The organism is Allgaiera indica, from assembly GCF_900106675.1.
In the GTDB taxonomy this organism is placed as follows: Bacteria; Pseudomonadota; Alphaproteobacteria; order Rhodobacterales; family Rhodobacteraceae; genus Acidimangrovimonas; species Acidimangrovimonas indica.
The window spans coordinates 1-46,711 of the sequence record NZ_FNOB01000027.1; the positions used below are offsets into that span (position 1 = coordinate 1).

Annotated in this window: 51 protein-coding genes, 1 tRNA gene and 4 pseudogenes; 17 read left to right on the top strand and 39 right to left on the bottom strand. The window is 67.2% G+C overall.

Annotated elements, in window-relative coordinates; genetic code table 11:
- The 12 genes and pseudogenes from BLV97_RS17655 to BLV97_RS17710 all read right to left on the bottom strand — a co-directional run.
- A pseudogene (locus BLV97_RS17655) lies at window positions 1–380 on the bottom strand (IS5 family transposase); the annotation flags it as partial.
- Window positions 381–563: 183 nt separating this feature from the next.
- Entirely contained in the window at window positions 564–1,154 is a 591-nt protein-coding gene (locus tag BLV97_RS17660) for a hypothetical protein (protein WP_035839885.1), read from the bottom strand.
- 161 nt (window positions 1,155–1,315) lie between these two features.
- Entirely contained in the window at window positions 1,316–1,936 is a 621-nt protein-coding gene (locus BLV97_RS17665) for a hypothetical protein (RefSeq protein WP_035839888.1), read from the bottom strand.
- 472 nt (window positions 1,937–2,408) lie between these two features.
- On the bottom strand, window positions 2,409–4,082 hold the full coding sequence (locus tag BLV97_RS17670) for a DNA primase family protein (RefSeq protein WP_035839891.1): 1,674 nt from the start codon (window positions 4,080–4,082) through the stop codon (window positions 2,409–2,411).
- A gap of 6 nt (window positions 4,083–4,088) precedes the next feature.
- A complete protein-coding gene (locus BLV97_RS17675) occupies window positions 4,089–4,955 on the bottom strand; it encodes a DNA cytosine methyltransferase (protein WP_342028537.1) in 867 nt (288 codons plus the stop codon).
- A gap of 206 nt (window positions 4,956–5,161) precedes the next feature.
- On the bottom strand, window positions 5,162–6,334 hold the full coding sequence (locus tag BLV97_RS17680) for a CHC2 zinc finger domain-containing protein (protein WP_035839894.1): 1,173 nt from the start codon (window positions 6,332–6,334) through the stop codon (window positions 5,162–5,164).
- Window positions 6,335–6,337: 3 nt separating this feature from the next.
- On the bottom strand, window positions 6,338–6,943 hold the full coding sequence (locus tag BLV97_RS17685) for an HD domain-containing protein (protein WP_051645913.1): 606 nt from the start codon (window positions 6,941–6,943) through the stop codon (window positions 6,338–6,340).
- A complete protein-coding gene (locus tag BLV97_RS17690; RefSeq protein ID WP_035839897.1) occupies window positions 6,940–7,260 on the bottom strand; it encodes a hypothetical protein in 321 nt (106 codons plus the stop codon). The genes BLV97_RS17685 and BLV97_RS17690 overlap by 4 nt, the downstream gene beginning before the upstream one ends.
- A 4-nt stretch (window positions 7,261–7,264) precedes the next feature.
- Window positions 7,265–8,113 carry a DUF6456 domain-containing protein gene (locus BLV97_RS17695; protein ID WP_035839900.1) on the bottom strand — a complete coding sequence of 283 codons (849 nt, stop codon included), beginning with the start codon at window positions 8,111–8,113 and terminating at the stop codon, window positions 7,265–7,267.
- 3 nt (window positions 8,114–8,116) lie between these two features.
- A complete protein-coding gene (locus BLV97_RS17700; protein WP_035839903.1) occupies window positions 8,117–8,374 on the bottom strand; it encodes a hypothetical protein in 258 nt (85 codons plus the stop codon).
- Window positions 8,371–8,640 (bottom strand): hypothetical protein, encoded by a 270-nt coding sequence (locus BLV97_RS17705; protein ID WP_035839905.1) that lies wholly within the window; start codon window positions 8,638–8,640, stop codon window positions 8,371–8,373. Before BLV97_RS17705 ends, BLV97_RS17700 begins: the two co-directional genes overlap by 4 nt.
- Window positions 8,637–10,184 (bottom strand): DNA methyltransferase, encoded by a 1,548-nt coding sequence (locus BLV97_RS17710; protein WP_051645914.1) that lies wholly within the window; start codon window positions 10,182–10,184, stop codon window positions 8,637–8,639. Before BLV97_RS17710 ends, BLV97_RS17705 begins: the two co-directional genes overlap by 4 nt.
- A 278-nt stretch (window positions 10,185–10,462) precedes the next feature.
- Here BLV97_RS17710 and BLV97_RS17715 point away from each other — a divergent pair, with 278 nt between their 5' ends.
- Together BLV97_RS17715 and BLV97_RS21275 are read left to right on the top strand one after the other, a co-directional pair.
- Complete coding sequence (locus tag BLV97_RS17715; protein ID WP_035839907.1) at window positions 10,463–10,699, top strand: helix-turn-helix domain-containing protein; 237 nt, start codon at window positions 10,463–10,465, stop codon at window positions 10,697–10,699.
- Window positions 10,700–10,742: 43 nt separating this feature from the next.
- Window positions 10,743–10,898, top strand: a complete 156-nt coding sequence (locus BLV97_RS21275) for a hypothetical protein (RefSeq protein ID WP_160169157.1) — start codon at window positions 10,743–10,745, stop codon at window positions 10,896–10,898.
- Here the strand turns inward: BLV97_RS21275 and BLV97_RS17725 are convergent.
- The 12 genes from BLV97_RS17725 to dsbD form a co-directional block, all read right to left on the bottom strand.
- The gene (locus BLV97_RS17725; protein WP_035839912.1) at window positions 10,895–11,257 is read right to left on the bottom strand and encodes a thermonuclease family protein; all 363 of its coding nucleotides are present in this window, start codon (window positions 11,255–11,257) and stop codon (window positions 10,895–10,897) included. The genes BLV97_RS21275 and BLV97_RS17725 overlap by 4 nt on opposite strands.
- Window positions 11,254–12,603 (bottom strand): DUF6538 domain-containing protein, encoded by a 1,350-nt coding sequence (locus BLV97_RS17730; RefSeq protein ID WP_051645915.1) that lies wholly within the window; start codon window positions 12,601–12,603, stop codon window positions 11,254–11,256. The genes BLV97_RS17725 and BLV97_RS17730 overlap by 4 nt, the downstream gene beginning before the upstream one ends.
- A 5-nt stretch (window positions 12,604–12,608) precedes the next feature.
- Window positions 12,609–12,989 carry a hypothetical protein gene (locus BLV97_RS17735; RefSeq protein ID WP_035839915.1) on the bottom strand — a complete coding sequence of 127 codons (381 nt, stop codon included), beginning with the start codon at window positions 12,987–12,989 and terminating at the stop codon, window positions 12,609–12,611.
- 42 nt (window positions 12,990–13,031) lie between these two features.
- The gene (locus BLV97_RS20920; protein ID WP_143037577.1) at window positions 13,032–13,232 is read right to left on the bottom strand and encodes a hypothetical protein; all 201 of its coding nucleotides are present in this window, start codon (window positions 13,230–13,232) and stop codon (window positions 13,032–13,034) included.
- Window positions 13,233–13,367: 135 nt separating this feature from the next.
- Window positions 13,368–13,442, bottom strand: a tRNA-Phe gene (locus BLV97_RS17740).
- A 474-nt stretch (window positions 13,443–13,916) separates the two neighbouring features.
- The gene (locus BLV97_RS17745) at window positions 13,917–14,690 is read right to left on the bottom strand and encodes an HpcH/HpaI aldolase family protein (protein WP_035839918.1); all 774 of its coding nucleotides are present in this window, start codon (window positions 14,688–14,690) and stop codon (window positions 13,917–13,919) included.
- Window positions 14,691–14,794: 104 nt separating this feature from the next.
- Entirely contained in the window at window positions 14,795–15,445 is a 651-nt protein-coding gene (gene otnC / locus BLV97_RS17750) for a 3-oxo-tetronate 4-phosphate decarboxylase (RefSeq protein ID WP_035839921.1), read from the bottom strand.
- The gene (gene otnK, locus BLV97_RS17755) at window positions 15,442–16,713 is read right to left on the bottom strand and encodes a 3-oxo-tetronate kinase (protein WP_035839923.1); all 1,272 of its coding nucleotides are present in this window, start codon (window positions 16,711–16,713) and stop codon (window positions 15,442–15,444) included. The genes otnC and otnK overlap by 4 nt, the downstream gene beginning before the upstream one ends.
- Window positions 16,710–17,675: an L-threonate dehydrogenase gene (ltnD, locus tag BLV97_RS17760; protein WP_280138220.1), complete on the bottom strand. Its 966-nt coding sequence runs from the start codon at window positions 17,673–17,675 to the stop codon at window positions 16,710–16,712. The genes otnK and ltnD overlap by 4 nt, the downstream gene beginning before the upstream one ends.
- Before the next feature lie 32 nt (window positions 17,676–17,707).
- Window positions 17,708–18,331: a DsbA family protein gene (locus BLV97_RS17765; protein WP_143037578.1), complete on the bottom strand. Its 624-nt coding sequence runs from the start codon at window positions 18,329–18,331 to the stop codon at window positions 17,708–17,710.
- 50 nt (window positions 18,332–18,381) lie between these two features.
- Window positions 18,382–19,227 (bottom strand): TlpA family protein disulfide reductase, encoded by an 846-nt coding sequence (locus BLV97_RS17770; RefSeq protein WP_051645916.1) that lies wholly within the window; start codon window positions 19,225–19,227, stop codon window positions 18,382–18,384.
- Window positions 19,224–21,209 carry a protein-disulfide reductase DsbD gene (gene dsbD, locus BLV97_RS17775; RefSeq protein WP_035839928.1) on the bottom strand — a complete coding sequence of 662 codons (1,986 nt, stop codon included), beginning with the start codon at window positions 21,207–21,209 and terminating at the stop codon, window positions 19,224–19,226. Before dsbD ends, BLV97_RS17770 begins: the two co-directional genes overlap by 4 nt.
- A 786-nt stretch (window positions 21,210–21,995) precedes the next feature.
- Here dsbD and pstS point away from each other — a divergent pair.
- The 3 genes from pstS to pstA all read left to right on the top strand — a co-directional run bounded on the left by pstS (window position 21,996) and on the right by pstA (window position 25,031).
- The gene (gene pstS, locus BLV97_RS17780; protein ID WP_035839931.1) at window positions 21,996–23,087 is read left to right on the top strand and encodes a phosphate ABC transporter substrate-binding protein PstS; all 1,092 of its coding nucleotides are present in this window, start codon (window positions 21,996–21,998) and stop codon (window positions 23,085–23,087) included.
- A 112-nt stretch (window positions 23,088–23,199) separates the two neighbouring features.
- On the top strand, window positions 23,200–24,159 hold the full coding sequence (gene pstC, locus BLV97_RS17785) for a phosphate ABC transporter permease subunit PstC (RefSeq protein WP_035839932.1): 960 nt from the start codon (window positions 23,200–23,202) through the stop codon (window positions 24,157–24,159).
- Complete coding sequence (gene pstA / locus BLV97_RS17790) at window positions 24,156–25,031, top strand: phosphate ABC transporter permease PstA (RefSeq protein WP_035839933.1); 876 nt, start codon at window positions 24,156–24,158, stop codon at window positions 25,029–25,031. The genes pstC and pstA overlap by 4 nt, the downstream gene beginning before the upstream one ends.
- 56 nt (window positions 25,032–25,087) lie before the next feature.
- Here pstA and BLV97_RS17795 read toward each other — a convergent pair whose 3' ends face one another.
- From BLV97_RS17795 to BLV97_RS17830, 8 genes and pseudogenes are all read right to left on the bottom strand, one after another.
- Entirely contained in the window at window positions 25,088–25,855 is a 768-nt protein-coding gene (locus BLV97_RS17795) for a FadR/GntR family transcriptional regulator (RefSeq protein WP_035839934.1), read from the bottom strand.
- Between the two features lie 233 nt (window positions 25,856–26,088).
- A pseudogene (locus BLV97_RS17800) lies at window positions 26,089–26,374 on the bottom strand (transposase); the annotation flags it as partial.
- A gap of 71 nt (window positions 26,375–26,445) precedes the next feature.
- Window positions 26,446–27,297 carry a creatininase gene (locus BLV97_RS17805; protein ID WP_210184811.1) on the bottom strand — a complete coding sequence of 284 codons (852 nt, stop codon included), beginning with the start codon at window positions 27,295–27,297 and terminating at the stop codon, window positions 26,446–26,448.
- A gap of 4 nt (window positions 27,298–27,301) precedes the next feature.
- A complete protein-coding gene (locus tag BLV97_RS17810; protein ID WP_210184812.1) occupies window positions 27,302–28,006 on the bottom strand; it encodes an SDR family NAD(P)-dependent oxidoreductase in 705 nt (234 codons plus the stop codon).
- Entirely contained in the window at window positions 28,003–28,761 is a 759-nt protein-coding gene (locus tag BLV97_RS17815; RefSeq protein ID WP_210184813.1) for an SDR family NAD(P)-dependent oxidoreductase, read from the bottom strand. The genes BLV97_RS17810 and BLV97_RS17815 overlap by 4 nt, the downstream gene beginning before the upstream one ends.
- Window positions 28,758–29,543: an ABC transporter ATP-binding protein gene (locus BLV97_RS17820; protein ID WP_035840951.1), complete on the bottom strand. Its 786-nt coding sequence runs from the start codon at window positions 29,541–29,543 to the stop codon at window positions 28,758–28,760. The genes BLV97_RS17815 and BLV97_RS17820 overlap by 4 nt, the downstream gene beginning before the upstream one ends.
- Window positions 29,543–30,355 (bottom strand): ABC transporter permease, encoded by an 813-nt coding sequence (locus BLV97_RS17825; protein ID WP_035840954.1) that lies wholly within the window; start codon window positions 30,353–30,355, stop codon window positions 29,543–29,545. Before BLV97_RS17825 ends, BLV97_RS17820 begins: the two co-directional genes overlap by 1 nt.
- Before the next feature lie 50 nt (window positions 30,356–30,405).
- On the bottom strand, window positions 30,406–31,464 hold the full coding sequence (locus tag BLV97_RS17830) for an ABC transporter substrate-binding protein (RefSeq protein WP_035840957.1): 1,059 nt from the start codon (window positions 31,462–31,464) through the stop codon (window positions 30,406–30,408).
- 124 nt (window positions 31,465–31,588) lie between these two features.
- Between BLV97_RS17830 and BLV97_RS17835 the strand changes: the two genes are divergently transcribed.
- Complete coding sequence (locus BLV97_RS17835) at window positions 31,589–32,272, top strand: TetR/AcrR family transcriptional regulator (RefSeq protein WP_051645971.1); 684 nt, start codon at window positions 31,589–31,591, stop codon at window positions 32,270–32,272.
- 274 nt (window positions 32,273–32,546) lie between these two features.
- On the opposite strand, the gene BLV97_RS17840 is transcribed toward BLV97_RS17835, so the two are convergent.
- From BLV97_RS17840 to BLV97_RS17860, 5 genes are all read right to left on the bottom strand, one after another.
- Window positions 32,547–32,945 (bottom strand): arsenate-mycothiol transferase ArsC, encoded by a 399-nt coding sequence (locus BLV97_RS17840; protein ID WP_081824987.1) that lies wholly within the window; start codon window positions 32,943–32,945, stop codon window positions 32,547–32,549.
- Between the two features lie 65 nt (window positions 32,946–33,010).
- Window positions 33,011–33,490 carry a UPF0262 family protein gene (locus BLV97_RS17845; RefSeq protein ID WP_035840961.1) on the bottom strand — a complete coding sequence of 160 codons (480 nt, stop codon included), beginning with the start codon at window positions 33,488–33,490 and terminating at the stop codon, window positions 33,011–33,013.
- A gap of 4 nt (window positions 33,491–33,494) precedes the next feature.
- Window positions 33,495–34,799, bottom strand: coding sequence for a histidinol dehydrogenase (hisD, locus tag BLV97_RS17850; protein WP_035840963.1), 1,305 nt, complete (start codon window positions 34,797–34,799; stop codon window positions 33,495–33,497).
- Window positions 34,800–34,876: 77 nt separating this feature from the next.
- Window positions 34,877–35,779 carry a DMT family transporter gene (locus BLV97_RS17855; RefSeq protein ID WP_035840966.1) on the bottom strand — a complete coding sequence of 301 codons (903 nt, stop codon included), beginning with the start codon at window positions 35,777–35,779 and terminating at the stop codon, window positions 34,877–34,879.
- Window positions 35,776–36,699, bottom strand: a complete 924-nt coding sequence (locus BLV97_RS17860) for a LysR family transcriptional regulator (RefSeq protein ID WP_244521064.1) — start codon at window positions 36,697–36,699, stop codon at window positions 35,776–35,778. The genes BLV97_RS17855 and BLV97_RS17860 overlap by 4 nt, the downstream gene beginning before the upstream one ends.
- Window positions 36,700–37,128: 429 nt before the next feature.
- On the opposite strand from BLV97_RS17860, the gene ffh reads away from it, so the two are divergent.
- From ffh to BLV97_RS17915, 11 genes and pseudogenes are all read left to right on the top strand, one after another.
- On the top strand, window positions 37,129–38,649 hold the full coding sequence (gene ffh / locus BLV97_RS17865) for a signal recognition particle protein (RefSeq protein ID WP_035841003.1): 1,521 nt from the start codon (window positions 37,129–37,131) through the stop codon (window positions 38,647–38,649).
- Window positions 38,646–39,293 (top strand): GNAT family N-acetyltransferase, encoded by a 648-nt coding sequence (locus tag BLV97_RS17870; RefSeq protein WP_244521065.1) that lies wholly within the window; start codon window positions 38,646–38,648, stop codon window positions 39,291–39,293. Before ffh ends, BLV97_RS17870 begins: the two co-directional genes overlap by 4 nt.
- Window positions 39,293–39,826 (top strand): GNAT family N-acetyltransferase, encoded by a 534-nt coding sequence (locus BLV97_RS17875; RefSeq protein ID WP_035841006.1) that lies wholly within the window; start codon window positions 39,293–39,295, stop codon window positions 39,824–39,826. The genes BLV97_RS17870 and BLV97_RS17875 overlap by 1 nt, the downstream gene beginning before the upstream one ends.
- A gap of 97 nt (window positions 39,827–39,923) precedes the next feature.
- Window positions 39,924–40,220, top strand: a complete 297-nt coding sequence (locus BLV97_RS17880) for a chorismate mutase (protein ID WP_035841008.1) — start codon at window positions 39,924–39,926, stop codon at window positions 40,218–40,220.
- A 43-nt stretch (window positions 40,221–40,263) separates the two neighbouring features.
- Complete coding sequence (rpsP, locus tag BLV97_RS17885; RefSeq protein ID WP_035841010.1) at window positions 40,264–40,629, top strand: 30S ribosomal protein S16; 366 nt, start codon at window positions 40,264–40,266, stop codon at window positions 40,627–40,629.
- A 46-nt stretch (window positions 40,630–40,675) separates the two neighbouring features.
- Window positions 40,676–41,188 carry a ribosome maturation factor RimM gene (rimM, locus tag BLV97_RS17890; protein ID WP_035841012.1) on the top strand — a complete coding sequence of 171 codons (513 nt, stop codon included), beginning with the start codon at window positions 40,676–40,678 and terminating at the stop codon, window positions 41,186–41,188.
- 27 nt (window positions 41,189–41,215) lie between these two features.
- Entirely contained in the window at window positions 41,216–42,061 is an 846-nt protein-coding gene (locus tag BLV97_RS17895) for a hypothetical protein (protein WP_051645974.1), read from the top strand.
- A gap of 67 nt (window positions 42,062–42,128) precedes the next feature.
- Window positions 42,129–42,956, top strand: coding sequence for a tRNA (guanosine(37)-N1)-methyltransferase TrmD (gene trmD / locus BLV97_RS17900; RefSeq protein ID WP_035841015.1), 828 nt, complete (start codon window positions 42,129–42,131; stop codon window positions 42,954–42,956).
- Between the two features lie 423 nt (window positions 42,957–43,379).
- Window positions 43,380–43,763 carry a 50S ribosomal protein L19 gene (rplS, locus tag BLV97_RS17905; protein WP_035841017.1) on the top strand — a complete coding sequence of 128 codons (384 nt, stop codon included), beginning with the start codon at window positions 43,380–43,382 and terminating at the stop codon, window positions 43,761–43,763.
- 11 nt (window positions 43,764–43,774) lie between these two features.
- Window positions 43,775–43,996: a 50S ribosomal protein L31 gene (gene rpmE, locus BLV97_RS17910; RefSeq protein WP_035841021.1), complete on the top strand. Its 222-nt coding sequence runs from the start codon at window positions 43,775–43,777 to the stop codon at window positions 43,994–43,996.
- A gap of 445 nt (window positions 43,997–44,441) precedes the next feature.
- Window positions 44,442–45,827 (top strand): annotated as a pseudogene (locus tag BLV97_RS17915) (IS1182 family transposase).
- Between the two features lie 139 nt (window positions 45,828–45,966).
- Here BLV97_RS17915 and BLV97_RS17920 read toward each other — a convergent pair.
- Both BLV97_RS17920 and BLV97_RS17925 read right to left on the bottom strand, forming a co-directional pair.
- Window positions 45,967–46,377 carry a contact-dependent growth inhibition system immunity protein gene (locus tag BLV97_RS17920; RefSeq protein WP_081824989.1) on the bottom strand — a complete coding sequence of 137 codons (411 nt, stop codon included), beginning with the start codon at window positions 46,375–46,377 and terminating at the stop codon, window positions 45,967–45,969.
- Window positions 46,374–46,711 (bottom strand): annotated as a pseudogene (locus tag BLV97_RS17925) (IS5 family transposase); the annotation flags it as partial. The pseudogene BLV97_RS17925 and the gene BLV97_RS17920, both read right to left, overlap by 4 nt.

Here is a 46,711-nt window from a genome sequence, read left to right on the forward strand (position 1 = left end):
CTTGGTGTTCATGCCGCCCTTTGTCCGGCCAATCAGGCGTCCACGCCCCCCTTTTTCACGCCCATGCTGGTCGCTGTTCGGTGTGCCTTCAGGTAAGTGGCGTCGATCATCACAGTCTTCTTTTCGCCATGCTCGGCGGCCAGACCGGCCATCATCCGGGCGAAGATGCCCTTGTCACTCCACCGTTTCCAACGGTTGTACAGCGTCTTGTGCGGCCCATAGGCAGCAGGGGCATCGCGCCACCGTAAACCATTGCGATTGATAAAAATAATTCCACTCAACACGCGCCGATCATCAACGCGGGGTTTGCCGTGTGACTTGGGGAAGAAGGGCTCAAGACGCGCCATCTGCGCATCCGTCAGCCAGAAGAGATCAGACATGTTCACCGCTCGTTTTTCGAACTGTGAATCACGCGGCCAACCGGAAATCAATGGGTCCTGACCCTAGGCGAATGACAACAACAGAAACCCAAACCCGAAGTCGGCGGGCCAGGCGAAAACCCCCACAAAACGCGGCGCGAATTACCCGTGTGCGATAGTGCTATGGAAGGACCCAAAAGCGGGTCAGCGGGCCGAGCGCATCGCCTCGGCGAGGGCGCGCTCGATATGGATCGGAAGGCGGGCGGCGGCGGTCTTGTTCGCCGTCTCGCCGAAGCGCAGGCGCTTGCGATAGCGGGCGCCCGAGGCATAGGCGATCAGCAGGCGAAGCCCGGTCTTGGTGCGTTGGTAGATCCCACCGGCGCCGGGGTGCCCATTGGGGTGTCCCGAGAAGACGTCGGGGCGCGCCATCAGCCTTGAGGCAGTCCTGCGCGGCAGGTTGCCGTATTTGTTCACCCGCTGGCGGACCGGGACCACGATTGCGCGGCCCCGGGGTTTCCTGTTCCCGCCCTCCTCGGCGAAGCGCAGGTATTCGGCCTGTGTCTTCTGGGCGTAGACCGCCCCCGAAAGGCGTCGCTTGCTCGACCGTTTCATGCGGAAGGCTCGCAGGGTGAAGGGTGTAGGATTGCCGAAGGCGCGGCGCAGGCGTTTCTCGGCGTTCTTCTTCACATCACCGAGGGTGCGGTTGATCGCGACCGAGACGGCGAAGGGGATTTGTCGCCGCGCCATGTCCGAAAGGCCGCGCTCAAGGTCGGCGATGTTGTGGCGGATCGGCATGGGCATCCCCTGAAACGGGACCGCCCGGCGAGCGCGTGGGGTGGGGCGCTCAAGCCGGGCGGGGTCTGCGAGGGGCGGGACGCGGGGTCGGCCGGCCACAACTCCTCGACTATGGAAAATCATATACCACGACACGCGCAGGTGTTGCGGGATATGGGAAGCTAACCCGAGGGCGCACGGTAGCCGAGGAAGACCGCAACGATATGTGCGGCGGCGCCGGTGGCGGTCTCGGCCGCGGTCATGGCGCGGCGCGACGGACGCGCCGCGGTCGGGTCGAGGCGGCGGGCGATTTCGGTCCGGGTCGCGCCGTCGATCGCCACCAGGTCGACGAGGCGGCGATACGGCAGGCGGGGGCCGCTGGGGCAGACCGAGGCCGAAAGGCGGTCGAGGGTCTGCGCGACGTCGGAGACCGTGCGGGCGGCGTCGAGGCGGGCGAGGATGGGGCCGGTCGGGGCGCCCGTGCGGCCGCCCGTCGAGGTTGGATCGACGCCGCCCGAGGAGGCGCCGCAGAACTCGACGCAATGGGCATAGTGGGCGAGCGCGGCCTGACAGTCTTCGGGCAGGTCGAGGAACAGGTCCGAGGCGCGGCGCCGCCAGACCGGGACCTTGCGGGTCTGGACCTCGGTCCCGCGCGGGGTGTCGACGATCCCGTCGACCTCCTCGATCGAGGCGGCGACCAGGGCGGGGCGTGCGAGGCGGGCAGTCTTGCGCGGGAAGGCGCGGCCCTCGGTTTCCCAGGGGAACGGGGGCAGATCGGCGGGCTTTCTTTTGCGGCGGGCCATGTCAGGGCGTCCTTTCAGGGGAGGTTGGGGAGGAAGGGGAGGCCGTTTCAGGCATTGCCGCCCTTATTCTTGGTCAATCGGTCTTCTCATGTGCGTTGTTGCTTCCCCTTCCTCCCCTTCTTCCCCTTCACCTTATTTTTAAGGGGGAATGGAAAGGGAAAGTCAGGGGAAGAAGGGGAGGCCAGGGGAGGCATGAGGGCTTTTCTTGCGGCTTGCGCCGCGCCTCGGGGTGCATCCTCGCCGCCGAAAGGCGGCACCTTCTCCGACCCGGCCCCCTTCGGGGGGCGTCCAGGGGCGGCAGGAAACCGGCTTGCGGCCGCTTGGCCGCGCCGCATTCCCCTTTCCTCCCCTCCCCGCGCCCCGGAAAGGGGAACGAGGGGGAGACCTCCCCCTCCCTCCCCGGCGGGGCGCGGGGCGAGAGGGGGAAGCGGCCAGGGGCGGCCTTGAGGGGCGCGGGGCGAAGCGGTCATGGTCAGAACGGGGGATCTTCGGGCTCGGGCGGCGTCGCGGGGGCGCGGGTCCATGCGTGATCGCCGACGACCTCGCGGACCAAAGCCTCGGCGTCTGGCGACCAGGCGAGGCCGCGCCAGCAGGATCGGCCCTGATATTTGGTCGTCTCGAAGCCCTTCTCGATCATGATCGAGCGAACGGTCGCCATCTGATAAAGGGTGTGGCCCTCGGTTTCGCACCAGCGCTCAAGGACGTTGTAAAACTCGGTCACGTTGACCCGGTCGCCGGGGTCGCGGGTCGTCATGTCGTCGAGGAAGACGCCGACCGGGTCGGCCGCCTGCATAAGGTTCGCCTTGAGGGTCGCCATCGCCTCGGGCATGTCGACGCCCCGTCGCATGAACTCGGCGAAGCCGTCGAGAAGCCAATTCAGGATGCCGGCCCCCTCGCGGCGCAATTCGGCCTCGACCTCGCCCTGCGCGCGCTGTTGCTCGGCCGGCAGGGCGCGCAGGTTGACGTCGAAGGGGATGAAGACGAGGCGGCGGCGGGTGCCCTCGTCCTCGTCCTTGATCTTGGGCGTCCGGTTGCAGGAAATGATGGGGATGCCGCGCGGGGTCCAGAAGAAGAAATCCTTATTCAGGCCCCGCGACATGCGCTTGTCGCCGCCGGTGAGCCCCTTGATCTTCTTCGCGCTCAGAATGTCACGCGCGCCGGGTTCAGTGGCGATGTAGGCCCGCGCACCGGGAAGGTTGATCTCCTCGGGGGTAGGGCCGCCGGATGAGGCGTTGCCGGTCTCAAGAAACATTTCGATCTTGCAGGGCGCGGCGTAGCCGTCGGCGGTGCCGAGGACGTGCTGCAAACCGTTCAACAGGGTGGATTTGCCGTTGCCGCCGGGGCCGCGCAGAAGGACGCAAATCTGCGCCCGGTTCTCTCCGAACAGGGAGGCGCCGAGGATGCGCTGCACACAGGCGCGGATATCGGCGTCGGGCAGGATCAGGGCGAGGAAGTCGCGCCACTTTGGGCAGTCGGCCGAGGGATCGAACGGCACCCCGCCGCATTTCGTGGGCAGGAGGGCGCGGTCGGTCGGGGTCAGCCATCCGGCCTTGGATCTGGCGATCTCCTCGGGTTCGGCGGCCTCGGGAGGGGTCCAGGCCGCGACCTTGCGCAGGTCGATTTGCCCGTTGGGCGTGACGAAGGCGAAGGGGTCGTTGTCCAGGTCCTCTACCTCAGCCCGCCTGCGGTGTTCGGCGGATTCGAGGGCCTTCTTGATCTTGTCGAGGTTGCCGCATTTGGTGGCGTGCTTGCGCAGGCCGGCGGCGACGCCTTTGCGAAGAAAGGCGATCGCGTCTTCGGTGTCGCGGAAATACATCGGCGGGCGCTTGCGCTCGGCCTCTTCCATGAAGGTCAGCACGTCCTCGGGGTCGAAGTTCGCCATCCTGATCGCAGCCTCGGACTCGTCGAGGACGATTTCGCGCAGCTTGTGGCCGATCTCTATCGCGGCGAGGCCGCCCGAGCGGAAGGAATAGCGCTTGCCGTCCCAGACCGCCCAGCCCTTGCCGTCGACGAAGACCAGGGCGTCGCCGTGAACGGCAAGGAGGCGCGCCGCGTTGTCGGCGTCGTTCAATTCCAGTTGCAGCCGCTCGGGCATGGTCAGCGCGAGAGGTAGGCGCGGGGCCAGCATGTCGTCGGAGATACCCATTCGGGATCAATCCCTTTCGGTATGAGGGCGCAGCTCGACCGGCAGGCCGAGAAGGCGGCGCAATATCCAGCGCATGACCGGGACCGCCATCGAATTGCCGAGGGCTTTGTATTGCGGGCCGTCAGCGGCGGGCTTGCCCCTGCGCTCGATGGCGCAATGGTCGTCGGCGAAGCCTTGCAGGCGGTGGCATTCGTGCGGGGTGAGGCGGCGGACCGCCAACCCCTCAACGATCAGCGTCTCGCCCTCGTAATCGCCGGACCCCAGCATGTTAGATGCGAGGCAAAAGGAGATATCGCCAGAGTTTGCCTCTATCCGGCCGCGGCGGTTTCCAGCGCCTCGCGCAGAAGCCCCGCGATCCGCTTTCCCCGCGTCTCGGCGCGGCGCAGGATTCCCGTGCAAGCCTTGGCGCTCAAAAAGTATCGACGCGGGATCGGGGCCGTCTCCAAGACTTGCGACAAGAAACACACGCTCGCGTCGTTGGGCCACGCCGAAATATTGAGCGTCGAGAACGCGCCATGCCGCCCGCCCCCGTGGCCCGGCAACCAGACCAGCGCGAGGCCATCCCGCGTCATCTGGCGCCGGAAAGGGATCGTCGCCGCCGACAACTCCCGAAAGGAGGGCGCCGAAGGCGTTGGTCTTGTCGGTGAGAACGCCGGGGACATTTTCCCAAACAGCGGCAAGTCGTCCATCATGTTTCGCATCCTGTATCGCGTGGCAGATCAGGACGAACTTAAGGGTCAGGTTGCCGCGGGGGTCGTCCAGCCCCTTCCGCGCACCCACCAGGCTGAAAGCCTGACAGGGCGTCCCGGCGACCAGAATGTCGGGCAGCGGCAGGCCGTTGCCGGTCCAGGTCTCGGCGGTGATCTCTGACATATCGCCCCAGAGAAGCGGGTCGCCCTGATTGTGATCGGCGGGTTCGGCATAGCCGAAGCGCGCTTTCAGGACCTCGCGCGGGAAGCCTTCGATTTCCGAGGCAAAGCGCCAGTCGATATCGGGACATGCGGCTTCGGGGGCGCCGATCCCGCTGCACAGCGTCGCGCCGGTCGGGAAGGGCGGCAGGGGAAGGTCCTTGAAGTTCATCAGTATTCCCCCATCCGCGCGAGGTCGGCGAAGTCGTCGTCGTGATCCCAGCGCCCGCGCGGGACCGCGATCGAGGCGGTCCCGCCCCAGGCGCGGGCGGCGGCGGTGATCTTGGCGAGCGCGCGCTCGGCATTCAGGCGGGCGGCCTCGGGGCATTTGGTCGAGGGGTCGGCGAGGACGATCACCCGGGACGCCCGCGCAGGGGGAAGCCAACCGGGGCGGTCGGCGGCGAGGTCGGGGCGCGGGGTTGGCAGGGCCTTGCCCGAGCGGGCCGAGGTGCCCGGCGAGGGGGCGGCCGGGTCCTCGGGGCCGCAAAGGGCGCCCAGCGTCAGGGCGGCCTCGGCCGCGACGGGGCGGGCTGGCCAGCGCAGGCGGTGAGCGGTGAGACCGGCGAGCGTGGTCTCGATTCCCTCCCCCACGACCAGCGGCGCGCCAGGCGCCGCCGGGGTAAGGCGGACCGGCTGGCCGAAAATCCCGCCCGTGAGGCCGAGCATCTGCTTCGGGACCTTCGCGCCGTCCGGGGTGCGGGCGCGGGCGGGGCCGTCGATCCAGGTCCGGTGGATTCCGACCAACTTCCCGCGACCGATCGCGGCAACCATCGCGGGGCCGATCCAGACCGGGCGGCCCTGATCGCCATAGGCCGTAAGGCGCGGGTGAAGGCGCAGGGTTGGCGGGACGCCCCCGATCGCGTCCAGCCTCACGCCCCGGCCGGTCAGGTATTCGGCCAGGCGGGGGGCGTCAGGGGAGGCCTCGGCCCAGAGGCGGCGGGCGCGGGCGTGGGCCTTGCGGGCGGCTTCTTCTGCCTCGGCCTCGGCCGCCGCCTGCTTTTTGGCGCGGGCGGCGCGGGTCGCGGCCTGTGCGGCGGGGTCGAGGACGCGGTCGATCTGAGCGCCGTCGGCCAGGCGGCGGACCGCCTCGGCAAAGCCGACCCCGTCATGCTGCATGACGAAGTCGATAACCGACCCCTTCGCATTGCATCCGAAGCAGTAGAATTGACCCGAGGCCCCGGCCTTTTCGGTGACGTGAAAGGACGACGTCTTCTCGGCATGGAAGGGACAGGGCGCCCACCAGTCCCCGCGCCGGGCCATGGATTTGCGCATGTCCCAATCGAGGACACGGCCCGCGACCTCGACCAGGGAAACGCGCTCTTTGACGTCGTCCGAAAGCGCCATCGGTCAGGCCAGCCCCAGCGAATAGGCCACCTTGAGGAAGGCGGTGTTGGGGTTGTCTTGGCGGCCGAAGCCATCGGGGCGCGCGTCCCGCATTCCCGGCCAGCCGGGCGCGTCGGACAGGAGGGCCGCCTTTTCGGAGGCGGCGGCGTAGCCATCGGCCGCCTTGATGATCGGGTGCGAAGTGATCCCGCGCGGCAGGCCGAAGCGGTCCTCGATCGCCCGGGCTAGAATGTCGTGCAGGCCGCAATATCCCGGGCAAAGGGATTTGAGCGGCGCCGGCAGGTCGCAAAGAATGTATTCGGGGGCGTCGTGCAGGAGGGCCGCGGCCTGCAACATCAGGCCCCGGACCGGCGAGCAGTCGTGGCGATCGTCCAGATCGGCACGAACCATCTGCCAGACCGCGACCGAATGCTCGGCGACCGAGTAGTCCCGAACCGGCAGGCCATGCCAGCGCGGCTGGGCGGCGAGGCTGCGCGCGATCGCCTCAAGGTCGATCAGCGCCGGGTCCGGGGCGTGGAAATCGAAAAAGCCTGTTCCGATCCAGACCGCGGACTCGGTCCAGCCCAGAGGGGCCTCGGCGAAGGGGGCGGGGGGCGCGTTCGGGATCATATCAGGGTTCCTTGTGCGGGGGTGGGGGTGGTGTGAGGCGGCGGCGAGGGGGCAGGCGGTTCGCCGATGATTTCGGCGACCCTGTCGCGGACCTCGGGCGGGTAGCAGGTCGCGGACCAGGGGAAGGGCTGGCAGGCGAAGGTCGCGATCCGCGCGATCGCCTGCGCGAGGCAATCCGGCGCGCCGCAATGGCGAAAGCGCCCCACGGTGCGGACCTTCACCGGCATGGAAGACGGCAGGCCGGGCCAGCGCAGCCCGAAGGCCGCGTGAGGGGCGCCGCAGACCATGCAGCGCGCAAGGGGATCGCCCGCCGCCATCGGTTCAGGCCGCGAAGCCGCGGGCGGCGGCGAGGTCGAGGGCGATTGCGCAGACCAGCTTGGCCGAGCGGGCGGGCCATTCGAGCGCCTTCTCTGCCTCCTGAAACCCGAGCCCGTCGAGTGTGAGGGTTCTCAAGATCGCGGTCAGATCGGGGCCGAGCCCAAGGCTATTGAGGGTGCCGCGGAAGCTTTCGGGGTCGATTTCCGCCGCCTCGGCCATCGCGCGCGCAATCCGAAGGTGCCCGGCGTTGATGGGAGACGCCGAGCGGCGCGCCGCGGTCTCGACGGTCGCGACAAGGGGAAGCGGCGCGGAGTAGCGAACCCGGGGCGCGGGGTTCTCCTCGGGGTCGGGGATGGGGGCGTGGGCCTCGGTCTCGACGTAGCGAAGGCAGGCGACGCGGCCGATTTTCGAATGGATCTCGGCCTTGCCGGAAAGAAGCATCCCCAGGACGGCGGGCCGGCCGAGGCTTCCCATGACCACGTCGCCGGCCATGATCGCGGCGCGTTCCATGTCGGCGCCGATCAGGATCAAGGCCCGTTTGCGGCTGCGGCGGGGGGTAGAAGCCATTTTGCGGGCGGCGGCGTCGACCTCCTCGGCCGAGGTGCCCAGGTGGCGCAGCAGGTCGGCGAGGCTGTAGCGGGTGCCGGGGTCGCGGGTCTGGGCGGCGTCGGCCGCGATCGCTTCGAGGATGTAGGCCCAGATCGGGCAGTCAATCATGTCCTCGACCCGGCGCACCCGGCGCGAAATCGTCGAGGGATCGACCCCCATGTCGCGGGCGACCCCCCGGATCGTTTCGCCGTGCAGGGTGTGGCGCAGGTAGGGAGAAATGAAATCGGGCGTCAGGGCGGGCATGGGTCAGCCTCCGTTGATGATGGAAAGGACGACGCGCAGCCGGGCGCGGGCGGCCGGTTGGTTGGCGCGGGCGCCTGCAAGGTCGATCCCGTGAAGGTGGAAGAGGACCGCGAGGTCGCGGGCGGCGCGCAGGGCGGTGCGCTGGGCGGCGGCGGATGAAATGGGCGGCGCGTAGTGCAGCGCCGGCGGATCGCGCAGAAGGTCCGTAAGTTTCGTCGGGTGGCCGCGCCAGGTGGCGGGCGTTGCGGTGCGGGGCGTCATTGCCCGGCCTCCCATTGCGCGCGCTTGTCGGCGGCGATCGAGGCGAGGAGGTCGGCGAGGGCCTGAACATGATCGGCCCAGCGGATCACCGGGCGGCCCGCGCGGCGGGCGGCGTCAAGTTCGGCCTCGACCCGAAGCGCGGTTTCAAGTGGGCGGGTACGAGCCCCGCCATTGGCGAACAGGATCGCGGCGGCGGTCAAAAGCAAGCGCGGCCGAGGGGGCGGGGTGCGGGTGTGGTCGGCCGGGGGGATCGCGGCGGGGATCATTGGTCACTTCCTCCAAAGAGCGAGAATTGAGCGGGCGCCTCCTCGGGCGTCAGGGCGTCGCGGGCGGCCGCGGCCTCGGCGAGGTGGGCCGGATCGAACTCGGGAAGGCGGGCGCGGATATGCGCGGCATAGTCGGGATCACGCTCGATCAAGGCGCAGCGGCGCCCCTCGGTCGCGGCGGCCCAGGCGGTCGCCCCCGATCCGCCGAACGGATCGAGGATCAGCCCACCGCGGGCTGAGACCAGGCGGATAAGCCAGCGCATCAGCGCTTGCGGCTTTACCGTCGGGTGCTTCGATCCGGCGCGGTCGGCGGCGTCGGCCTTGGCGCAGTAGAAGAAGCGGCCCAGCGACCCGTCGCTATCGACCGGGAAGCGCGCGCGGACCTCGGCCGAGCCGTCATGCGTGACATTCGCGGGCCAGCGGTCGGCGGGAGGGATGCGGGCGGCGTCGATATTCAAGCCGCCCGTGCCGGTGGCGAGGGACTGGCGGGCGATCGAGGCTTCGCGCAGGGGTTTGCGGGCGAGGATGATTGGCTCGAAGGCGGGCTTTAGGGCGGTCCCCCATCCTTCCCAGGCGGCGGCCTCGCGGGTGGCGCGGGTGATCTCGCGCGTCCGTTCGCCGCCTTTGAACATGCCCGAGTCGACGTGGTCGGCCCATGCCCCAGCGTCGGTGCGGGAATAGGTCTCGGAGCCCACGACCTCGCGACGATCCCAAGCCTCGCCGGGGGTGCCCTTGCGGGCGTTCAGCCGGGCGACGAGGTCGGCGATCTCGGCGGGCGGGTGCGTGCCCAGCACCTCGGCCAGCCGCGCCCATTGCTCGGGTTTCGGGACCGCCGCCTGCGCGCCGCGGGTGGTCCAGTGTCCGGCCATTCCGTTCGTGCCGAAGGCTGCGTCGATCGCGGCGTTTGTCAGCCCGGCGGCGTCGCGGGCGCCGGCGACCCAGCCGGTCACCTCGACGATCTCGGCGTGATCGTCGCGCAGTTTGTCGATACCGGCGGCGACGTCGTGGGATTTCGGAAAGCCCGAACCGTAGAGCCACGCCAGCAGCGGCGAGGACGACGCGGCAAGCGCTCGGTGCAGGGCCTTGGATTGGTCGGGCGAGAGGCTATCGAGGAAACCCGCCCATTGCGGCCCCGTGTCGTAGAGGTCGAGGATCGAGTCGCGCACCTCCCAGCCCGCCGCCTCGATTGCGGCGGCCATCCGGTGATAGGTGCGGGAATGATTGAAGGCGACCAGGTAGCCGCCGGGTTTGGTGACGCGCAGGAGGGCGGCCCAGGTCTCGGGGCGAAAGGCAATGTCGCCGCCGTCCCATTCCTTGCCCATGAACCCGCGCGAGGCCCGGCGGAAAAGGCCGTCAGTCCCCGGCCCTGCCTCGGTGGACGTGTCGGCGCCGAAGCGCTTGACGATCGAGGTCAGGTGATAGGGCGGGTCGGTGACGATCGCGTCGGCGTGATCCGGCGCGAGGTTCGCCAGGACCGAGAGGCAATCGCCCTCATGCAGGGCAATGGCAGAGGCGTGTGGTTGGTTCTCTCGATCCCGCATCATCCCGACTCCCGGTCAACATTCGCCCCACCGTTGTTGGGGAAAATGTTGCGGGATTGGAGATTGAAACCGTCCCGGTTTCGCGGGAAAAACGGTCAAAATGTTGCCTAATATCTAGGTTGCGGCAGAATGACGCCCCAAAACCGGAAAAAAATCGTCAACAGAAACTACATTTTCCGGTTGGTTGGATTTTTTGTATGTTGCGGGATTATCGCCTTCTGGTAGTGTCGGATTCGTGGGTTACGACAGTGTGAAGGGCGCTACATGATGAGGATGGCGCGTTGCTTAGTAAGTTCGAGGAATGCGGAGGCGAAGCCGCCGCAACAGTTCAGGTTTGCCTTGAGGGGCGCCCTCTGTCCGACGTTATCAAGGAAGTCGAAGCGGCCTATCTCGGCCATGTCCTGACCAAGGCGGACGGGAACAAGACGAAGGCGGCCGAACTCGCCGGGGTGGCGACCGACACTTTCCGCAAGAAGCTGTCCCTCTATCGCATCCGGGCCGTGTTCCGTGTCTGTTGATCGGGGTCAACTTCGCTGCGCGCTTGCGGTAGCCGCAGCGCTTGTGGACTCCTACGGCGACGACTATCTCCCGGCCTTCCTGCGGATCGAGGCCGAGTTGCAGAAACTCGCCGACGCGGAAAGTGCCCGGGACCGGGCGCGCCAGATTGCGGCGCGTGCCGGTCGGGCGACCAGGGTCGTCCATCAGATCCAGTTCTAGTGGCACCAATCGCGGCGGGCGCCATCCCAGGCGCGCGCGAGACCTTCCGAAACCAGGACCTCGCCCGCAGTGTGACCGTCCGCAAGCCGAAGATGGATCAGGGGGCGATTCCAGCCATCGCGGCGCCCCGTGAACTCAATTCGGGCGCCGGGCAGGAGTTGCGCCAGGCGCGCCTTCGCGCGGGCGGCAAGAAGCGCTTCTGACAGGCAATGCGCCCGCCCTCTGGACTCGGGGGCGTCGATCGAGGCGAGCCGCATCCGGCCTTGCGGTGCGGTCTTGATCGTGTCGCCGTCGACGACCTGGGGCGCAGGATCGGCGGCGAGGGCGAGGAGGTAGAGGAGGGCGGCGGCCGGGGTCATTCGCTCGGCGCGGGCGCCGCGGCGGGCGCGGGATAGGCGATCTTTTCCAGCGCCTCGCGGCGGCCCACCAGCGCGCCGCCGTCGCCGTAGCGCGGGCGGGCGTATTTGTGGCCCAGAATGTCCGCCCTGATGCGATCGTCGGCGCCCGAGCGTTGCAGCGCATCCTCGACCGAGTGGCGCAGCGAATAAGGGGTGTGCTGCGGCGTTTCCTGTAACTCATGGACGCGCAGATGTTTCGTGACCGCCGCCGACCAACTGTTCGACTTGTGGGCGTAGCGGGCAATTCCGCCGCGCGCGGCGATCCGCTTCGCGGCGGCCAGCGATACGCCGAGAAGCGGGACGTCCCGGGCGGTGTGCGCAACCTTCAACTCGCGTCCGTTCGGTGCGACGCGGAAGAAGGGAATTGGCGCGTCGACCTCGAAGTCCGAGCGCGGGGCGTCGGTGATTTCCGAGGGCCGCAGGCCGGTGTTTATCATCATAAGGAAGACGTCGCGGGCCTCGTCGTTCAGGGCGTCCAGGGCGCCGGGGGCGAGGAGGTGGGTCTTTATCCACTCGGGGCTGAAGGCGGGCTTGCGGTTTTCCTTGCCCCGCGTCAGGCGCAGGTTGCGGAAGGGGTTCTCGATCCTGACCCCGGTCAGCTTCGCCCACTCGCCGACGATCGTCGAGAGGATGCCGATATGCTTGTTCGCTGCGCCCGGTGTGACCTCGCCCGCCTCGACCCGCGCCGCCCACCACGAGCGATAGGCCAGCACGTCCGCGCGGGTGATGGAAGACAGCGGCGGGTCCTTCTCGCAGCGCCCGGCCTCGATCAGGACGCGATTGAAGGTGTCGACGGCGAAGCAACGCAGGGATTCCCAGCGCTTCGCCTGCGCCTCCGATTTCTCGCGGCGGTCAACGGAGGTCAGGCCGCGATATTCCTCGAATATCTCGGTCAGGGTCGGGGAGGATTCGGGGACTGTCCCCATGATCGCCGAGGCAATCTCGGATGGGACCAGCGTCGCGCCTTTCTGTGTTGCCAGGATGCGGCGGACGAGGTCGTGCAGATCGCCGGTGGCGATCTCATCCATCGGCCTATAGGTGAAGCCGCGGGTCTCGGCGATCTTGCGGGCGTTCATGTAGTGGCGATGGGCCGAGATTTCGTCGCCGGCGACCAGCGCCTCCCATTGAGCCATGGTCGCGGCCTCGACCTGCTTCGCCTTCGCAAGCGCCTCATTGCGGCTATCCGTGAACAGCGCCTTTCGGACCTGACTGACGGGTTTCCCATCTTTGCCGACGACGACGCCCTCAAATCTCTTGGGCACGCGCAGGACGAAGTAATACCGGCCGCGATCTCGGGTGATGCCCATTCAACCTACCTCTTGGCGCAGGGACCGGAGAGTGCCCGTGCCCCCTTGGGGTTGATTGTGAGCCGGCAGGAATAACCAGGGGCGGCCGACTCGACGTCGGCAGCTACCGCCACAATGTTGCGGGCCGCACCGTTGACGGCGCGGGCGGCTGGGCCGACCTCGGCGGGGCTGTAGAAATACGCGGTGGTAAGGCGACCGGACGTCCAGGGGGAGCGCCCGAGGATTGCAGCCGCGTCCGCATCCGTTGGGGCGGTGTAAATCAGGAGGCGGTTGGAGGACCGGGTCTTGAGGTAGACGACGCGCTTGGATTGCCCATTGGACGCGATAAGGGCGACGGCGGTGATCGACGCCGCGGCGAGAAAGATCACAACTAAGCGCTTTCGCATCTAACCACACCTTCGCTTGCTCGCCCGGCAGCGGGGACGAGGTCAGAACAACCAGCGGCAGAAACTCGCAACCAACGCCCATAGGGGAGAGAATATGAAAAAAGTAAACAGAATGTAACCAACGACAGCCGGGGCGGCAGTATCGAGAATCGGACGGCGTCGCAGATGGGGGGCGCGGTTGATGTTGGCGACGGGCGGCGCGGCAGTATGCAGGGCGGCGCGGTGCGCCTCGATCGACAACATGGGAGCCCCAGAACAAAACCGAGTGTTGCGGGAAATGTTGCGGGACTCTGGGCTTTGTGTCAACGCAAAAAGGCCCGTGAAACAAGGAGTTTCCTTAATTCACGGGCCTTTATAGCGTATGAGGTGGGGATTTTGTGGTGCCCGGGGGCGGAATCGAACCACCGACACGAGGATTTTCAATCCACTGCTCTACCCCTGAGCTACCCGGGCTCCATCCGCTCTGGTGGCGGTTGACGCGAATCCTTGAGGTAACGGCGAAGCGCCAAAGATCCGCAGCGGGGCCGACACGGAAGCCACGCCGACACCGCCGCGCTTATCGCTTTCTTCGCAAGACGTGTCAAGCATCGCCGAGCAAAACTTTCCGAAGTATTACAAATGGTTGAGAGAATTGTATTTCTCACCGGAAGACAAAGCGCCGGCCATCCATGCCACGGCCTCGGTCATTGCGGTCAGAGCGCGTTTTCGTGGTTGGCTTGTCGTCCAGTATCGCGCGAATCAGCTCGCCAACCCGCCGGGGCCGGATCTTCACGTCTTTCGGTGCGACCCAAGCCTTGGGCACCCGCGTCCGTCGCTTGGGTCTCGGCGTCACTGCGCCCCGTGACCGTCTCCGTGACCAACTCTCCATCGGCCAGTCAGTGCGCGGCCCAGTACCATGACCTAGCCCATTGGAAGGCGCAGGGGGGCTTAGCCCCGCAGATGTGCAAGTGTGGCCAGGCGGGCCTTTGCGGTGCGTTGCAGCATCATGATGTCGATGTCGATCGCGGTGAAAGTCGATCCAGCGGCGACCACCTCCGCCAGTGCTTCGTCATCGACTGAAAGGAACCCCGCCGGCTTGCCGGCGCGGCAGATGCGCATGATTGCGTCAGTGATCGCCGTGCGCACCTGCGGGTGACGCTGGTCGCCGGAATGGCCTAGGCACGCGGCCAGGTCGGCGGGGCCGATGAACAGCGCGTCGATCCCCGGGACCGCGGCGATTTCCTCGAGATTGTCCAGCGCGGTACGGGTCTCGATCTGCACGATCAGGCAGATCTCGGCGCGCGCGCGGGTCATGTAATCGGGCACCGTGCCGAAGCGGCTGGCGCGCGTGATGCCGGCGACGCCGCGGATGCCCTCGGGCGGATAGGCGACCGCGGCGGCGGCGGCGCGGGCCTCGTCCGCGTTTTGCACATAGGGCACCAGGATGTTCTGCGCGCCGATGTCCAGCAGGCGCTTGATCTCGGCCGCGTTCAGGCAGCTGGGGCGTACCACCGGGGCGCAGTCATAGGGCGCCATCGCCTGCAGAAGCGAAAGGATCCGGTCCAGATCATTGGGTGCGTGTTCACAATCGAGCGTGATCCAGTCGAAGCCGCAACCCGCCAGCATCTCGATCGCCGCCGGGTCGCGAATCGCGCTCCAGGTGCCTAGCTGCTGGCGGCCCTCGGCGAGGGCCTGCTTGAAACGGTTCTTCGGCAATTCCATCGGTGGTTCCTTGGTTGCGGGGCGCGCCCGCTGCGCGCCAAATGGTATACCAGACGATGGGCGCGCGGGCTGGCGCTGTCAACTCCACGCGGCGCGTGGCGCGTTCAGTCCTCCCAAGGGATGTCGAATTTGTCGACCACGGCGCGGATCTGGGCGGCCTCCAGCATCCGGGCGCCCTGGCCGCGGGTCAGCAGCGCAAGCCTGGCGGTGGCTTCGAGTTCCTCTATCGCGTTGCAGGCCGCTTCCACGTCGCGGCCGGCGACCACCGGGCCGTGGTTGGCCAGCATCACCGCGCAGCGCTCGCCGGCGAGGCCGCGCACTGCGTCGGCCATGCCCGGGTCGCCGGGCAGGAAGAAGGGTAGCAGCTTTACCCGGCCCAGCAGCATGATCGCATAGGGGGTCAGGGGTGGCAGGAAATCCTCTGAGTCGGCCTCGGGCATCATCGACCAGGCGACGGCGTGGCACGAATGCAGATGCACCACGGCGCCGGTGGTGCCTCGGGTTTCGTAGAAGGCCGAATGAAGCGGCATTTCCTTCGTCGGCCTGTCGCCACCGATATGTCTGCCTTTCGCGTCGAACCGCGCCAGCCGTGCCGGATCCAGCCGGCCAAAGGCACTGCCCGTCGGCGTGACCAGAAGCCCGCCATCCGACGTGCGGGCCGAGATGTTGCCGGTAGAGCCATGCGTCAGCCCCCGGTCGAACAGCGAACGTGCCAGGGTACAGATCGTCTCGGCCAGGCGGGTGTCGTCGCTCATGAAACCTCCAGCATCGAAAGGGCGTGGGCGAAGAAATCCTGTTGCCCGAAATTCCCCGACTTCAGCGCCAAGGCGACCGCCACCCCGCCCGAGTGGGCATAACACCAGGGCACGCCCGGGGCGATCTCGGCCCCGATGTCAAGCCGGCTGACCCCCAGCGCACTGGTCACCGCGCCCGCGGTCTCGCCGCCGGCGACGACGAAGCGGCGCGCGCCCCGGTCGCGGGCGGCCACGGCCAGGGTGGCCAGCGCCGCCTCGACCACCGCGCCGGCGCGTTCGATGCCCAGCCTGTCCTGCGCGGCACGCACCGCCTCGGGCTCGGCCGTGGCATAGATCAGCGGCGCGGCGGACAGATCCTGGGTGGAAAGCCAGCCCAGCGCGGCGCCCACGCCTTCCAGGGCCAGCTTCACCGGATCGAGCCGCAGGGCAGGGCGGCCGCTGGCCTCGTAGGCCGCTACCTGTGCCCGCGTCATGGCCGAACAGCTTCCCGACAGCACCACCGCGCCAGGACCAGGCGCGGGCGGCGCTGCGGCCCCCGCGCCCGCCTTCGGCCGCCCCGTGGCCGCGTAAAGCCCGGCCAGTGGCATGGCCAGCGCCGAGCCGCCGGTGATCAGCGGCAAGTCCTGGCAGGCGCGGGCGATCACCTGCAAATCGGCGTCGGCCACCGCATCGACGATCACATGGGCGATGCCTTCGCCGGCCAGCCGATCCAGTTCCGCCCGCAGCGCTTCGGGGCCTCGCGCCACCGTCAGCCGGTCGGCCAGCCCGACCTTGCTGCGCACCTGCGGCGCGAGCAGGCGCATCAGGTTCGAATCGCGCATCGGCGTCAGCGGATGATCCTTCATCGGGCTTTCCGCCAGCGGCTGGCGGCCGACGAAGAGATTTCCCATGAAGACCGCCCGCCCGTTTTCGGGGAAGGCCGGGCAATAGATCGTCTGCGCCGCGCCCAGTTCCGTCATCAGCGCCTCGGCCACCGGGCCGATATTGCCGCGCGGCGTGGAATCGAAGGTAGAGCAGTATTTCCAGAAGAACCGCCGCGCCCCGGCCGCGCGCAGCCAGCCCAGCGCCGCGCGCGCCGACGCGACCGCCTGATCGGCAGGGAGGGTGCGGATTTTCAGCGCGATCACCTCGAAGGGGGCGGGGTCGGGATCGGGTGCGTCGGGCACGCCGATGCGCAGCGTCACGCGCGCACCGCTGCGCGCCAACAGGCCGGCCAGGTCGGTTGCCCCGGTGAAATCGTCGGCGATCGCGCCCAGAAGCGGGGTCATGCGTCTTCTCCCGGCAAGGCCAGGCCGGCGGCGCGGGCGTAGACCTTGACCACCGCCGCGTCGTCCTCGGCGCCCAGGCCCTGGGCCGCGGCGTCCTGAAACCGCGCCAGGGCGGCCTCGGTGATCGGGGCGGGGAAGCCGGCGGCCCTGGCGATATCCAGCACGATGCCCAGATCCTTGGGCCAGATGTCGATGCTGCTGCGCGGCGTGTAATCGCCCGCGATCACATGCGGGGCGCGGTTTTCCAGCATCCAGCTGGTGCCCGCGCTTTTCGAGATCACCGCAAGGAAGGTTTCGGGCGCGACGCCCTGCGTCAGGCCGAAGGTCAGTGCCTCGGCCATGGCGGCGATATGGATGCCGGCAAGCATCTGGTTCACCGCCTTCATCGCCGACCCGGCGCCCGCCGCCTCGCCCAACCGGAACACCGAGGCCGCGATCGCCTTCAGCACCGGCTCGGCGGCGTCGAAGGCCGCCCCGGGGCCCGAGGCCATGATCGTCAGCTCCCCCGCCGCGGCCTTCACCGCCCCGCCCGAGATCGGCGCGTCGAGGTAGTGCAAGCCCAGATCGGCGCAGCGGCGCGCCATGTCGCGCGCGAAATCCGGCGGCACGGTCGCGCAAGACAGCACCACCGTCCCCTTCGGCAGATGCGGCGCAATGCCCTCGGGGCCGAACAGGATAGCTTCGGTCTGGGCCGCGTTCAGCACCACGCTGACCAGCGCGTCCAGCCTGGCCGCGGCCTGGCGCGGGGTTTCCGCCTCGGCGCCCTCGTCGCGCAGCCGCACCACCTGCGCCGGATTCAGATCATGCCCCCAGACCCGATGCCCCGCGCGCAAGAGGGATCGCGCGATCCCCAACCCCATCGAGCCGAGCCCGATAACCCCGATCTTCTGCGCAGCCATTGCCCCCCCCTTTTCCGCAAGCGGATTCGGAAAAGTGGTATACCGGACCGGGGGCGCTGTCACCTTCGGGCCCGGGGGGCGGGCCCGGGATGGCCTCAGGCCCGGGCCTTGGCCACGGCCTTGGTCAGCGCGTCGTCGTCCATCAGGCCGGAATAGATCACATGGCCGATGACGAAGGCCGGCGTGCCGCGCAGCCCAAGGGCTGTGGCCTGACCGGAAGTGCGGGCCAGCAACCCGTCCCAGCGGGTCTTTTCCGCATTGTAGGCGGCCTTGGCCTTGGCCAAGTCGACGCCCGCATCGGTCAGCAGCTTGTCGATCTCGTCGTCGGTCAGGCGCCCGGGGGTGTCCATCAATGCCTCAAGCCCCTTGCGGTAGCCGCCGAAGGTCGAGGCCCCCAACACCAGCTGGCTGGCGTAAAGCGAGGGCGGCCCGAAGATCGGCCAATCCTTCATCACCAGCCGGATCTTGCCGTCGCGCTTGACGAAGCTTTCGACGATCGGGTGGTCCTTCTTGCAGAAGGGGCATTGGTAATCGAAGAACTCGGCGATGGTGATGTCGCCGTCGGGATTGCCCAGGACCGGCTGGTCGGGATCCCGGAAGATCGCGTCTGCGGTCAAGGTCTCGGCCCGGCTGCGGGTGGGAAGCACCAGAAGGGCGCCGGCGCCAAGGCCGGTCGTGGTCAGAAAGCTGCGGCGGTTGATCATGGTCGGTTCCTTCATCTTGGTTTCATCCTTGGGTCCCGGCGAAGGGGCGGCGGCGCCCCCGGGGCTCAGTCGTTGTTGGCTGCGGTTTCCAGGATCCTGATCTGGCGCAGTGTCTCGGCGCGAGAGATTTCCCCGATCGAGCCCTGAACAAGGGTGCCGTCGGCGCGGAAGAACAGCGTCGCGGGCAGGCCGAGGCTGAGGTATCGCACCATCAGGCTACGCCGGGGGTCCAGCCTGACATCGGCGCCCGAAAGATGTTCCTGCGTCAGGAACCGCTGGATGGTGGCGGGGCTTTCGCCCTGGTTGACGAAGCGGAACTCGACGCCGGGGGTCTGCGCCGCGATCTGCTGCAGCATCGGCATCTCGCGCCGGCAGGGGCCGCACCAGCTGGCCCACAGGTTCACGACCACTGGTCGTCCCGGCGGATCGGCCAGCGGCGCGCTGTGGCCGTCGAGCGCGGCGAAGGGACCGGGGGCAAGGGTGGTGGCGGTGACCGGCTGCGGCGCGCTCAGGACCAGCATCGTGGCGCCCGAGGCCAACCCCGCGACGGCTGCCGAGACCGCCAGCGGCAGCAGCGCGCGCGGACGTAGGAAGGCGGCGGCGGCGATGGTCAGGATTGCGGCCGTCAGCCCGGTCTGGGTGGAAAACCCGCCCTGCCAAAGCTTGACGATGTCGGCCGGGGCGGCCGCGAAGGCGGGCCAGTTCGCCACGACATAGCCGGCCCTGGCGCCCAGGATCCAGCCCAGCACCACAAGCGTCGGCCAGCGCCCGAACCCATCGGCCCCGCCGGTGCCCCGGCGGCGGCGCCACCAGCCGATGCCCTCGATCGCCAGCAGGAAGGCCGCAAGCGCGATCAGCGCGGCCAGCCGCCCGCCAGCCAGCACAAAGGGGCCAAGCGATATGCCCGTCATCGCGCCGTCTTGTTCAGCGAGGCGATAAGCTGCGCGGCTCCGAACTCGCCCACCAGCCGGGTGCCGGGCACCTCCTTGTGGCCCGCGTCAAGGAACACATATGTGGGCGGGCCGACCGCGCCCAGCTGGTTCAGCAGGGCTTGGTCGTCAGGGCCGAAGCGGGTCACGTCGACCTTGATCGAGGTCACTTGCCGCAGGGCCGCCTGCACGGCGGGCTGAGGCAGCACCTTGTGCTCGATCTCTTGGCAGGAAGTACACCAATCGGCGGTCACATAAACCAGTGCCGGTCCCTTCACCCGCGCCAGCGCCTGGCGCAACTCGTCCGGGGAAGAGACGCTTGGCTCCACCATGCGGGCGGCCGCCTCGGTGCTTGCCGACGCGGCCCCCGGGGCAGTGGCCGCGCCCGCCGCGGATCCTGTGCCCACCAGCCGCGCCAGGGGCTGCCAGCCGTCCGCCGATCCCGAGGCCGCGCCGATCCCCTGCAGCGCCCCCAGCAGCAGCACGACCAGGCCTGCGGCGGTGCTTAGCTTGCGGGCGGGCCCCGAGCGCGGCGGCAACCGGTCCAGCGCGCCCAGAAAGACCCCGGCGACGATCAGCAGAACCGCCCAAAGCGCCAGCACGGTCGGGCCCGGCAGCACGCGCCCGGCGATCCAGATCGCCATTCCGAGGAAGACGAAGCCGAAGACCTCGCGTATCCGCGTCATCCACGGCCCCAGCCGCGGCAAAATCGCCGACCCGAAAATCCCGACCGCCATCAGCGGCACCCCCTGGCCAAGCCCCAGCGCAAACAGCGCCGCCGCTCCGAACGCCGCATCGCCGGTCTGCGCGATGTACAGCAGCGCCCCGGCCAGTGGTGCGGTCACGCAGGGTCCGATGACCAACGCCGAGGTCAGCCCCAGCCCGAAGGCGCCCGGCAGCGTGCCGCGGCCGCGCGCCGGGCCTGACAGGCGCCGCGCGATCGCATCGGGCATGCGCAGCTCGAACAGGCCGAAGGCGCCTAGCGCCAGCAGCACGAAAAGCGCGGCGACGGACCAGATCACCGCAGGCGTCTGCAGCGCGACCTGAAGGTTGCTTCCAGACCAGGCGGCGACCAGCCCAAGCGCCGCGAAGGCCAGCGCAACGGCCAGAACATAGGCGCCGGTCAATGCCGCGCCGCGCCCTGGGGTCAGCTTGGTTCCGCGCGCCGCAAGCATGCCCATCACCACCGGCACCATCGGCAACACGCAGGGCGTGAAGGCCAGCAATATGCCGAAGCCGAAGAAGGCGAGGATCACCAAGGTGGCGCCGCCCCGCGCCATCAGGCCGGTCACAAGGCCGCTCTGAGAGTCGAGCGTCAGAGCCGGCGCCGGCGCCGCCGGCGCGGTGGCCGGGATCGCCGCCGCGCCAGAGGCGCCGGGCGTCGCGGTCTGCGTGGCCGCCGCCGCGGGCGTCTGCGCCCCTGTCTGGCCCGCCGTCTGGCCGGTCGTCTGCCCGCCCGGCTGGCCCGTCCCCTGGGCCGCCGTCTGTCCTGTCAACGGCCCGGGCGGGGTATCCTGCGCGAAGCCGGCCATTGCCGGGATCGTGCGGGACTGGGGCGGGTAGCACACGCCCGCTTCTTCGCAGCCCTGCCAGGTCAGGATCACCGCGCCACCTTGTGACAACACCCTGGCGGTGACCGGCTTGCGCCAGATCTCGACGCGGCCGAAATTGGGATCGTCGTCGATCACCCCGGGCGGGCTTTCCACTTGCAAAGGTGTGCCCGAGGCAGTCGTCGCCTTCAGCCGGTCGCGGTAAAGGTGATAGCCCTTGGCGACGCCGAGATGGACCTTCAGGCTGCCGTCGGGTTCGCGCTGCGTGGTCACCGCGAAGGCCTCGCCGGGCAGCAATGGCCGGGCGCTGCCGCTGCTGAGGAAATTGATCGGCGATTGGGCGGCAAGCGGCGTGGCCAGAAGCAGCCAAAGCAGCGCAAGTCGTGCAAGACGGAGAAAATGGTGGTGCGTCATGACCGATCCTTTCGCCTGCCAAGCTTAAGCCAATCTTAACGCCCGGTCGCCTCATCGGGCGCTGCGCGCCGCTCTGCCGGCGTAACGGCAGAGCGTTTTGACCGTTACGCCGGAAGGCGGCCCAGATGGGATACGCGCGGACCGACTTGTCATGCACGCCAGCGCATGCGGAGGTAGAGGGAAGACGGTGCGATATCTCTCGATGCGGGCGCAAGCGGCGATGCCGGGTGCCGTCTCTTGCCGCGTCGGTCTGTCGTTGCCCGGGATCGGATGCCGAGGCGCGGCTTTCTGTACGCTTCGTGGGAATTGCCGGCGCGCCAAGCGACATCCGTGGACGCAGATGCCGCTGCGCGTCCGGCAGTAGCAGCGCGGTGAAGCACGATCGCAAGCCGCGCGAGGACCTGAAGCGCGGCCTCACCCCGCCGCCCGGTGCGTCAGAGGCGCCGGGGCATCCCGGCCGCAGGGGATCGCTTGCGGCGGGCGGCGCAAGATGCGGGACGCGGGGGCCTGCCCGTCGGCCAGGCGTGCGCCCGCGCCCGTGCCGACGATGAACAGAGAACGAAGACGCGCAGGGAGCGGGGGCTTGGCTTGGCCGGACCGCCCTTGTTTCACGCGCGATCACGCTGCGATCTGCGTCTTGTGCATCGGGCGTGAAGGCCCTTGTCACCCCACTGTCACGCGCCGGGCCCTAGCCTTTCGCAGTCCGCGACGGGGGCGAGTTCGCGCACCTCCGTCCGGCGGGCAAATCGTGATTACCGATGCGGGCATTATGCCAAGGAGGACGACGTGACATCGACCGAGGGAAACAGCCAGATCATCGCCACTGCGACGAAGGGCACAATGCTGGCCGCCGCCATCGCGCTGGGCGGACTGGTCGCCGGGCCGGCGCTGGCCAAGCAGACCGATATCCTCGAGACGGGCTCCAGCCTGCTCTATCCGCTTTTCAATCTCTGGGTGCCGGCCTATGCCAAGCATCACCCGGAGCTGAAGATCACCACCCAAAGCACCGGCTCGGGCACCGGGATTTCCGAGTCGATCTCGGGGATCGCGCAGATCGGGGCTTCGGACGCCTATCTCAGCAACGCGCAGATGAAGCAGCATCCCGGCATGCTGAACATCCCGCTGGCGATCTCGTCGCAGATGGTGAACTACAACCTGCCGGGGCTGAACCACGACCATATCAACCTGAGCGGTCCGGTGCTGGCGGGGATCTACGACGGCAAGATCACCAAGTGGGATGACCCCAAGATTGCCAAGCTGAACCCGGGCGTCAAGCTGCCCGACCACGCCATCGTGCCGGTGCACCGCACCGACGGCAGCGGCGATACCTTCATCTTCACCCAGTATCTGTCGTTCAGCACGCCGGCGTGGAAGGACAAGGTAGCCTATGGCACCACGGTAAGCTGGCCCGCCGTGCAGGGAGGCATCGGCGCCGAGGGCAACCCCGGCATGGTGAACGCCGTGAAGAACACGCCCTATTCGGTCGCCTATATCGGCATCAGCTACAAGCAGGCCACCGACGCGGCCAAGCTGGGAGAGGCCAAGCTGGGCAACCGCAGCGGTCATTTCGTGCTGCCCGATCCCATGACCGTTCAGGCCGCCGTCAAGGCCACCGCCTCGAAGACGCCGACGGATGAACGCATCAGCCTGATCTTCGCCCCCGGCAAGAATTCCTACCCGATCATCAACTACGAATATGCGATCGTGAAGGCGCGCCAGCCCTCGGCGCAGGATGCCGCGGCGCTGAAGCGGTTCTTCGACTGGGCGCTCAGCCCCTCGGGCGGGAACGCGCCGCATTTCATGAAGGCCGTGGGTTTCGTGCCGCTGCCCAAGGCGATCACCCGCCTCAGCCGGGCCCAGGTGAAGAAGATCAGCTGATCGGCTCGCGGGCCAAGGCGTGATCGCCGAACCACAGATCGGCGCGGGCCCACAAGCCCGTGCCGATCTTGCCGTTTCCGCAGCCCCCGAACCGAACGCCCCGAGGAGACAGATGTTCAGACGCAGCCTTGCCCTGGTCGCCGGCGCGCTTCCCGCCAGCCTGGTCGGCATCATCGGCTTTCTCGTGATCTACGCCTGGCCGGCGATCCGCTTCAACGGCTGGGGCTTTGCGTTGCGCGACAAATGGAACCTGGGCAATCTTTATTCGGACCCGGTCACCGTGCATGGCGTATCGGTCCTGCCCGGCGCGCAATACGGGATCCTGTTCCTGATCGCCGGCACGTTCCTGTCCTCGGCCATCGCGCTGATCGTTGCCATTCCGCTGGGGGTGGGCGCGGCGATCTTCCTGTCCGAGGCGCTTGGCGGCGCGTTGCGCGACGCGCTGTCGCTGTTCGTCGAGATGCTGGCGGCAATCCCCAGCGTCGTCTTCGGGCTGTGGGGCTATGTCGTGCTGATCCCGTTCCTGGGCCACCACCTGTTTCCCCTGCTGGCATGGCTGCTGGGCCCGATCCCGATCTTCGCCGGGCCGGTCGGCAGCGGCTATGGTCTGTTCAGTGCCGGGCTGGTGCTGGCGATGATGATCGTGCCGCTGATCGCCTCGACGCTGCGCGACGCCATGGTCAGCCAGCCGCAGCAACTGCGCGAGGCCGGCGCCGGCATCGGCGCCACCCGCTTCGAGACCGTCTGGCGCATCCTGCTGCCCAACACCCGCAAGGTGCTGATCGGCGCCTCGATCCTGGCGCTGGGCCGCGCGATGGGAGAGACCATGGCGGTGCTGATGGTCAGCGGCAACGCGCTGAACTACCTGCCGCGCAACATCTATGCGCCGATCTCGACCATGGCCTCGTTCATCGTCTCGCAACTGGACAGTGCGTTGCAGGACCCGACCGCCCTGGCCGTGCGCTCGCTGGCCGAGATCGCGTTGATTTTGGCGATCTCGTCAGTGGCTGTGAATGCGCTGGCGCGGCTGATGATGCGGGTCTGGGCCGGGCAGCAGGGCGCGCGCCCATGACCCGCGCCGGGGCGGCGACGGGCATCACGCGGGCCCGGCCAATGCTGCTTTCGCGCCGGGCATTTTCCTGGCTGGGCTGGGCAGGCGCCGCGGCGGCCTTCGGAGTTCTGGCCGGGTCGATCGTGTGGATCCTGGGCTTCGTTCTTGTGCGGGGCATGTCGTCGTTGTCATTGTCGTTGTTCACCACCGTGACACAGGGCAGTGGCGGCGGGTTGCTGAACGCGATCGAGGGCACGGCGGTGCTGGCGGTGGGCACGCTGATCCTGGCGGTGCCGGTGGGTCTGTCTGCCGGGATCTACTGCGCCGAATTCCGCCACAGGCGCTGGGCGCAGATCATCCGCTTCCTGTCGGATGTGCTGGTCGGCGTGCCGTCGATCGTGGTGGGCTATGTGGGCTACGTCACCTTGGTCGAGGGGCTGGGCTGGCATTTTTCGGTCGCCGCCGGGTCGATCGCGCTGGCGGTGTTCTGCCTGCCCTATATCTGCCGCACGACCGAGATGGCCCTGCGCCAGGTGCCCGATGAACTGCGCGAGGCCGCCTATGCCCTGGGCGCGGGAGAGCGGCGCGTGATCTTGCGCATCATCCTGCCCGCGGCGGGCCCCGCGGTGCTGACCGGGATCCTGCTGGCGCTGGCGATCTCGGTCGGCGAGACGGCGCCCCTGCTGTATACGGCGGGTTGGTCGAACTACATGTGGGACGGACGCCTGACCCATTCGCCGATCGGCTATCTGACCTATGCGATCTGGACCTTCATCAACGAACCCTTCGCGGCCGCCAATGCCCTGGCCTATGCCGCGGCGCTTCTGGTCACGCTCTTCGTGCTGATCGTCAGCATCATCGCCCGCCTGCTGCTGCGCCGGTCGCAGTTCTAGGCGAGGGCGGGCGCCCCGGGCTAGCGCTGGGCCTAGCGTTGGATCAGGGGCTGCGCCTAACGCTCGGCCTCATGTTCCAGGCGCTGGCGTGCGACGGCTTCGTTGGCGGCGGCGCGGCGTTCGGCGCGCAGCGCGCCCTCGATATGATCGAGATGCGCGGCCACCGCGGCCCGCGCGCCATCCGGATCGCGCGCCTGAAGCGCCGTGTTGATCGCCCGGTGCTGATCGAGCAGCGTTTCACGGTGGGTGCGCTGTCGGAACATGATCTGACGATTGTAGAACACGCCTTCGCGCAGCAATTCGTACATCGAGCGCATCATGTGCAGCATCACCACGTTGTGGCTGGCCTCGATGATCGCCATGTGGAATTGCGCGTCCAGTTCGGCCTCGTCGGTCGGATTGCGCTTGGTATGGGCGGTTTCCATCTTGGCGAAGATCGTGCCGATCACCCGCAGGTCGGTGTCGGATCCCAGCTTTGCCGCGCGCTCGGCCGCCAGGCCTTCCATGTCGCGCCGGAAGGCGATGTAGTCGAAGACCGCCTCGTCATGGCTGGCGAATAGCTGCACCAGTGCCGGCGAGAACGCCGACCCCAGAACCTCGGCCACATAGACACCGGCGCCGGCGCGGCTGATCAGCAGGCCGCGGCGTTGCAGATCGGCCAGCGCCTCGCGCAGGCTGGGGCGCGAGACGCCCAGCTTCTCGGCCAGGTCGCGCTCGGACGGCAGGCGTTCGCCCGGGCGCAGGATGCCGCGCAGGATCAAAAGCTCGATTTGGCGGACGACCGATTGCGACAGCTTCTCGGGCTGGACTTTGGTGAAGGGCATGAATTCCTCCCGGACTGGTAACTTCATATGACCGAGGAGAGAGGCAAACAAGGATGCACCATGAGGCAGGCAGCAAAAGGCCGGGCACGGGGCTGACGCATTCCGTATGGTGGGACCTGCCTTTTTGGGGTCAGGACCTGTTCTCGTTTCATAGCCAGAACATCACGGTTGCGGCGAGGGCTACGGCTGAGAGGAAGACCTTTCGGCATCTGTCGTAGTGCGTGGCAAGCCTTCGCCAGTCCTTCGAAGATCCTGGCGAACATCCCCATGTCGCTCCAGCGCTTCCAGCGGTTGTAGAGCGTCTTCGGTGGGCCATTTTCCTTGGGCGCATCACACGACCGCAAGCCATTGCGATTGATGAAGATTATTCCGCTCCACACGCGCCGGTCATCGACCCTCGGCTTGCCAGGGCTCTTTGGAAAGAAAGGCTGCAGCCGCACCATCTGGTTTGGCGCGAAAACAATCCCCCAGCCTGTTTTCTTATCCGCCGCACTCGGTCAGCCAGAAAAGATTGCTCATCATGCCCCCATCGGTACAGGAGCCTGAATCACAAAAGCACCGAGTTCACAGCCGATCAATGGGTCCTGGCCCTAGAGAACCTTGACGGACGTGACCGGCGTTGTTGATGGCGTTGATGCCCCCTCCGGATGGCATCGCACGGCCATCTCGCCAAATTCGCGCTCGATCATCTCGACGATACCAGCCGCGCAGTCCGCCAGCAGCCACTCGCCCTTTTCGGCCGAGGACCCCTGGGTCAGCGACAGAACGCCCGAGGACGGCACCTCCTCGGCGGGCCTGGGGTAGCGGTCGTACGGCAGGAAGCAGGCGGGGCCGTCGTGGATGGCGCGGCTCAGGTCCACCAGGTCTGGCCGCAACGCCATCATCATCGAGGTTTCCAGCACCGACGCATGCTCCAGCTCGATCCCTGGATAGCCGTCGGGGAAGATCCGGTCGAGCGTTTCGGGACGCACCATCTCCCAATGATCGACGCGCAGGATCACCAGTTCCCCGGCGCGATCGCGGCCGATCGCGTCCAGCGCCAGCTCGATGCCTTCGATCGTGGGCGCGATGTTTTCATAATGGCCATTCACGGTGACGATCTTGCGCACCTTCTGGCGATAGAGTTCGCAGATCACATCCCGCACCACCAACGAGAACGTATGCGCGGTCAGGTTCAGCGTACCGGGAAACCCGCGGCCGCCGCCCGTCTTGGGTTGCGAACGGTTGCCATAGGCGACCGCCGGCAGCACCAGCCCGCCGGTCCGCGCCGCGGCACGGGCCGAAATCGCGGTCGGTACCGCCACGTCGACGTTCAGCGCCATGTGGCGGCCATGCTGTTCGGTGGCGCCCAATGGCAGGAAGACCGGCGCCCCGGCGGCGATGCGGGCTTCGGCCTCGGGCCAGGTGAGTTCCGCGTAAAAGACCGTCTCTTTCATCTGCATTCCATCAGTTCATGGCAGCGCCACCATTGGCGCCAAGGCATTGGCCGGTGAAGAAGCTTGCCCCCGGGCCGGCCAGGAAGACCACCGCCGCCGCTACCTCCTCGGGGCGGCCGATCCGGCCCATCGGATTGGCGGTTTCCTCGGCTTTCTGGGCCTCGGTCAGATGCTCGAAGGCCAGCAGCGGTGTATCGGTGGGGCCAGGCGCCACCGCGTTGACCAGGATGTCGGGGGCCAGTTCGCGCGCCCAGGACCTCGTGGCGCCCAGCATCGCCGCCTTTGTCGCGGCATAGACCGAGGCCCCGGCGCGCCCCAGGTAGGCAAGTTCGGAGACGATGTTGATGATCCGCCCGCCGCGGGGCAGATGCGGCAGCACCTCGCGCGTGACCAGCATCGCGCCGCGCACATTGACCGCGAACATCCGGTCGATATGGGCGCCGGTCAGCCCCGCCAGCGGCTGTTCTTCCAAGATCCCCGCGTTGTTGACCACGATATCGTAGCCGCCAAGGCGTCTGGCGCCCCGGGCCACGGCCGCGACCACCTGGGCCTCGTCGCCAAGATCGCAGGCGAGGATCTCGAACGGCCCCTCGCTGCTCGCCAGGTCGATCCCCAGAACCTCGGCGCCCGCGTCCTGCAAGGCGCGCGCCGAAGCCAGGCCGATGCCGCGGGCTGCGCCGGTCACCAAGGCGCGCTTTCCGTTCAGGGGGCTCACCACGGCACCTCTCCGCGATCGACGCCCAGGGACTGGCCGGTGATGTTGGCCGCCAGGTCGGACGCCAGGAACAGATAGGTCGCGGCCATGTCGACGGGCGCCATCAGCCCGGGCAGGGCCTGACCCGCGACGATCTCGTCCAGCAGCGTTTCTTCCGCCACCCCCGCCTCTTGCGCCATCCGCCCCAGCGAGCGCAGCGACGCCAGCGTGCGCACCCAACCCGGGCAGACCGCGTTCACGCGGATGCCGCGCGGGCCCAACTCGCGCGCCCATGTCTTGGTCAGGCCGATGATCGCGTGCTTGGATGCCACATAGGCACCAAACCGCGGCTCGGCCACCCGGCCCCAGATCGACGCGGTATTGAGGATCACGGCACCCGCCTGCATCTTCGCCAGCGCCGCCGAGGTGACCTGCGCGGTCCCGACCACGTTGATTTCGACGATCCGGCGGAACGCGTCGGTGCCCGCGTCGCTGTCGTCCCCGACCGGGGTCATCAGCTCCAACCCGGCGTTGTTCACCAGCACATCGATGCGGGGCAAGGAGGCAAGAGCCCGCCGGACCTGGGCCTTCACCGAGATATCCGCGCACGCCCAGGTCGCGCCCAGTTCTTGCGCGGCGGTCTCGACATCGGCGTCGTCGGCAATCAGATGCAGCCGCGCGTCGGCCTCGGCAAAGCCCTTCGCGATGCCCAGGCCGATACCGCGGCTTGCCCCGGTCACGACCACGGTGCGGCCGGAATAATCAAGCGAAATCAATGCTGCCCCTCCTCTCGCATCAGGCGCATGATCTTGCGTTCGGTCTCGGCGAAGCCGTCGAGCTCAAGCAGCTGCTCCTTGTTGCGGATGCGCTTTGCGGGTTTGAAATCGGGAATGATCTCTTCGCGCAGGCGGCCCGGATGGCTGGACAGGAACTCGATCTTGTCGGCCAGGAAGATCGCCTCCTCGATGTCATGGGTGACCACGATCACCGTGGTGGCAGAGGCCTCGGCCACCTCGATCATCAATTCCTGCATCTGCCAGCGGGTCTCGGCGTCGAGGGCGCCGAAGGGTTCGTCCATCAGCAGCACTTCCGGGGCATTGGCCAGGCTGCGGGCGATCGCCACGCGCTGGCGCATCCCCCCCGACAGGCGCGAGGGATAGCTGTCGATGAATTTCGACAGCCCGACGAGGCCGATGAAATGTTCTGCCCGTTCGCGCCGCTCGCGGGCGGGCACGCCGTTGATCCGCATCCCGAATTCGACATTCTTGCGCACCGATAGCCAATCGAAGGAGGTATAGGCCTGGAACACCATGCCACGGTCCTGCCCGGGGCCGTCGATCTCCTGGCCCTTCAGGCGGATCGTGCCGCTGGTCAGCGTCTCGAGCCCGGCGATCATCCGCAGGATGGTGGACTTGCCGCTGCCCGAAGGCCCCAGCAGGGCGCAGATCGAACCCTTCTCGACGGTAAAGGAGACATCGCTGACCGCGGTCAGCGTCCGGCCGCCGGCAAGCGCGAAGGTCTTCGAGATCCGGTCAACCTGCATCAAGGGCGCGGCCATCAGCGGGATTCCTGCAGATAGGGGAAAAGCCGGCGGTGCAGCAGCGCGAAAAGCCGGTCGAAGACAAGGCCGAGCACGCCTATCACGATGATTCCGGCCATGATCTGGTCGGTATGCAGGAAGCGCCGCGCGCGCATCATCATCGCGCCGATCCCGGTGGTCGAGGCGACGATTTCCGCGATCACCAGATAGGTCCAGACCACCGCCAGCATCTGCCGCATGGCGACCAGGATATTGGGCAGCACCGCCGGCAGCATGACCTGAAAGACGGTGATCCAGCGCCCGGCGCCCAGGGTCATCGCGGTCTCGATCAGCTCCTTGCGGACATCCTTCGTATGGTCGGCGATCAGGGTGATCAGGAAGAAGATGACGCCCAGGAACAGAAGCGCGATCTTGGGTTCCTCGCCGGTGCCGAACCACATCAGGAGGATCGGGATGAACGATGGCGCAGGTAGGTAGCGCCAGGCCGAGACGAACGGCGCCAGCACCGCGTCGATCGCCGGAAAGGCGCCCATCGCCACGCCCGCGGGCACTGCGACCACGCAGGCCAGCGCGAAGGCGAACAGAACCCGGGCCACCGAGATCAGCACGTCATTGGCAAAGCCCTGATCGGCGAACAGGACGTAGATCGAGCGGAAGACCTTCTCGGGCGATGGCACGAGGATCGGGTTCACCCAGCCCATGGAGGTCGCCAGAATCCAACCGCCGAAGAATACCACCCAGATCCCGATCGACGAGACCAGGGCCTGCAGCGGAGAGACCGGCACCCGCACCTGTAGCAGGCGGCGACGGTTCGGTTGCGAGCGCGACATTGATGCCTCCAGTCCCAGGCCCCGCGCCCGAAGGCACGGGGCCGGTCGGTTCAGTTCGCGGCGAAGGATTGCCGATAGCCCGCCTTCACCAGATCACCCATCAGACTGCAATCGACACCCTTGGCGGGGTCGATCTTCTTCTTCATCAGGCCCAGTTTGATCCACCATTCGTTGGTCAGCGCGATCGACTTGGTGATCCCGCCGTTGGTCAGCCCCAGGGGCGGGGTGCCGTCGAGCACGCCGCAGAAGCGCGCGGCCTCGTCGAAGTCGAAGACATAGATCCCGCCCTTCAGCGACTTGCCGTTGGTGCCGATCACCGATTCCACGTCGGCCTCCGGCCATTTCAGGAATTTGGCGATCAGCGCATTGGTTTCCTTGACATGCGCATGCCAATAGCCGCGCCCCTCCCATTCGGCCTTCAGCACGGCCAGGGCGGCGGGGCGGTCCTTGGCGATGAAGTCCTTGTTCATGTACAGCGCGTCCATGAAGATCCCGGTCTTCAGCATCTCGGGATCGGTCGTGTCGACCACCGAATGGGTGCCGGGGGCGGCCTTTTCCACCTTCGAGATCCAGGGTTCATACATGTAGGCCGCAGCCAGATCGCCCGAAAGCATCGGGCCCACGGCCTCGTCGGCATTGAGGTTCACCCAGGTCACATCCTTGGGCTTGATCCCCTCATGGTCCAGCCAGAGTCCCATCAGAAGCTGGCCGATATAGGCCTGCGGCGCGGCCACCTTCTTGCCCTTCAGATCCGAGACCTTCATCCCCTTGGCCAGCACGACGTGATCGACCCCGTAGGACGGGTTCAGATCGGTGACGAGAACCTCGTTCAGACCCGCGTCCACCGCGACGGGCGTATAATCCGCCGTGCATCCCAGCACGTCGATCTGCCCCGCCGCCAGTGCCGCATGTGCGGCCAGAGGGTCCTCGAAATCGGTGATCTGCAGGTCATAGCCGGGGATCAGCTTCTTCTGGCTTGCCACTTCCAGCATCGAATAGCCGGGCCAGGCCACGCAGATCCCGATCTTGACCTGCTGAGCGGCGAAGGCGGCGCCAGCGGGCAGGGCCATGGTCGCGGCGAAGACTGCGGCGAGTGTGAGCTTGTGCATTGGGAATCTCCTGGCGATGTCGGTCACGAAAACGATACGCGACAAAAACCTTTAGTCCACAAAAATTTTTAGATGACTAAAAAATGCGGTTGCATTCCCCCCTGCGCCGCTGGAAAGTGGCCGCATGACGGACAAACCCAGGACAGGCCTGCGCGAGCGGCAGAAGGAAGACCGCCGCGCCCGTATCATCGCCGCGGCGCGACAGCTTTTCCTCAAGGCGGGCCCCGAGAACATCACCATCGAGGCCATCGCCGAGATCGCCGGCGTCTCCAGCGTGACGGTCCACAACTATTATGGCACCAAATCCGGCGTGCTGCTGGCCCTAGTGGCGGAAAGCGACCGTGAACTTCTCTATACGATGCGGCACGATCTGCTCGGCAAATCGAGGGATCCGGGCGATCTGCTGATGCACTTCCTGTCGATCGTCTGCACCCATGCGCTGAAGCATCTGGACAAGGTGATCTGGCGTCAGGTGATCGCCGCCTCGGTCAACGGGCAGGATCCGCGTTTCGGCAAACTCTACCACGATCTCGACCGCCGCCTGGTTGGGGTCCTTGTCGAAGAGATCCGGCGGCTTCAGGCCTCGGGCCTTTGGCCTGCCGAAAGCGACGCGACACAGCTTGGTTGGGCGCTGTTCAATATCCAGAACGCCCGGTTCATCGAGTTCATCTCGTCCGATCACATCGATCAGGCAACAGCCTTGCGTCACCTGCGCAACGACATTCGGGCGCTCATGCTGGAAAAACCGCCCTTGCCCACCGGTGACGTGCCCACGGGGGGCGTCCTTCCCGACCGGTGTCATCCCTGAGGCGGCGGGTGCGCCCCACCGCCTGCCCTCATCGCCTGCGCCCCCATCGTCTAGCCCCCATGGCGTCCCGGCGGCCCCGCAAGCAGACCTTCGCGCGGCTTGCGCCGCGCATGTCGTAAAGCCCCGTGATCTGCTGTTCGCTGCGCTTCGATCGCACCGTCGTCCGGCCCTTTCCCTGCGCCGGGCTCTGACATCGGATCGGGATCCGACCGGGGCCGGGCCGTCCGCGACCGGCGTTGGCGGCGCTCGCAGGCGCAGCCCCGCGCCCTGCCTGTTACCGAGGCTCTGTCGGCGGACCGAAACGGGCGATCATGCGTGCCCTTATCTGGTCGCGGCTCTGACGATAGGCGGCAAGCTTCGCCTCGCGGCTTTCACCCAGACCGGTCGGATCCAGGATCGGCCAGTATTCCACGTCCAGGTGGTAATAGCGCGTCAGTTCCAGCGCCATGCGCTGGCTTGCCGGTGAAAGTGCCACGATCAGGTCGAACCCCGACAGATCGTCGCCCCATTCGCGCATCTCCTCGAAACTGCGGGCGCGGTGGCGCGACAGTTCGACCCCGATCTCCTGACAGACCGCGATCGAGAAACCGTCGATCTCCATATCGTTGCGCACACCCGCCGACTGGGCATAGGCGCGCTGGCCGTAGAACTTCTTCATCAGCCCCTCGGCCATGGGCGAACGCACCGCGTTGTGATCGCAACAAAACAGAACCGACGTAGGGAAACCGTCGCCCACCCTCACCCCCAGTGCAGCACGCAGATCAGGGTGAACAGGCGCCGCGCGGTGTCGATATCGACCTCTGCCTTGTCCTCCAGACGCTCCTGCAGCACCCGGGCGCCTTCGTTGTGGATGCCGCGCCGGGCCATGTCGATCGCCTCGATCTGGCTGGGCGGCAGGCGTTTCACGGCGTCGAAATAGCTTTCGCAGATCTGAAAGTAATCCTTCACCACCTGCCGGAACGGGCCCAGCGACAGATGCACCTCGCCCACCCTGACGCTATCCTCGGTGGCGACGTCCAGCACCAGCCGCCGGTCGCGGATCGCCAGCGTCAGGTGATAAGGCCCCTCCGGCACCGGCTTGCCGTCGCGCGGCGGCAGGGCGAAGGAATTGTCCTCGAGCAGGTCGAAGATCGCCACCCGGCGCTCCTGCTCGATCTCGGGCGTGGGGGCGGAAAGGCCGGCCTCGTCTATGTCTATGCGGCTGATGCGATTGACCATCGGCTCACCTCTCGTTCAGCCGGTCAAGACGGGCGCGCACGCTTAGCCCATGGGCCTGAAGGCTTTCCGAGACCGCCAGCGTCTGGGCCGCGGGACCGATCGCGCGCAGGGCCTCGGGCGTCATCTTCGCAAGCGTCGTGCGCTTGAGGAAATCCATCACCGACAGCCCCGACGAGAACCGCGCCGAGCGCGCCGTGGGCAGCACATGGTTCGGGCCGCCGACGTAATCGCCGATCGCCTCTGGCGTCCACTGGCCCAGGAAGATCGCGCCGGCATGAGTGATCTTTTCGGCCAGCGCTTCGGGGTCGGCCACGCACAGTTCCAGATGCTCGGGCGCCACCCGGTTCGACAGCGTCGCCGCCTCGTTCAGATCGCGCACCACGATCACCGCGCCGAAATCGCGCCAGCTGGCCGCGGCGATCTTTCGGCGTTCCAGCGTCTCCAGCCGCGCCGCGACGGCCGCGGCGACGCGCTGGCCGAACCCCGCGTCGTCGGTGATCAGGATCGACTGCGCGCTTTCGTCATGCTCGGCCTGGCTGAGCAGGTCAAGCGCCACCCAGTCGGGGTCATTGTCGGCATCGGCAATCACCAGGATCTCGGACGGCCCCGCGATCATGTCGATGCCGACCCGCCCGAACACCCGCCGCTTCGCCGCCGCGACGAAGGCGTTGCCGGGGCCGGTAATCTTGTCCACGGGGGCGATCGTCGCGGTGCCATAGGCCATCGCCGCGATCGCCTGCGCGCCGCCGATGCGATAGATCGTCTTCACCCCGGCCATCCGCGCCGCCAGCAGCACCAGCGGGTTGGCCTTGCCATCCGGGGTGGGCGCGCAGATCACCAGCCGTTCGACCCCCGCCACCTGTGCCGGGATCGCGTTCATCAGCACCGAGGAGGGATAGCTTGCCAGCCCCCCCGGCACATAAAGCCCCGCCGCCGAAACCGGCGTCCAGCGCCAGCCCAGGCTTGCGCCCTCGGGGTCGGTCCAGCGTTGATCCTGGGGCATCTGGCGGACATGATAGGCGCGGATGCGCTCGGCCGCCTGCTCTAGCGCGCGACGCTCGTGCTCGGGCACCTTGGCGCATTCGGCGTCGATTTCCTCGGGGGTGAAGACCAGGGTTTCGGGCGTCAGTTCAAGCCGGTCGAACCTTGCCGTCAGCTCGATCACCGCCGCGTCGCCGCGGGCGCGCACATCGGCGATGATCCCGGCGACGATATCGTCCACATCGGGCGTGTCCTCGCGCTTGGCAGCCAGAAGATCACGGAACGCGGCCTCGAAACCGGCGTCGAGAGTATCGAGAAACATGGGCATCGGCAAACCTCCTAGCTTCCGCTCCCATAGCCCGCGCGCCCTCGCGCCTCAAGCGGCATGAGGCGCGGCCGGCGGGGTCATGCGCGTTCGTGGGCGTCCGGCTTCAGCAAGATCAGCAGCGCCACGGCGGTCAACACCACCCCCAGCGCCACCTTGGGCGGCGGCGCCCCCTTACCCAGTGCGATCTGCCACAGGATCACCCAGCTGGGGGTCAGGTAGGTATAGGCCATGACCTTCGACGACGGCAGGTTCAGCGTCGCGACCTGCAGCAGCACGAAAGTGACGGCGCTGGCCGCGATCGAGACATAGAGCAGCGTCACCCAGACGATCGCCGGCAAGCTGGTCCAGGGCGTCGCGCGGATGTCACCCCAGCCCCAAAGCGACAGGATGGCCAGGCCCGCCACCATCATCCCGAAGGTGAAGACAATGGGCGGCTCGCCCCGGTTCAGCTTGCGCACCATGGGGGTATAGCAGGCATGCGCGACGCAGCCCCAGAAATAGATCACCTCGCCCCGGCCCACGTGAAAGGCCATCAGCGCGCCCGGATCGGCGCGGAAGATCACCCACAGCGCCCCGAGCGCGCCGATCAGCAGCGCCAGCGCGATGCGCGGTGTCATCACCTGACGCAACAGAAGCCAGCCGAAGCCCGCCGACATCACCGGTGTCAGGGTGAAGACCGCCGCGGCCGCGACCGGCGGCGCGGTCTTCAGCCCCTCGAACATCAGCACGAAATAGGCCGAGAACAGCCCGCCAAGCACCAGATAGCGCCAGGGCGCGCGCAGCGCCGTGCGCGGCAGCCCCGTGCGCATCGCCATCACCGCGCCGATCAGTGCCCCCGCCAGCGCGAAACGCGCGGCCGTCAGCGCGGCCGGAGAGATCTGGTTCGCCGCCAGTGCCCCCAGGCTGAACGACCCGGCGACCAGGATCGAGAACACCAGCATCGCCAGATGGCCGCGCCCCGGCGCGCCAAGCCGCCTCATACGCCGTCCGGGCAGGCCTTCGCGACCTCTTTCAGCGCGTTCAGAAAGGCCTGCACCTTGCTGGTCCGATGCAGATCGACATGGGTGACAAGCCACAACTCCGACCGCCATTCCGGTCGCGTCGGGAAGATCTCGACCAGGCGCGGGTCGGATTGGCTGGATTGCACCGGAAGGAAGCCCAGGCCCAGCCCCCGGGCCACCGCGCTTTGCCAGGCCTCATAGCCGTTGGTGCGCATCACGAAGCATTCCTCGGGCACCTTGTCGGTCAGCCAGCGCAGGAAGGGCGCGCGCGCGTCGCGGTTTTCCGACGCGACGAAGCGATGGTGGATCAGGTCGTCCTCGGTCTGCGGGCGGCCGTGCCGGGCGATATAGGCGTCGCTGCCGTAGAGCGCGTAGCCGTGATGGCCCAGCGACTGCACGACGTTGTCGGGCTCGGTGGGGCGGGAGCCGGCACGCACGGCGACATGGGCCTCGCCGTATTCCAGGCGGAAAACACGGTTGTCGGTCAGGTAGCGCAGCCGCAGGCCGGGGTATTTTTCCAAGAGCCGCCCCATGGCGGGCAGGACCAGTCCCGACAGCCCGGGCAGCGAGGTGACGATCAATTCGCCCGTCACCTCATCGCCCGCGCCGGTGATGCGGGCAGCAAGCTGGGCGAACTGATCCTCTGTCGCCTGCCCCACCGACAGCAGCTGGTTGCCGGCCTCGGTCGGGGTGTAGCCGCGCGGGTGGCGCTGGAACAGCTTGGTGCCCAGCTTCGCCTCGAGCGCGTCGACATGGCGGATCACGGTGGCATGGTGAACGCCCAGCACCTCGGCCGCGCCCGATACGGTGCCGACCCGCGCGACCTGAAAAGCGGTGCGGATTTCATCCCAATTCTCGAAAGGCATATGTGCATCCATGAACAGGTTTGGCTCGATCATGCCAATGCCGAGGGCAAAGGCAAGCCCCGGTGGGGTGTCTGTTGGTCCATCGTCTCGCGGGACGACGCGACAGGGCGCGCCGGGATCTCGGCGGCGGGGGCGCTGCCCCCTGCACCCCCGGCGTATTTGTCGAACAATGAAAGCCAAGAGGCAGCTTTGCGTTCTATCTGGTGGAGGTATCCCGCGGCGGCGCCATTGGGGTGCCGCCGGGGCCGAGGCCCGCACCCCGATCGCGCGTCGGGCTTGCTTGACTTGGCGGCCGCGGGCGCGTAAATGCGCGATGTACTCCGGAAGTCGCCAAGCTTCCGGTCCTCTGTTATTGGAGGATCGCCATCCGTCAGCGCGTTGCGCCCACGGGTGCGATTGGCGTTTGGGCCGCGCCGCACCTACATGGGGCGCATAGGATCAACAGGTCGAAGGAGACCGGGCATGTTCGAGAACCTTTCAGAACGCCTTGGTGGCGTCTTCGATCGTCTGACCAAGCAGGGCGCGCTGTCCGAGGATGACGTTCGCGCCGCCCTGCGCGAGGTCCGCGTGGCGCTGCTGGAGGCCGATGTTTCGCTGCCCGTCGCCCGGGATTTCGTCAAGAAGGTCGAAAAGCAGGCCACCGGTCAGGCGGTGACGAGATCGGTGACGCCCGGCCAGCAGGTCGTGAAGATCGTCCATGATGCACTGATCGAGGTTCTGCGCGGCGAGGGCGACCCCGGCAGCCTGAAAATCGACAATGCACCCGCGCCGATCCTGATGGTGGGCCTGCAGGGTTCGGGCAAGACGACGACCACCGCGAAGCTTGCGAAGCGGCTGAAGGACAAGCAGGGCAAACGGGTGCTGATGGCGTCGCTCGACACCAACCGCCCGGCGGCGATGGAGCAGCTGGCAATCCTGGGCCAGCAGATCGGTGTCGATACCCTGCCGATCGTGAAGGGCGAGAACGCCGTGCAGATCGCGCGTCGCGCCAAGCAGCAGGCGACCTTCGGCGGCTATGATGTCTACATGCTGGACACTGCAGGCCGGCTGCATATCGACGAAGTGCTGATGGACGAGGTCCAGGCCGTCCGCGACGTCGCCACCCCGCGCGAGACTCTACTGGTCGTCGACGGTCTGACCGGTCAGGACGCGGTGAACGTGGCGACCGAATTCGACGGCAAGGTCGGCATCACCGGCGTCGTGCTGACCCGGATGGACGGCGACGGCCGTGGCGGTGCCGCGCTTTCCATGCGCGCGGTCACCGGCAAGCCGATCCGCTTCGTCGGCCTGGGCGAGAAGATGGATGCGCTCGAGACCTTCGAGCCCGAGCGCGTTGCTGGCCGCATCCTTGGCATGGGCGATATCGTCGCGCTGGTAGAGAAGGCGCAGGAAACGCTTGAGGCCGAGCAGATGGAGCGCGCGATGAAGCGCTTCAAGAAGGGGCTGTTCAACATGAACGACCTGCGCGGCCAGCTGGACCAGATGCTCAAGATGGGCGGCATGCAGTCGATCATGGGGATGATGCCGGGCATGGGCAAGTATTCCAAGGCGGCGGCCGATGCCGGCCTCGACGACAAGATGCTGCGCCGCCAGATCGCGCTGATCGGTTCGATGACCAAACAAGAGCGCGCCCACCCCGAAATGTTGCAAGCCAGCCGCAAGCGCCGGATCGCCGCGGGCGCCGGGCTTGAGGTGGCGGAACTGAACCAGCTTCTGAAGATGCACCGCAAGATGGCGGATGCAATGAAGATGATGGGCAAGAAGGGGATGCTGAAACAGGCGATGAAGGGCATGATGGGCAAGGGCGGCGGCATGCCCGACATGGCGGGCATGGACCCGTCGAAGATGGACCCTGAAGAGCTGAAGGCCGCCGCCAAGGCGTTGCAGGGGCAGGCCGGCGGCTTGCCCGGCCTTGGCGGTCGCGGCCTGCCCGGCGGGCTTTCGGGCCTGGGCGGTCTGGGCGGGTTTGGCAAGAAGAAATGACCCGCGGCTCGCGCATACCGCCCCAGCGGGCCAGATCCCGCGCGGCACGGTTCACCGAGGCCCCGAACCCCGAGGGTCCGGGCGGCCCCTTCGCCGGCATGGCCACCTACGAGACCTCGGGTGGCCCAGGCTTCGCCGCGCCGGTGATCGAGACCGACCGGCTGATCCTGCGCGGCCCCGAAGGCGGGGATTTCGCCGAGTTCGCGGCCTTCTATGGCTCTGAGCGCAGCATCATGAACGGCGGGCCGCTGGATTATCCCCAGGCCTGGCGCGCCTTTGCCACCGCGATCGGGCATTGGACCCTGCGCGGCTATGGCATGTGGAGCCTGGTCGAGCGCAGCAGCGGCGCGCTGGTGGGACGGGTTGGCCTGTGGTATCCTGGCGGCTGGCCCGAACCGGAACTGGGCTGGACCCTCTATGAAGGGTTCGAAGGCCGCGGCCTGGCCCAAGAGGCCGCGTTGGCCGCCCGCGCCTATGCCTATGATATGCTGGGCCTGGGTCCGCTGATATCTGTGATCTCGCCTAGCAATCTGCGTTCGATCGCGCTCGCCAAGCGGCTTGGCGCCAGCTACGAGCGCGACTGGACCACACCCTCGGGCGCGCCGGTCTGGATCTACCGTCATCCCGACCCGGAGGCCGCGTGATGTGCGATCCGGTCCTTTCCATCCCTGTGCTGGAAACCGAGCGGCTGATCCTGCGCGGCCCAGCAAGCCGCGATTTCGATACGCTGGCCGCCTTCTTCGCCGACGAGAAGCGCGCCTGGGGCTTTGGCGGCGCGCAAAGCCGCGAGGCAACATGGCGCTGGATGGCCTCGGTCCTGGGCCATTGGGCACTGCGCGGCTACGGCTTCTGGATGATCGCTGACAAGGGCACGGATGCGGCGCTGGGCCTTACCGGCATCTGGAACCCCGAGGGCTGGCCCGAACCCGAAATCGGCTGGGTCGCCTTTGCGGGCACCGAAGGCCGCGGGATCGCCCATGAGGCCGCCCTGGCCGCCCGGCGCCACGCCTATCAGGTGATGGGCCTGGGCGCGCTGACCTCGAACATCCTGCCAGGCAACAGCCGCTCGATCGCGCTGGCCGAACGCATGGGCGCGCATTTCGAGCGCAGCTATGAGAACAGCCGGCATGGCCAGATGCTGGTCTACCGCCATCCGGGACCGGAGGCGGCCGCATGATCGTCGCGCCAACCCTTTCCACCGTCCGTCGCCATGCGTCACCGCCCGGCGCCGCGCGCCGCGACATCGTCATCCGCCACGACCTGAGGAGCCCCGCATGAAGGACGACGCCACCCGCGCCCAGGCGCTCTTGAAGGAACACCGCGAGTCGATCGACCGGCTTGACGCGATCTTGGTGTTCACGCTGGCAGAGCGCTTCAAGCACACCCAATCCGTGGGCCGGCTGAAGGCCGAACACGACCTGCCCCCGTCGGACCCGGCACGCGAGGAACGCCAGATCGAGCGGCTTGAGCGGCTGGCGCAGGAGGCCGACCTAGACCCCGACTTCGCCAAGAAATTCCTGAACTTCATCATCTCCGAAGTCATCAGGCATCACGAGAAACTGCAGAAATGACGGGCACCCGCCCGGCACCAGGCCATCAATAGGAGAACAGATAATGGCTATGAAGATCCGTCTTGCCCGTGGGGGCTCTAAGAAACGTCCGTTCTACGCGATCGTCGCAACCGATTCGCGCATGCCGCGTGACGGGCGCTTCCTCGAGAAGCTGGGCACCTACAACCCGCTGATGCCCAAGGACAGCGAAGAGCGCGTCAAGATGAACATGGAGCGCGTCCAGTACTGGCTGAGCCAGGGCGCCCAGCCGACCGACCGCGTCGCCCGCTTCCTGGAAACCGCCGGCCAGCGCGACAAGACCGAGCGCAAGAACCTCAAGAAGGCCGTCCCGGGCAAGAAGGCCACCGAGCGCGCCGCCGCCAAGGCCGAGAAAGCCGCCGCGCCGGCCGAAGAAACCGCCGGCGAATAATCCTGTCGGGGCGCGCACGCGCCCCGTCCCCTGAACGGAGCTTTCCATGACCGCACCGGACCGCGTCTGCGTCGGCGCCATCGCCGGATCCTTCGGGGTCCGGGGCGAGGTGCGGCTGAAAAGCTTCTGCGCCGAACCCGAGGCGATCGCCGACTATGCCCCCCTGTTCACCGAGGACGGGGGGCGCAGCTTCGACATCACCCTGACCGGCGCGGTCAAGGGCGGCTTCGCGGCGCGGCTGTCGGGCGTGACCAGCAAGGAGGCGGCCGATGCCCTGCGCGGCACCAGCCTGTTTGCCGACCGTGCCCGCCTGCCCAGCCTGCCCGACGATGAATTCTATCACGCCGATCTCATCGGCCTGGCCGTGGTGGATACCGGCGGGGTCGAGATCGGCCGCGTGCGCGCCGTGCTCAACCACGGCGCGGGCGATCTGCTGGAGGTGCTCGGCCCGGGTCTCAAGGCCCCGGTGCTGCTGCCCTTCACCCGCGCGGTGGTACCGACAGTCGATCTGGCCGGGGGGCGGCTGATCACCGACCCACCCGAAGGCTTGATCGAATGAGCGCCCGCAGCCTCGGGGCCGGGACCGATGGCTGAGGTGGACGCCCCGGTTCGCGTGATCGTCCATGCCGGCTTTCACAAGACCGGGACGACCAGCTTGCAGGTCTACCTGGAAAACAACCGCGCCGCTCTGGCGCCCTATCTGGCCTATTACGGCAAGTCCGAAATGCCGGATCTCGACGAGGCCGCCCGTCTCTATGGGCTGCGACCCTTTCCCTGGCGGCTGGCGGCCTTCCGCTCGGCCTTGCGCGTCTTTCTGACGGGTTTGCCCCCGGCGCCGGTGATCGCTCTGTCGCGCGAACGCTTCTGCGGGGCGATGCCGGGCCTGCGCGGCTGGCACGGCCGGCGCCGCATGTCCTATGCGCCGACCGCGATCGCCCTGGCCCGGGTGCTTACCGAAGAGATTGCCCGCCGGTTCGGCCCCGGAACGCGGGTCGAATTCCTTTATACCCTGCGCGCGCGCGAGCCCTGGCTGCACAGTCTTTATGGCCACCTCCTGCGGGTGACCCGGCTGCGCGACGATTTCGATCGTTTCCGCCGCCGCTTTCCCGCCCGCTTCTCTCTGGAGACGGAGGCCGCCTTGATCGCCGGGGCCCTCGCGCCGGTGCCGGTGCATACGGCACCGCTGGAGGCCTTGGCCGAAGCCCGCGCGGGACCGGCCCAGGCGCTTTTCGACCTGCTCGACCTGCCCGCCGAGGTAACCGCGGCCCTGCCCCCGGCGCGGCGCTGGAACAGGGGGCATCCGGCCAAGACCGAGGCCCGTTTTCTGCATCTGAACCGTGCCGGCGGCGGGGCGCGGACGCGGCGCGCGATCAAGGAAGATCTTGGGCGACGCCAGCGGGCGCGGCCAGAGAAACCCGGGCCGGAACGCTGAAGCCGCCTTCGCCCGCGCTTCGCAAAATCCGGTTCCCCCCACATCCTATCCGCCGTAGAACATCGCCATGAGCCTGCCTCCGACCAAATCCCATGGACGCCTGTCGATCTCGGCCTCGCCGCGGCCCCGGGAACTGATCGAGGACCGGCCGCGCCTGCAAGGTGCCTGGCGTGCCCGCGTCATCACGCTTTTCCCCGAGGCATTCCCCGGCACGCTGGGCCTTAGCCTGACCGGCAAGGCGCTGGAGGCGGGCCTGTGGGCGCTGGAAACGATCGACCTGCGCCCCTTCGGGCTGGGCCGGCACCGCAATGTCGACGACACGCCGGCAGGCGGCGGCGCGGGCATGGTACTGCGCGCCGATGTCGTGGGCGCGGCGCTGCAGCAGGCGGCGATCGGGACGCCTGTGCCCCGCGCCGACTGGCCGGTGGTCTACCTGTCACCGCGCGGCGCCCCCTTCACCCAGTCCACGGCCCGCCGCTGGGCCGCGGGCCAGGGGCTGACGCTGCTGTGCGGCCGTTTCGAGGGGGTCGACCAGCGGGTGCTGGATCATTTCGCGGTGGAAGAGGTTTCGCTGGGCGATTTCGTCCTGACCGGTGGCGAGATCGCGGCCCAGGCGATGATCGACGCCACCGTGCGGCTGCGCCCGGGTGTGCTGGGCAATGAGGCCTCGACCGAGGAGGAAAGCCATTCGAGCGGTTTGCTGGAACATCCTCAATACACCCGCCCCGCGGAATGGGAAGGCCGCAAGATCCCCGAAGTGCTGATGTCGGGCCACCACGGCAGGATCGCCGAATGGCGCCGCCGGCAGTCCGAGGCGCTTACCGCCGAGCGCCGCCCGGACCTGTGGGCGCGCTACGGCGCCAAGGCGGGCAAGCCCGCGGACGAGGCGGATTAGAGGGCCGCAGGCGGGGGCTCTGCCCCCTGCGCCCCCGGCGTATTTTGGGAACAATGAAAGGCGGGCGTGTTTTTTTGCTCTGCTTCCGGGCGGGGAATTCGACATGGGGCTGCCGGTGTTGCGCCGTCCCGGCGGGCGGCGCCATTTGCCCCGCCCCGGCCGCCACGAGGCGCTTGATTCTCGGACGCGTTCCCCGTATCAGACGCGGGTCCGGGCCGGAATCGGCTTCGGACCCGTGCGGTATTGCCTGCGGGGGCCTTCTTCGGCCCAAGTGACGCAGCCCCGGGCGGGCCAACAGAAGACGACCTGAACCTCTGGCGGGCGCCCCTTCCCCGGAAGGCCGCGAACCCGGAAGAAGACCGAGAGCTCTGAGGCGGCATCAATCCGCGGACGAAACCGCGATGTGACGAAAGGACAAGGGCGATGAACCTGATCGCTGAACTCGAAGCCGAGCAGATCGCGGCGCTCGGCAAGACCATTCCGGATTTCAAGGCCGGCGACACCGTGCGCGTCGGCTACAAGGTGACCGAAGGCACCCGGAGCCGCGTGCAGGCCTATGAAGGCGTGTGCATCAGCCGCAAGGGCGGCGACACGCTGGCGGCGTCGTTCACCGTACGCAAGATCTCGTTCGGTGAGGGCGTTGAGCGCGTGTTTCCGCTGCATTCGACGAATATCGACTCGATCGAGGTGGTCCGTCGGGGCCGCGTCCGCCGCGCCAAGCTGTACTACTTGCGCGCGCGCAGGGGCAAATCGGCCCGGATCGCCGAAGATTCGACCTACAAGCCCAAAGCCGGCGCCGAAGCCTGAGGAGCGCGATCATGAAAAACGAAATTCATCCCGACTACCACATGATCGAGGTCAAGCTGACCGACGGCTCGACCTATCAGGTGCGCTCGACCTGGGGCGCCGAGGGCGACACCCTGGCGCTGGATATCGACCCTTCGGTTCATCCCGCCTGGACCGGCGGCAACGCCAAGCTGATGGATACCGGCGGGCGTGTGTCGAAGTTCAAGAACAAATACGCGGGTCTGGGCTTCTAGGCACCGACATCGCTGGAAGATCGGGGGCGTGCCGCAGGGTGACGCATTCCGTGTGGTGGGCCCAAGTAGATCAGCTGGCCTCATGGCCGGCTGATCTCATTCGTCCTGGGGAATCGCTCCAACTTCTTCCTGATCACCTTCTTCCAACTCGCCCGGGGCAGGTTCGCTGCGAACCTTGACCGGCTTCGGAGGCGGCGCCTGCTATACGTTCGGGTTGGCATCGACAAGATTGTAGAAGCTGGAGCAAGCCCCCTACCGGATGCGTTTCAGAGAACGGCAATCTGCGCTGTGGAACTGGCCTCTCAAAGCAATCGGGTGTTCGCTGAAATCCGCGAGAGCTTTGTCCTGTCGGACGGCAGCTATGCGGATATTCCGTTGAAAAACTCCCGCTTGATTACTGGGCGTGGCGCTGATTCAATTCCGAAATCGGGCGGGAGGATTGGCGATGATGGGGCCGAAGCAGGAGGCTCAGCCAGCGCTGTTCTACGAGTTCTCGCTGAAGGATCATGTTCCGCAAGACCACCTGCTTCGATCCATCGACCGGTTCGTCGACCTGAGCCGCATCCGTGCCCATCTTGTGGATTTCTACAGCCACACGGGCCGTCCGTCTGTCGATCCCGAACTGCTGATCCGCATGCTTCTGGTCGGCTATTGATCCGGCATCCGGTCCGAGCGGCGGCTCTGCGAAGAGGTGCATCTGAACTTGGCGTATCGCTGGTTTTGCCGCCTCGATCTTGCTGACCGGGTGCCGGATCACTCCACCTTTTCGAAGAACCGCCATGGCCGGTTTCGTCACAGCGAGCTGCTACGCCACCTGTTCGAGACAACAGTTGCACGCTGCATTCAGGACGGGCTCGTGAGTGGCCAGAGAATGGCGGTTGATGCCAGCCTGATCGAAGCGGACGCGAACAAGCAGAACTCGACGCCGAAGGAAGACTGGGACGCCTCGCAAATCGATCCGACGGATGCGCCCCGCGCCGTTCGCGAGTATCTCGAGACGCTGGACGAGGCCGACTTCGGTGCCGCCAGCGAGGTCCAGCCCAAGTTCACCTCGCATTCCGACCCCGCAAGTCAGTGGACCGCAGCGCGCAAGGGTCCGGCATTCTTCGGTTATTCAGACAACTACCTGATCGACACGGATCATGGTGTGATCGTCGATGTCGAGGCGACGCGGTCGATCCGGCAGGCGGAGGTCGGCTCGACACGTACCATGCTGGAGCGCGTGAAGGCCAAGTTCGATTTGCATCCCGAACGCCTGATCGCGGAGACCGCCTATGGCACCGGGCCGATGCTGGGCTGGCTGGTCGACCGCAAGATCGCGCCGCACATCCCGGTCTTCGACAAGTCGGGCCGCAACGATGGCACCTGGACCCGGGCTGACTTCGAGTGGGACGCGGAGAACAATCAATACATCTGCCCGGAGGGCCAGACGCTGAAGCAGTTCCGCCGGAACTACTCCGACTCGAACCGAGGGCCGACCGGCGAGGGCGTCGCCAAATACCGCGGCCTGAAGAACATCTGCCAGGCCTGCCCTTCGAAGGCGCGCTGCTTCCCGAACATGGACTTCCGGTCCATCACCCGCGAGGAACATGAAGACGCCGGGCAGGTCGCCCGCGACATCGCTAAGACCGACCAGTACGTGATCTCGATGAAGCTGCGGAAGAAGGTCGAGATGCTCTTCGCACACCTCAAGCGCGTCCTGGGCCTCGGTCGCCTCCGACTACGTGGCCCGTGCGGCGCAAACGACGAATTTCTCCTCGCCGCAACCGCCCAGAACCTCAGGAAGCTGGCGAAGATCTTTCCCGCACCGCAGCAACCGCGAAAAGCCTGATAGGAAAGGCAGCCGCGCATCACCAAAGCTTCCAATTTCCGCAATCGCGAACGGGTGTTTTTCCACAGAATCCGGACAAAGCGAGCTTTCGCTGCGGCTGCTCCAAGGTCTGCTTTAGCTGGCGTCTCTCTTTCAGAACCTACGCTGAACGGCTTATATCCAATGCGTCCAGAATGGCCTTGCCAAGTGCTTCATCCGACACCTCTTCCGCCAAAACCGTATCTTCATGGTCGCGAATGCCCTCCCAATGGCCACGCCCGCGATAGCGCCATGGAATTAGATTGATTTCTCCTTCTTGCAAATCCAGCGAAACGTGGCCAGCACCGTTGAACAAGGCCTTCAGCGTCTTGACGCCAGCGCGCGCCTTGTCTGCCTCTTCCCACGCCTTGAATTCTTCCTTTGTCGGAAAACGGATGACTTCATCCCACTCTGGATGGTCTGGCGCGATGAACCGGCTGGCCAATAGCGCGGCCCGCGCGTGGCCACCGATTTCGAGCGCTGTTAGGTCTGGCGATAGATACTCATGGTATCCCCTCGGGTCAGGCTTCATAGCCAATAGATGACGATAGCCGCGAGGGCGATGGCAGAGAGGAATACCTTGGGACGCGGTCGTAACGGGTGGCAACGCGCCTCCAGTCGTTGAGGCTGCCGAACATGATCTCGGTGCGGTTTCGCCGTTTGTACCGGCGCTTGTCGTCTTTGACCGGGATCTTGCGTTGCTTCCGGCCGGGGATGCAAGCGCGTATCCCTTTGTCCTGCAACGCTTCCCGGAACCAATCGGCGTCATAGCCACGATCCCCGAGCAGCCATGTGACGTTTGGCAGCCTGCTGAGCAGCGCCCGCGCGCCGATATAATCGCTCACCTGTCCGGCGGTGACGAACAG

Bases quoted from the DNA above. Each gene is read 5' to 3' on its own strand.
- BLV97_RS17660 (WP_035839885.1), bottom strand. From the start codon at position 1,154: ATGCCGATCCGCCACAACATCGCCGACCTTGAGCGCGGCCTTTCGGAC.
- BLV97_RS17665 (WP_035839888.1), bottom strand. From the start codon at position 1,936: ATGGCCCGCCGCAAAAGAAAGCCCGCCGATCTGCCCCCGTTCCCCTGG.
- BLV97_RS17670 (WP_035839891.1), bottom strand. From the start codon at position 4,082: ATGGGTATCTCCGACGACATGCTGGCCCCGCGCCTACCTCTCGCGCTG.
- BLV97_RS17675 (WP_342028537.1), bottom strand. From the start codon at position 4,955: ATGTCAGAGATCACCGCCGAGACCTGGACCGGCAACGGCCTGCCGCTG.
- BLV97_RS17680 (WP_035839894.1), bottom strand. From the start codon at position 6,334: ATGGCGCTTTCGGACGACGTCAAAGAGCGCGTTTCCCTGGTCGAGGTC.
- BLV97_RS17685 (WP_051645913.1), bottom strand. From the start codon at position 6,943: ATGATCCCGAACGCGCCCCCCGCCCCCTTCGCCGAGGCCCCTCTGGGC.
- BLV97_RS17690 (WP_035839897.1), bottom strand. From the start codon at position 7,260: ATGGCGGCGGGCGATCCCCTTGCGCGCTGCATGGTCTGCGGCGCCCCT.
- BLV97_RS17695 (WP_035839900.1), bottom strand. From the start codon at position 8,113: ATGCCCGCCCTGACGCCCGATTTCATTTCTCCCTACCTGCGCCACACC.
- BLV97_RS17700 (WP_035839903.1), bottom strand. From the start codon at position 8,374: ATGACGCCCCGCACCGCAACGCCCGCCACCTGGCGCGGCCACCCGACG.
- BLV97_RS17705 (WP_035839905.1), bottom strand. From the start codon at position 8,640: ATGATCCCCGCCGCGATCCCCCCGGCCGACCACACCCGCACCCCGCCC.
- BLV97_RS17710 (WP_051645914.1), bottom strand. From the start codon at position 10,184: ATGATGCGGGATCGAGAGAACCAACCACACGCCTCTGCCATTGCCCTG.
- BLV97_RS17725 (WP_035839912.1), bottom strand. From the start codon at position 11,257: ATGACCCCGGCCGCCGCCCTCCTCTACCTCCTCGCCCTCGCCGCCGAT.
- BLV97_RS17730 (WP_051645915.1), bottom strand. From the start codon at position 12,603: ATGGGCATCACCCGAGATCGCGGCCGGTATTACTTCGTCCTGCGCGTG.
- BLV97_RS17735 (WP_035839915.1), bottom strand. From the start codon at position 12,989: ATGCGAAAGCGCTTAGTTGTGATCTTTCTCGCCGCGGCGTCGATCACC.
- BLV97_RS20920 (WP_143037577.1), bottom strand. From the start codon at position 13,232: ATGTTGTCGATCGAGGCGCACCGCGCCGCCCTGCATACTGCCGCGCCG.
- BLV97_RS17745 (WP_035839918.1), bottom strand. From the start codon at position 14,690: ATGGAATTGCCGAAGAACCGTTTCAAGCAGGCCCTCGCCGAGGGCCGC.
- otnC (WP_035839921.1), bottom strand. From the start codon at position 15,445: ATGAGCGACGACACCCGCCTGGCCGAGACGATCTGTACCCTGGCACGT.
- otnK (WP_035839923.1), bottom strand. From the start codon at position 16,713: ATGACCCCGCTTCTGGGCGCGATCGCCGACGATTTCACCGGGGCAACC.
- BLV97_RS17765 (WP_143037578.1), bottom strand. From the start codon at position 18,331: ATGAAGGAACCGACCATGATCAACCGCCGCAGCTTTCTGACCACGACC.
- BLV97_RS17770 (WP_051645916.1), bottom strand. From the start codon at position 19,227: ATGACGGGCATATCGCTTGGCCCCTTTGTGCTGGCTGGCGGGCGGCTG.
- dsbD (WP_035839928.1), bottom strand. From the start codon at position 21,209: ATGACGCACCACCATTTTCTCCGTCTTGCACGACTTGCGCTGCTTTGG.
- pstC (WP_035839932.1), top strand. From the start codon at position 23,200: ATGTTCAGACGCAGCCTTGCCCTGGTCGCCGGCGCGCTTCCCGCCAGC.
- pstA (WP_035839933.1), top strand. From the start codon at position 24,156: ATGACCCGCGCCGGGGCGGCGACGGGCATCACGCGGGCCCGGCCAATG.
- BLV97_RS17795 (WP_035839934.1), bottom strand. From the start codon at position 25,855: ATGCCCTTCACCAAAGTCCAGCCCGAGAAGCTGTCGCAATCGGTCGTC.
- BLV97_RS17805 (WP_210184811.1), bottom strand. From the start codon at position 27,297: ATGCAGATGAAAGAGACGGTCTTTTACGCGGAACTCACCTGGCCCGAG.
- BLV97_RS17820 (WP_035840951.1), bottom strand. From the start codon at position 29,543: ATGGCCGCGCCCTTGATGCAGGTTGACCGGATCTCGAAGACCTTCGCG.
- BLV97_RS17825 (WP_035840954.1), bottom strand. From the start codon at position 30,355: ATGTCGCGCTCGCAACCGAACCGTCGCCGCCTGCTACAGGTGCGGGTG.
- BLV97_RS17830 (WP_035840957.1), bottom strand. From the start codon at position 31,464: ATGCACAAGCTCACACTCGCCGCAGTCTTCGCCGCGACCATGGCCCTG.
- BLV97_RS17835 (WP_051645971.1), top strand. From the start codon at position 31,589: ATGACGGACAAACCCAGGACAGGCCTGCGCGAGCGGCAGAAGGAAGAC.
- BLV97_RS17840 (WP_081824987.1), bottom strand. From the start codon at position 32,945: ATGGCCGAGGGGCTGATGAAGAAGTTCTACGGCCAGCGCGCCTATGCC.
- BLV97_RS17845 (WP_035840961.1), bottom strand. From the start codon at position 33,490: ATGGTCAATCGCATCAGCCGCATAGACATAGACGAGGCCGGCCTTTCC.
- hisD (WP_035840963.1), bottom strand. From the start codon at position 34,799: ATGCCCATGTTTCTCGATACTCTCGACGCCGGTTTCGAGGCCGCGTTC.
- BLV97_RS17855 (WP_035840966.1), bottom strand. From the start codon at position 35,779: ATGAGGCGGCTTGGCGCGCCGGGGCGCGGCCATCTGGCGATGCTGGTG.
- BLV97_RS17860 (WP_244521064.1), bottom strand. From the start codon at position 36,699: ATGATCGAGCCAAACCTGTTCATGGATGCACATATGCCTTTCGAGAAT.
- ffh (WP_035841003.1), top strand. From the start codon at position 37,129: ATGTTCGAGAACCTTTCAGAACGCCTTGGTGGCGTCTTCGATCGTCTG.
- BLV97_RS17870 (WP_244521065.1), top strand. From the start codon at position 38,646: ATGACCCGCGGCTCGCGCATACCGCCCCAGCGGGCCAGATCCCGCGCG.
- BLV97_RS17875 (WP_035841006.1), top strand. From the start codon at position 39,293: ATGTGCGATCCGGTCCTTTCCATCCCTGTGCTGGAAACCGAGCGGCTG.
- BLV97_RS17880 (WP_035841008.1), top strand. From the start codon at position 39,924: ATGAAGGACGACGCCACCCGCGCCCAGGCGCTCTTGAAGGAACACCGC.
- rpsP (WP_035841010.1), top strand. From the start codon at position 40,264: ATGGCTATGAAGATCCGTCTTGCCCGTGGGGGCTCTAAGAAACGTCCG.
- rimM (WP_035841012.1), top strand. From the start codon at position 40,676: ATGACCGCACCGGACCGCGTCTGCGTCGGCGCCATCGCCGGATCCTTC.
- BLV97_RS17895 (WP_051645974.1), top strand. From the start codon at position 41,216: ATGGCTGAGGTGGACGCCCCGGTTCGCGTGATCGTCCATGCCGGCTTT.
- trmD (WP_035841015.1), top strand. From the start codon at position 42,129: ATGAGCCTGCCTCCGACCAAATCCCATGGACGCCTGTCGATCTCGGCC.
- rplS (WP_035841017.1), top strand. From the start codon at position 43,380: ATGAACCTGATCGCTGAACTCGAAGCCGAGCAGATCGCGGCGCTCGGC.
- rpmE (WP_035841021.1), top strand. From the start codon at position 43,775: ATGAAAAACGAAATTCATCCCGACTACCACATGATCGAGGTCAAGCTG.
- BLV97_RS17920 (WP_081824989.1), bottom strand. From the start codon at position 46,377: ATGAAGCCTGACCCGAGGGGATACCATGAGTATCTATCGCCAGACCTA.